The sequence below is a fragment of the Lysinibacillus contaminans genome, assembly GCF_001278945.1.
GTDB classification, from domain to species: Bacteria; Bacillota; Bacilli; order Bacillales_A; family Planococcaceae; genus Lysinibacillus; species Lysinibacillus contaminans.
Genome location: NZ_LGRV01000007.1, coordinates 52,842 through 110,214, shown reverse-complemented (window position 1 = coordinate 110,214; position 57,373 = coordinate 52,842). Strand labels below are relative to the sequence as shown.

Genomic DNA, 57,373 nt, shown 5'->3' with positions numbered 1-57,373 from the left:
GGTACACTATATACTTCCCCATCTATCTCAATCCAAGCTGTCATATCATTTTCTGTCAATAACACTCCTTCATCAAAACGTTTTAGCTCTTTTTGACTTCCATTAACTTCAGCATTTACACCATATCGAATATAGCGTTTCCCTTATTTTTTCACAGGTTCGAGTAATGTTACAGGGAAGTAGAATCCAGATCCCAGATTAAGGTATCCATTATTTTCAAATTCAAATCCTACCATGAGGTATCCATTAATTTCAAGTCCAATTGATGAAAAAGCAGTTCCTTTTGAATACATTCCCGCCTCCATCGCTCCATTCGTTGGACCGTATAACATCTGTGCATCAGCCGTTAACATATAGAATCCTTCGTCTCTTTTCGTTGTTTCGACAATGCGAATATCTGAGCCATCAATATAGTGGTCAATAGAATCACCAGTCTCATTATAATCAGAGTAGAATAGGTTTTCACCTATGGAAATATTATGATACACGACTCCAGTTGTGTAATGTGTTCCATAGCTATGTTCATCACCTTGACGACTGATGTTAATATAGCCAGGATTATCATAAAAAGAAGCGCGGATATTCAAAGGTACTTTCTTAAAAACAACTAAATCCGTTGCTTGTACACGATAACCTGAGCTCATCCAATAAAATGTTTTACCTTTATACTTTTCGATATCATAAACCCGAAAATAGTTGTTGCGCTTGACTGTCATTGAGCTATACGTACCATTTGTATTTTTCTTATATACTTTTACATCCTTTGTAAAAGTCATTTTGCCTGTTTGTCCCTTCACAACTTGTGCCCCGTCCCACTGCACTTCCGCTTTAGATGATGATGGGTTTGTTAAAAAGGCTAAAACGATGAACAAAGTGATAATATATTTCTTCATTTATCCCCCTCCATTTATTTCTAATTAAACTTCTACTTTTTACCATAGTATACCACGCTCATTGATTTACCAAACTTCACCATCAAAAACTAACAGTAAGTAAGCAAAACAAAAAAAAGCGACTTATCCACATGTGAATAAGTCGCTCTGAGATTTTCACGTTCCTAAAAAATGAGGGGGGTTTTAGGACCGCTTTCATGAACTAGCAAACTTCTGGAGAAAAGTAGCTAAAGTCCATCCTCTTTACACTCGTTTTGTAAAAGAGGAATAATCTTTATACGATAATGATAATCATTATCAGTTATAAAGTCAACACCCATTCTAACATTTAATAAAATATTTTAAAAATTGTTGCAATTATCTTTTAAGCGAGTGTCGATATTGCCATTGTTTCAATTGGAAGTGCAAAAAACAACCGATACAAAATCCTGCAATGGCGACAGATGAAGCAATCGCAACTAATATTGTAAATACATAGCCCGCCACTTGCCAATCTAATAGGAAACTTATGAATCCACCGGCTAAACAAACACTAGCTATACTGGAATTGAATTTTTGTTGCTGTGCATCTTCTGGTATATACGCAGATGGTGCTTTTCTCAAAAAGTTCTTTCCGAGACGAATTATTGGATTAAAATTGCATAAAACACCGAGCAAATTGGCTACTAGAGGAATCGCTAATAACCAAACAATCCCTGTCGCCCACGTCAGCACAACACTAATTAGAATAGTCCACTGATTGAGTCGAACAAGCGGTCTTGGAATTAAAAATGGCTGGGTCATCCTTAAACCTACCTTTCAGATATGTTTAATTTATCTTACGTTATTGCATTCCATTTGTGAAGAAAAAATTAATAATTTATAATAAGAAAAGGAAGAAACACCCTCATGCGGACATTTCTTTTATTTAGATACAAACGACTTACAAAGAAAAGGTGATGGAAATGCCAGCATTAACAATGGATCAAGTACGACAGCTCAATTCGTACAGCATTTACACAACAGAACCTAAACGGACATTATTTACGTTAGCAGATATACATAAAGATTTTTATCATGACGATTTTTTACAGCTAATGGTGGGGATTACCGATGCTGCGACAGAAACTGCAGCAATTTCTCATTTTTCACGACGCTACGGTATGTTTTTTGCAATGCAATTTTACATGCTTGCTGCCTATGACGAAGTATGGAACGGTAAGCCTCTTGAAATCCGTTTCGATGCCGCAAAAGAATTCGGTGCTTTCACCGTGAGCATGTTCGTTAATCCAAATGATTGGCGCTACGTAGACGAAGACGAACGCCAAGCAGTTATCGAAAAAATTCTGTATGATGGGCAAATTATTGTACAACAGCTCCGTAAGGTAACATCGATTTCTCCACTTACTATATGGGAGAATTTCTTTGGTTATTTACTATGGCATTATCACATGTTGCTATCTAATCCCGGTCTTGCAGATCAAGCAATGGAAGATATCGAAGTTTTAGAAGACCCAAAAACATGGGCACGTTTCTCCACTAAATCTTGGTGGGCTGAATATACAGGTAACCGTAGCCCGTCAGATTTAGTGAATATTCCTGTACGGAAAACATGCTGCTTCTCTAAAGACATTCCAGGCTTAATGGCATGTGGCTTCTGTCCACTAAAAAAATAATAAACATGTTACCTAACTCAAAGAAAAAGCCTTACCTCTCACATTCCTGTGAAAAGTAAGGCTTATTTTTCATTTGATTCGTGTACTAATCACTTCGACTGCCTGCATAAATTGCTCAACAAATGCCTCTCGTTTTACCGAATGAAGTACCTTTACATTTGGCGTTTTGCCGCTTGCGCCCATATAATCAACGACTGTAGTACCGGCTGTTACGCCATCTAATGAGACTTCCACATAACAATCTTGACCTTCAAATAATTCTGGAGACAGTACATAAGCTACTGCACATAAGTCATGGAAACGAATCGTTGAATCGTAGTTTTCCGCATGAAACGGTGTTCGCTTCATAACACCTAAGTAAAACGTTAGCATTTTTACAACCTTGTCCGAAAAATCGGTACCTATTGCTGCAATCCGCTGCGTTTCCTCAACTGTCACATACGCCTTATGCGTCACATCAAGACCACTCATGACAATTGGTAATCCCGAACGGAAAACAATTTCTACTGCATGTGGATCGACGTAAGCATTAAATTCAGCAGTTGGCGACATATTGCCACCCACAGCCGAGCCACCCATCCAAGAAATCACTTTTATTTTCGACTTTACCTCAGGATGTGCTAATAATAAGGCTGCAATATTCGTTAAAGGGCCTGTCGCCACAATTGTGACTGGCACAGGACTAGCTAATAATGTTTCGACCATTGCCTGTATAGCTGGTCGCTCACTGCATGGTAAAGTTGGGGCTGGCAAATCAACATTACCTAGACCACTCTCCCCATGAATATCTTCGGCTACTTCAAGTTCACGTAAAATAGGCTTATCCAACCCTTGCGCCACTTCGACATTCGCACCGATATAACTTAAAAAAGCACGTGCATTATAATTTGTTTTATCTTGGGATATATTGCCCGCCGCCGTTGTCACGAGTAAAATATCAAGCTCTTCACTTGCACAAGCATATGTCAACATCATCGCATCATCAATACCTGGATCTGTATCAATAATCACTGGGATTTTTCGCATGTTACCTACCACCTTCTTATACTCTATAAACCACTCACCGTCTTGCTGCATCATACTAACGCCAAGCCAGCCCTCTTTTAGTAAAGCTTGCTGTGCTACTGTATCTGCCATATGAATGCGTGTTGTTTCGCTGAATTGTTGTGCTACATCTTCACGTAAATCTTTCATAAAGACATAACGTAATTTACCACCATACTTTAGCTTTAGTGCCACGACCTGCATACCCTGCGCAAATTTATCCTTTAAGCTTGCGATATTAAACGGCATGACTGTCGCACAAATATAATCAAAGCGTGTGCGGTCTAATTCCCGCATCACAACTTGTGCTAACGTACGTTGAAGCCCATAGCCTCGGTATTTTGGATGTACAACAGAAATTTCCTGATAAGCGACTCTCGGTAATTCATGTTCTCCAAGCCCAGCATCTCGACCTAAATGCTCGGTATCTATTGGTGGTTCCAGTAATGCACGAAATGCCACTAACTTTTCATCAACAAAAGCACCTACCATGACACCGTGATCTCCAAGTAAAAACTGTAATTCTTCAAGCGATAATGGCTGTAATATTTTTTTATCCTCTAACGCCGCAATAACATCTTGCTGTACTGTTTCTACCGCTTCGATATCCTCCATGCTCAAGCGTCGTACTGAAAAAGGTGTATCTCCTAACATTCCCTCATAAATTGACATGCCTAGGTCCTCCTATTTCACCACTACCGATACTTGGCAAAGCTCTGCTAATATTACTTCATCAACTTCAATACCTAAGCCTGGGCGTTCATTTAATTGGATAAACGGAACATCATAGTGCAAGTTACCGATATCCTTCGAAAATTTTAATGGTCCTGTTAATTCCACACTTTTAAAGGCCTTACTAGCAAAAGCAACATGGAAACCTGCAGCAGATCCGACAGAAGACTCGACCATTGACCCGATTTGGCACTCGATTCCTGCCATCTCGGCCATATGTGCCAATTTAATTGCCGGGTAAATCCCACCGCATTTCATTAATTTAATATTCACTTTATCGGCAGCACGTTTTGCAATTATTTCACGCATTTCTTTTTCTCCGTGTAAGCCCTCATCGATCATAAGCGGAATTGTCGTTTTAGATTTGATTTCAACCATTGCGTCAATATCATCAGCAAGTACAGGCTGTTCTAACCAGTCTATATCTAGTGCTTCTAGCTCACGTAATACTGGCATTGTGTTAGCGCTTGTTTTCCAGCCTTGGTTGACGTCTACACGTATAGCAATCTCATTCCCTACTTCTGCACGTACTGCACGAATTCGTTCAACATCTTTTTGTACTTCAGTTCCAACCTTCATTTTGAATGAACGGTAGCCCTGCTTCACACGTTCAGCGGCTTCTTTGGCCATTTTTTCAGGTGTGCCAATGCTTAATACGTGAGTAATTGGGAATTTCTCATGGTAACGTCCACCTACTAATTGATACGCTGGCACATTTAACTTTTTCCCAGCAAGGTCGAAGCATGCGATATCCATCGCTGCTTTTGCAGCGGGTACACCACGTACAACTGAATCCATCAGTTCATGAATACGCTCAAACTCTAATGGATTTTGGCCAATTAATAAAGGTGCTAATTTTGTTTTCAATACCGCATATGTTGATTCCGGTGTTTCACCTGTTACATGGTCATCCGGTACAGATTCCCCCCAGCCAACAACTCCACATTCTGACGTCATTTTTACGATAATTGAAGGCATCGAAGGATATGTATCGTAACTCACAACAAAAGGTTCAATTAATGGCAAATCAATTGCAAAAATCTCTATTTCTTGTATTTTCATATTAAAAACCCTCTCTTTTTAAGCACATAAATGCAATTATACAGTAAAAAGGGCTCTCTTTTATATAAAGTAAGAGGCCCCTTTTTTTAATTTGAAGCGTTCATTAATGTTTTCGCAAGTACTTTTGCTCCAATTACCATTGCTTCTTTTTCAAACGTCATGTTCGGATGATGCAAACCTGGACTTAAATTTGCGCCTACACCAATCATCGTTGCTTGCAATGACGGTTTTCGTACAGTGTAGAAATGAAAATCATCACTTCCAGGTGTAAGTATAGGTGCAGCTAAACTATCAATTCCGATTGATTCAATAATTGATAGCTCCGCAATCTTCGCCGCGTGCGCTGATACTTCTGCCCCTGGTGTCATATCGAGCCATTCCCATTCAAGCTCGATTTCAAATTGGTTTTTTATATAATCCAAGCCCACTTCAATCTTCTTTTTCGCTTCTTCTAAGACTTGATTTTTTTGAGAACGTACATCAATAGAAAATGTTGCAGAACCAGGAATGATATTAACACTGCCTCCATCCGCGATCATTTTCGTTAATTTAGCAGAATAGATTTCAGCTGGATTTATATAAATGTTTTTCAACATTTGCTGGATTCCAAACAATACATCAATGGCATTTTTCCCTTGGTGTGGTCGTGCCCCGTGTGCATCAATCCCTGTAATTTTACCTTGTAAAAATACTGCTGCTCCGTGATGTATAGCCGGCGTTACTTTTCCAAATGGTAATTCTTCCTGCGGGCGTAAATGTATGCCAAATAAATGCGTCACATCCTCAAGCACATTCCGATCAATCATCGAAAGTGAGCCACCACCAGTTTCCTCTGCAGGCTGAAAGATGAAGCGAATACGTTTGTGAAAATTCTCATTTCTTATTAGAGACAAGGCTCCTAGCACCATTGAAATATTGGCATCATGTCCACAAGAATGATTTGCTCGCATTTCACCATTGACCTCTTGCCATAATGCATCAATGTCTGCACGTACAGCGATAACATCTTCACCTCGCCCAATCTCTGCGATAAGTCCTGTACAGTCTTCGAAAGTCTGGTATGGTACATTCATTTCTTTTAAAATAGAAGCAATTTTCTTTGTAGTCTCAAACTCTTTCCAACTGACTTCTGGATATTTATGAAAATGGTTAAACCATTGATAAATCATTTCGTCTAAGCTTACTGTTTTCCCCATTGATACACCTCGATATTGCTTATTATCCGTTTATTATACAATAATTTATTTTACAAATATAAATAAATTGCTTAAATTGTTTGAAAAGTGCAGAAAAAAAGCAGCATCGATTTCAAATGAAATCCGATGCTACCTACATTTTATAAACTTGTGAAAAAACCTTCTGGAAATTCTTCATAGTGCACTTCTTTAAATGTCTCCTCATTTTTACCCTCATATGCCTGTATTTCAATCTCTTGATCCACCAAATATGTCTCGAATTTTGAATCTTGTAATTTTGTCATATAATCCACTCCTTTTATAGATAGAATTTTCTGATAATTGAATTATACAACACTTTTTCTTAAGAAAACAACAATCTATACTCATTATGCATAATAAGTATTAATTCGATCTCTATATGAGATAAAAAATGCAGCCCCATTTAAGGAACCGCACTTCTCTACATATATTAAGCTGTTATACCTTTCGATTGATCATTTTGATTGTCACTTCCGTTACCACCAAGCTTATGTTGCGTGAAGTATTGAATGGCTATCATGACAATAAAAATTCCTAATCCCGCCCAGTCTGAGAATTTCTCTGGATAAATTAAAAGTAAGCCCGCTCCCATCGCAATAATACGCTCAATCCAAAGCATTTTACGATACCAGAATCCGATAACTCCAGCTCCAATTGCAATCATACCTGTAATAGCCGTAAATACTACCCAAATAATCTGTGGAATTGTCGTATCAATCATTAATAATGCCGGAGAGAAGATAATCATGTATGGGATAATAAATGCCGCTATCGCTAACTTCGCAGAAATGACCCCGGTTTTTATTGGGTCACCACCTGAGATTCCTGACGCTGCAAAGGCGGCGAGTGCTACTGGAGGCGTAATGTCGGCAATAATCCCAAAGTAAAATACAAAGAAATGCGCCGATAATAATACAACAACTGGCACTAGTTCTTGCGGCGTATTTGGTGATAATAATGCCACGATTGCCGGTGCAGCAATTGTAGATGTAATAACATAGTTTGCTGTTGTTGGTGCACCCATCCCTAAGATCAGCGATGCAATCATAACGAAAACTAACGTTAAAATAATACTACCACCAGCTAAAGCTACTAAACTATTAGCTAAGCTTAAACCTAAACCAGTTTTCACGACTACCCCAACGATAATACCTGCACAAGCAGTAGCAGCAACTACACCAAGTGCTGTACGTGCACCATCAACTAATGCATCCACAATATCGCGCGGTTTTAGACGTGTTTCTTTATTAAACATCGCAACACCAATTGAAATAAGTATTCCGTATAAAGCTGCATGCATAACAGGCGTACCTGTTAACATCAAAACAATAATCGCTACAATCGGTAATAACAAGTAAATTTTCTTAAACACTTCTTTACGGTCTGGCATTTGATCGTCACGTAAGCCACGTAAACCAACACGTTTCGCTTCAAAATGCGTCATAATCCAAATACCAGTGAAATATAGAAGTGCCGGAATTGCCGCTGCTTTTGCAATATCCCAATACGTAATACCACGACCGATAAATTCTACCATTAAGAAAGCTGCAGCTCCCATAATCGGTGGCATAAGCTGACCACCCGTAGATGCCGCAGCCTCAACAGCACCAGCAAATTCTTTTCGGTAACCAAGCTTTTTCATCATCGGAATTGTATATGAGCCTGATGTTACTACGTTAGCAACAGAGCTCCCTGAAATTGTCCCTTGTAGGGCACTTGAGAATACTGCAACTTTTGCTGGGCCACCAATCAGTTTACCTGCTAGTGATACGGCTAAGTCATTAAAGTATTGCCCAACACCTGTTTTCACAAGAAATGCACCAAATAATAAGAATACGAAGATGAACGTGGCAGATACACTAATTGGTGTACCTAAAACACCGTCTGTCGTATAATACATTAAATTTACAATGCTTTCTAAGTCTTGCCCACGATGCGCCATGAACGCTGGGAAATACGGTCCAAAATATGCGTAGATCAAGAAGCATATCGCAATAATTGTAATTGGCAAGCCTACCGCACGACGCGCCGCTTCAAGGACAAGTACCACTGCGATTAAACCGACGATAAAATCTACCTGTGTAATCGTACCATTTCGATTAACAAGCTCTGTATAATTCAATGACCAATAAGAGCCTGCCGCAACAGCTAATAAGGCTAAAATATAATCAAACCATGCAATTTTATGCTTTGCTGCTTTTTTCCGAGCAGGGAATAATAAAAATATAAGTGATAAACCAAACCCTAAATGAATTGTACGTTGGATTTGTGCCGGGAATTGACCAAAGATCGCTGTGTATAATTGGAATAACGAAAATGCTAATAATCCAAAGAAAATAATATGTTTCATAACCCCTGAAACTGTACGTACATTTGATTCGATATCATACTTCTCAAGAATTGCTTGTTGTTCTTCAGCTGATATTTGTTCGAATTCCTCTAAGTTTGGTTCGATGTTTTGCTCATGCTGTTTTGTCATTTCATCCTAACTCCCTTCCACTTTTCATAAAGTGACACTTGCTTCACTTGAAATAAATAAGATTTTCCTCTTTGTAAATCCTTTTTTAAATCATATTCAAAACCTTCATACTCAAATACCAGATCGATATCTAAATCTCCGATATAAATCGTGAAATTTTCCAGTATCTCTTCTTCAAATTGCAAATAATACTTACCATCATGCTGTGTTAACGTTTGACCTTCCTCTGCATAGCTAGGCATCCCTATCGCTAAATCCTCATACTCCATTCCCAACATTTGAATCTGATTTTTTTCTGTGTATTGATAATACTCCAGGACATCTGACTTATGAATGGAATGCGTATATCGTATACGAAATGAATTGTCGGCAGTTGCTGAGATATAATGCATTATCGGTTGGTCGGTGCGTGTTTCCGTAAATGCGAATACCTTTTGAAGAGGAAGAAAAAAAATTGCCATTCCTACTACACTTAATAGGCCTATCAGTAAACTCCTCGTTCGCATTACATCTGTTCCTCCACTTTAAAAGCCATTCGCTTTTCATATAAAAAGAGGCCCGAAGCTTTACGCAATCCGAGCCTCTCTGTACTGTTTAACTATTTCTTTTCGTCAAAATATTTCTGAGCACCTGGATGAACTTCAATACTGATACCAGCTAAACCAGTTTCAGCCTTGATCAGTCGACCTTTATCGTGAGAAATTTTGTCTGTGTTATCATAAATAGCTTTTGTCATTTCGTAAACAACTTCATCTGGTAAATCTTTCTTTACAGCTAACATTGCAAGAACTGAAACTGTTTCTGTATCATTAGCGATACCATAAGTACCAGTAGCTACTGTTTCTTTTGCATAGTATGGATATTTCGCAATTAACTCATCTGCTTTACCAGCATCCATACCAATAATATTTACTTTTGTTGTTGCATTTAATGCTTCTACTGCAGCTGTTGGCGTACCAGCTGTGATGAATGCAGCGTCAATTTGACCAGATTGAAGACCTTCAGTAGACTCACCGAAATCTAAGTTTTGTGCTTTAACGTCTGTCATTGCTAAGCCGTGGATTTCAAGTAATTGTTCAGCATTTGCGTAAGTACCTGAACCTGGAGCACCTACAGAAACTTTTTTACCTTTTAAATCTGCATATGTTTTAATGCCTGAAGCTTCAGTCGTCACTAATTGAACTGTTTCCGGGTAAAGTGCACCTAAAGCAGAAATTGTGTCAATTTTAGCGCCATCAAACATCATCTTACCTTCAGTTGCATAATAAGCGATATCTGTTTGTACGAATGCAATTTCACCTTTATCTTCTTGTAGTGCTGTCATGTTTGCAGCAGATGCTTGAGAAACCTCCGCTGTTGTTTTAATACCTGTTCCAGTTGTGATTAAATCTGCAAATGTTCCACCAAGTGCGTAGTAAGTACCTTGTGTTCCACCTGTTAATAAACTTAAAAATTTGATGTCTGATTCTGGCTTGTCAGTTGCTGCTGAATTTCCACCAGTATCTTCTTTTTCTGCATCTTTTGTTTCTTTTTCGCTATCAGAGCCACATGCAGCTAAAATTAATAGCGCAAAAGCACTTAATAACATTAACAATCGGAATTGCTTTTTCTTCATATTAACCTTCCCCCTTTTATGGTAATAATAAGAATCATTCTAAAACTATCAAACATAGTATAATATTGTCAACTAATTTATAGTAAATTCAGTCTATTATAATTATACATTCAAATGTAAAGTCTCGATTTTACGCATATTTAACAATATTCTACAAAAATCGCCTTTTATCTAATAAATACCTAGAATCAGTTTCATCAAAATAAAAACGGCTATATAAAAAGAAAAATTTCGCATAAAAAAAAGACATAAAATATTTTATGCCTTCATTTCTTACTATTTTATTACGCCACATGCAATTCTCTTACCTGAATTTCCTGCAGGATCTGTTTTATAATCGTCTGCTGATTCATGGATGACAAGCGCACTACCATCTTGATCGAAAAGCGAGTTCTTTACATTTTTTTGTAACGTTAGACCCTCAGCTATAAACGTTAAATCCACAGTCCCATCTTCTTCAACCACTATATTAGGCATATCACCTAAATGGTAACCTTTCGGATTTTCCTTACCATGCTCTTTCCCTGTTGGATTAAAGTGTGCACCAGCTGATTCAAATGTCGGCGCTTCACATTTTCCTGTTTCATGAATATGAATTCCATGTTCTCCAGGTGGCAATCCAGTTAGAGCCAATGTTACCTTTACACCTGCATCTTCCTCTTCAAAATAAGCATTTCCATAACTCTCATTTTGTGCACCTACGACTTTTGTAGTCGCTGTTAACGCGGATTTGGCTGTTACAGAAACTTGGTCTTTGTCCTTATCAAAAAAATTACAACCTCCAACAAAGACTAGTAAAGTAGCTGCTAACAAGCTTGTTTTTTTCATAAATAACACCTCCCTCTACTATTGATAGTGCCCATCTCTTGAAAAAATTATGCAAAAAAGGAGAAGTCACAATGACCTCCCCTTATCAATTAGTTTAGAATTTTAACTGATACAGTCCGGACGCCCCAATTTCTAGCTTGTCCATCTGTCGGAATAAATACATCAATTTTATTACCTTTTATCGCGCCACCAGTATCTGCTGCAATTGCCTCCCCATACCCCTCTACCCAAACTTTAGTGCCCAGTGGAATCACCCGTGGATCCACCGCGATTACCTTTTGATTGGGGTTAGAACGTAGGTCTGTTCCATTTGCAGTAATACCTGAGCAGCCTGTACAGTATGCTGTATATGCTGTCGCACGCATTGTATATGTTTGGCCATTATCACTTGCTGGCGTGCTACTTGGTTTGCTTTCAGGAGGAGAATATGCTGTAGTTGAAGGCCTAGCTTTAGCAGCAGAAGCCTCAATAGCCAGTTTTTCACCCACATAAATCAAGTCTGACGATAGATTATTCCACTCTTTTAAGTCAGCCACTGATATATCATAAGTAATAGCTATGCTGAATAACGTGTCACCATTTTTGATTAGATGGGTTCCTTCATCGGATTCATCCTGGACTTTATTTTCTTCTGATGAGGTCGATTCCGAGTAAATAGTTGATTTTAATTCGTTTAACTGCTGTAACTCAACTACTGACAAATCATAACTTTTCGATATCTGTAATGATGGATCGCCTGACTGAGCATTATCTGGATCTTGAGCAGAAGTTGAACTTGCAAACATACCTATGCTTAGTGTTAAAGCTGTAACTATAGCTAATACGTGTTTCTTCATAATAAGTAATACCTCCACATTTTTAGAATTTTCATAGTCTGTTGCTAAGAAGAGTAAATTGAACCCTTATTCGTACTGTAAAAATATTGCACTTGAATAGCTCAAAGCAACAGACTAGATATTACAAATTATTACTATATAAACAATTTTTTATACAACTCTAATTATATTTTTAGTAATTAACGTAATTTAATACTATATTTATTGCAAATCACCAAGTAAATATATTGCTATTCTAATTAGGAAACACAGTATATTTTGCTCTACATCAAAATCTGTACTCGACAGCATATTACACTCTAGGCGGACGCTTTCCACGGGCGTAGTTTTAACCTCCTCCGTGCTCCTGTCGCTTTGCTCTGTAGCGAAAGGCGAATGCCGTCAGCAACACTCTCCTCCCTCGGTTCCATGTGCTTATAAAAAAGTAGACTTTCTTTTAAAGTAAAGGACTCGTTTTGGTAATGACCCATTTTTCTTTGTACTTTTCAGCTTGTTTATATTTGATAATTTGGGTTTTTAGTCGATATTAGTGAAAAGGAGGGGTGTATACATGGATATTAACTCAATTATGTCGTCTCAGCTTATGGAACTACAGCAAACAGTACAAATGAGCGTGATGCAAAATGCCCTAAACTTGAATACCTCTGCCGCTGTCAAATTACTAGAAGAAATGCCACAGCCTCAAGCTGCCGCACACCCTTATAAAGGTACAGCCGTTGACATTTCAGTTTAGGACAAAAAAATGCTCTCCACAAAAATGTGGAGAGCATTTTTTTCTATAGAGTATTCAATCGTACGAAATGGCTAAATAATTGCTTACCAAAGTATTGGCTTCGCTACCATAAGCCATAACATAATGAGTAATAAAATAATGTACATCCATGTTTTGCGATGTAACTGTGCTGTAAAATTCTCCTGATTAAAATCAGGTGTATTAAATGTACGAATGGTTGGTTTAAAGGCACTCGCTAAAAATACGATAGAACCAAGCATAACAAGAACTGTAAGCACAACCCACGAAGTTGTCCATGGATAACCTCCTCGCCACATCACGAGTATCCCAGACGCAACAAGGACATGTCCAGCGTGTTTCACAAGCGTTATTGCTGTCTGAAATGTCCCAATATAAGTTGGCATTTCTTCAAGTTGTGCCGTACGCATTTTTTTTACTATAGGTAGTAATACAAAGAGTGGCCCAATCGAAAGGATAGCACTCAAAATATGGATATATAGAAGAAGCATATAAATTGATACCATTTGGTGTACCTCCATTTTAAATAATTCAGCTTAATTATAACATCAGCCAATCCCTATCCCTGAATCCATTTGTGAACCCTTTGTAAACGACTTACAAACAATTATTAAGTTGATTGAATTTTGTGCAAAAGGGTATGAATTATAGTACGATGCACATATAGAACAAAAAGGAGTGATCATTATGGGAATTCATCATTTTTTTACAAGTCTCAATGATTTAGAACGTATCATCCGCTGCCCGGGCCGCTTCAAATTTGAAGAACATAACGTTGCAGCACACTCTTGGAAAGTATCACAATACGCCATGTTTTTCGCAACACTTGAAGAAATGAACGGGGCTACTGTCAATTGGAAATCTCTTTACGAAAAAACCATCAACCACGACTTTGCAGAAGTTTTCATAGGCGATATTAAAACACCTGTGAAGCATGCAAGTCCTGAGCTCAAACAGATGCTTGCACACGTCGAAGAGAAAATGATGGAAAAATTCATTATCAATGAAATCCCCGAAAAGTTTCAAGCTATCTTTTTTGAACGGATGAAGGAAGGAAAAGACGCTACACTTGAAGGGCGCCTACTTGAATTCGCTGACAAGCTTGACCAATTTTACGAAGCATTTGCAGAGCTTAAACGAGGCAATATTGATCAAGAGTTTGTCTATATGTATCAATCCGCACTAAAAAAACTATTGGGGATACCTTTAGAAGCGACTGTTGACTATTTCCGCAACGAAATTTTAAAAGATGCAGTCCAAGAAGACACACATATTGACATTCAGGCTTTAACAAAGGAAATATTAAATGATACTAAATAACGCGCATGCATAAGTTTTCCGAATGAAATAATTCACGGAAGGCTTTTTTTATTTGGCGAAAAAAGTCGTATAATAGGGATAACTGATTGGAGGGAATCCCTTGTCACATGATTGTTCCATTGTAGAAGATTTACTACCTTTATATCATAAACATTCTTTACAAAATGATACTTTGCTCTTTATTGAACAACATATAGCTTCATGTGAAAGTTGTCAGCGTCTTGCCTCTACGCAGCCATCACCTAGTCAAAATAAACCGTTGAAGCGTACATTGACATTTTTTCATCTTGTATTTATTGTACTGTCTTTTATGTTTGCCCTTAACTCATCATTACTAGGTAATAACTTACTTTTTATCGTATCGTACGCCATCTTCGGTTGCCTTACTTATTTATTTTACAAAAATAGTTGGATTGTCTTTGCGATAAGTTTCACCCCTGTTTTCTTTTGGGCGATAATCGATAATTTAAATAATTCTCTTTACATCAGTCACTCCAACCTATCAGAAATTGGCGCACTGCTTATTGGTGCAAGCTTTATTGCCATTTTACATACGATCTTTGCTTTACTCGGTTCTGCTATTGCCATTATTTTACGAAAGCTTTTCAATTGATAAAACTTTATATTTATTTTATAAAATCAAAAAGAGTCGCAGGCAGCGACTCTTTTGCAATAATTGGTTATGCTTTTTTTACGAATTCTGATTTTAGTTTCATCGCACCAAAACCATCAATTTTACAATCAATGTTGTGATCACCCTCAACTAGTCGAATGCTCTTCACCTTTGTACCAATTTTCAATGTCGATGAACTACCTTTTACTTTTAAATCTTTAATTACTGTTACTGAATCGCCATCCGCTAAAAGATTTCCGTTTACATCTTTAACAACTAATGCATCAGACACTTCTTCAGTTGCATCTGCACTCCACTCATGAGCACATTCTGGGCACACAAAGTTCGCACCATCTTCATACGTATATTCAGAATTACATTTTGGGCAATTAGGATATGCTGCCATTTCCGCTTCCTCCCTTACTTTTTTATTGGGTAAAATCCATATATGCACCTATCTTTACATACTCTACTCATTTTCGCAAAGGTTGTTCGTATTTTTTGTTCGTGCTTGTGAAAAATGTATGAAACTAATCGCATTCTCATCGCAATTTCTCTTCAAGAATTTCGCAATTTCCAATGCTCGCCCATTGACTTTTTTTCTAAAACCTACTTACTTGCAACTTCAAAAGACATACCGTATCATATCATTAAAGGCTGCATTGTTCGTATAATATTAAGTTTTAACCTTTAAGCTGTAAAAGGGAGTTTTACTATTGGAGTTGGAATGACGGGCCTCACACCATGGTGCATGAGGATATGCAGGATAACTTCTGCGAACACCCACTTTGAGGAGTGGTGGTTTAAAACTTTCTATAAGACATACGGCATACGCGGCTTTTACTACATAGCCTTTAATAGCAATGTATATAGAGCACTCTTACCTGAATTGGTGAGAGTGTTTTTTGTGTAGTTTTTCAGGTTTGTCGCAATCACTTTCATTAATTTCTATTCCTGATGAGTTAAGCTTACCAAAAATAAAAATAAGTATCTCTGCACCCAAACAGAAAATATATATTTTCTTAAGATATAAATGCATTAACAGTATTTTTAAATATGGAGATGGTTGGAGCTTCTGATTTTGCTATCTTATTCAACTAAAGGCCCCATAGTTCAACAAGACGTATGAAAACTTTTTCTTAGGACAAGTGAGAATTACATAATGACACTCTTATTTAAAACGTTTAACAATCTCTTCTCGTGAGTATTCATCAAACCAATCGCCGTATTTTTCATATAAAGGATATATCGTTTCCTTATTAGTTGCGATGATCTCGCATCCTCTATCATCATAAATAAAAAAAATTACATTTTTAGTGATATTTATAAAAAACACATCTGGATAGTCTGAAGCTGTACTGAATTTTGGTTTCAAGGGGAAATCCTCATTGCACGCTGCTTTAATAAGTAATGGGTAATTAAAATCTTGTTTGCAACACTTTAAGGAAAATCGAGATGTATAAAAATCGTCCGCTCCTTCATGATCAAATACGTATGGTAAGGTTTCTTGCTTTAAATGGAGTTTTAAATCTTTATTTTTTATATTGCGATCATAAACCTTTATTCGCTTTTGCTTGATTTCATCAGACTTGTGCCGATAAACATTCGTAACAAGAAAAATTTCATCCAAATCAGAAAAAAGTTCGTTAAATATAGACAACGCTTGACTGTATACGCAGTCAAACTTTTCAAGATTCAGACTACCATCATCTCTAAATTGATACATCTCACCCCCTAATTCAAAGTGAATACCTATATCCCATTGATGATAAAGACTAGGTACCAAAGTAAGTCCTGGAAAAGCATTATTTAAATATTGACCTAAATCTATCATCGTTCACTCCATTTCTTTCTATTGTTCTTTAATAATACCATTATTGAACTAACCTGCCCCGTTGGTTTAATAAAGAAAAAAGAGCTGCCAAAGCAACTCAACGATCTTTAATTAACGCCCCCGTTAATTGAAGAAGAAGACAACTAATGGACTTTAACTGAAGAAGTTAGTCAATTGAATTAGCTATTCGGACTAATGTGTCAGGTGTTTCTGTATTTGCTACTTTATTATAAATACCAAACATATATTGCAAATTATTCTTTTCAAAGACAATAAAATTAAATAATCGGTCTTCAAAATAAATACCTTTGGTACCATCTTGAAGTGTATACTCCTTACCATTTAAGTTCAGTTTATTTTCGAAGTTCAATTTATTTTTTGAAGGACGAATGTCAATTTTAAAAATATTTTCTCTTATATCTTTATTAACAAACCTAATTTCTAAGGAATCATTCACATTAAAGTTCTTATCTTCAAAAAACCTTCCAAATTGATGTGTGAAAGAAATTGAAGGCAACATTTCGGGCAACTTTACATCACATTTAAAATGATTTTCAAATTCCTTTACTGCTGCTTTTACAGATTTATACCCAACTTCTGTGAACCCTTCCTCAAAAGAAGGTGGAGTGTCGTTCGGATTTGCATTTACTGTTCCGTAATACAACCCACAAATAAATATACTAAATAAAACCAATAGAAGAGGAAAACTTTTATTCAATTTCATCACCCTAAATTATATTTAGGTTTAGTGTGTCCTGTTCAGTTACATTAATTCCTTCTTCTACTATCCTTCACCGTTAGTTCAGTAAAGAAAAAAGAACTATATATGCAACTCAGTGATCTTCAAGTAAAGCCCTCGTTAGTACAATAAGGGGACTCGTCAGATTTATGCGAATTTATAACGATAAGACTTCAATTTTTATACACGATTTTATTCATCAAAGTCGATGGTGCAACATTACTTCGAATGCTTAAAAACCTTTGCTATGACTGACTTTTAACAAAAGTGCATAAAACAACGCATAATTAATGTTCATAAGAAAAGCCACGAAACGTTGATATCACAACATTCGTGTCCTTTAAGTCTGTTTCCAAACTTCGATTTGGGAACGTTATTAGGTTTAGTTATGTATACGTTATAAAACCTTGTTACACTAAAGTCCCCCGTTGAATAACATAACTTTGTTAAAGTCCTTCTAATTGATTCAATAGATAATCACATAGTTCCTTATATATTGATTGTCCTTTTAAACTCGAAATAACGTGTTTTGCATTTATTTCTTTATCAGCAAAGATACAGTTCAAGTAATGTTTGAACTCTGTGATAGTTGGTAACTCAGTTTTGTATATTTCGTAGATGTCGATATGATAGGTTTTTAATAACGTTTTTAATGCTTCATCATCTTTGTTTAATTCATGATAATCATGGTAATTATTCTTTAGACGGTAATCAAAAGCAGATATTATCTTCAATAAAGCTTTGACTTGAGTTTCCTCAAATTCAAAGTTTAAAGCATACATAAAAAAGGGGAATTCATCGTCATTAACCATATATTTAAGTAGTTTAATTTGGTATTTTAATTGTCTGATTTCTTCCTCAATATTCATTTCCTCACCTCACTTATTATTTTAGCATAAATTGGATATTCTTTTCTTGTTGAATTAACCAGCGTCGTTGAAGAAAAAATGCACCTATTTATATGTTATCGCCATTCAGAACAAGTGGATCGAACAGTCCGCTTTAAAATGATTTCTCGCAGCGTCTCAGAGTATTATTTTCTAATGAAAACAGCTACAAACACTGATTTAACAGTGTTTGTAGCTGTTTGAAATATTATCAAGCTTTCATTTGGGAACGTTATTTAATTTTATTTAGTATACTTTATAAATCCTTGTTTCACAAAAGTACCATTAGTTGAAGAAGAAAAGTGAAGCGTATGCAACAATCACGCTCTTTAATTTAATAATAACTTTTCCAAAAAAACATAAAAAACAAATATGGAAACAAAAATATTAAAAATACCCATTCGCTTCCGCATTTCCTTGATTTCGGCTATGCCCATAACCAAAAACATTGCCCCCATAAAAAACATCATATATGGAATTAACTCGTGATTCCCAGATATCAAACCATACCCCGCTAAAGTTAAAACAGTGATGGATAATACGACCCTTAGTATTTTTAGCAATACGTCCACCCCCTGTGGCTTAAAATTACATTTACGTGGCAATTTTAAATGACATTATTATTACGAAACAATCTTAAGTATAACCTTCCCAAAGCGCCGTTTGGTAACAATTTTTTCCTTAACTTTGTAAATCCGCATAAATCTGACGAGACCCAAAAAAAGACAGATTATTTTAAATATCCTTATTCCACAAAAGCCTCCGTTAGTTTAAGTATTAAACGGTTTTATATCAAACATTTTTAATATACAAATGTTTAATAGATTATTAAAATTAGAGATCTGCCATCATCATTGATTGCTTTACTGTGGATATACAAATGTCTGATACATTATTGCTATTAGCGATGCTATATCATCATTGATTGCTTCAATGCGGATACGCTTCGTTAAATTTATATTTGTATGATCTAAATTTATAATGAAAGCAATTTTTTCACCATTTAACTTTAAAGTTCCTGACCAAGAGTAATCTTTCTCAAATTGGTACACGTTCCCGTTGATCATAAAGGTTTGCATCTTTTCAATTAATTGTACTCGATTTTGCTTAATTGAAATTTTATTCATTGCATTGTAACTATGAAGAGTATAACGAACACCTGTAAATACGCAGTCGATTTCATATATTGGACTATTATCAATTGAAATAGCTTTATAGCAGTGTGGCATCCCTGATTGCAGAAGCATATGAAATAGTTGTGTTAGAATACGATGACGATTTTTCTTGATGATGCTTATAATTTTTTCATCCTCGTTATAAATAGGAATTCTTGTGTAAAAAGAATCTGATTCTGGGATGCTATATGAATAAATCTGCATTGATTCCTCTCCTTGATTATCTCTCATAAATAATACAATTAATATTAATTTTCTTTGACAAACTTATTCAACTAATCTGCCCCGTTAGCACAAGAAGCGACTGCTCTAATTGAACAATCGCTCCCCATTAGTTGAATAGCTTTGATTCTGCAACTTGTCTTATGTAATCCGTACCCCATATTCCAAGAGTAGAATATTTACCGCACTCCGCTTTTGTAATAGGTCTTACTTCTTCCAACCCCCTCATTAATTTACAATATTCGGGTTGATAGCCAATTTGCGAACGAAAATAATTAGGTTCAATAGAGTCTAATTCCAATGGACGGTACCCGCTTATCATTCCGTCTAACCCAGTTTCGTAAATACAATTAATATGTGCTACTCCTTGTATTATAGTCTTTGTTCCTGCAATTGATTCTAACGTAGGGGGCACACTGTCTGACCAATCCATTAATCCTGCGAGAAAAGTTTTTGTTGGGACTGCACTATATTTCCCTGTTACTTGTACAACTCTGCCACAAGCAAAATTTCCGTTAGGTAAAGGAATCGCCCAAAATTGCCTAGGGATCAATTCTTTATTTGACTTTGGTTTAAAAGGATAGTTAATCTTCAAATCATTGCTCCAATATCATTTTTTTCACATTATAGCACGCTTCTTGTTCAGCTAACCTGCTTAGTTAGTTGAATAGCAACAATCATTAAGAAGATAGCTTTAAATAAAAATTGAGTGGGGAAAAATATAGAGAATCCATAGAATTTAGGGGCTTTACAGACAAAAAATAGACGCAGAAAACTTATTTTGCTACATTTTCGCAAATTCATTTTTTGAGGAGTGGTGGTTTAAAACTTTCTATAAGACATACGGCATACGCAGCTTTTACCTTTGAACTTAGAGCCTTAAGGCTTTGAAGCATTTCTCTCATAGTGAAAACTATGAGAGATTTTTTTGTTGGGAGAATGCTTAACTTTTCAAATGACATCATAATTTTTAAAAACAAGTTGATCGATGTTTCTAATACTCTCTACTTTTCAGTTACCAAATGTACCTGATTTTTTTAACAAAGGCTATTGTCAAAAGGCGATCATTTTTGGCATTGTAATTTCTTTTTGAAAGAGATGAATAACCCTTGATTCTAACGTGGCATTTAAGCGTTTATAGGGTGCGACGGTCTGTGGCTTGAACTCGCCGTTTCGATCGCGTAGAATCTGGATGTTTAAATCACCTTACTCGGTGTGCACCGTGTACCAATACAAGCTATTCCACGAGTTATCTGAGTTGAAGCCAATTCGATCATATTTTTCGTTATCTAAAAATGCTGTTAGTGCTGTCACCAGCAACGTATTCACGGTTGTTTCTAATTGCGTACGAAAAAACTTCGGTAATACCTTGTTTGTAAACTGATTAATAAGGAAAACCTCTTTTATAGGATTGGTTGTAGTGTCTTAATTCTACCAAGAAAAGGTCTTCCTTTTTTTGTCATCTATTCCATTTACACAAAATATTTTGCCCTCTTCTTAATGCAAAAAGAGAAAGTCTTAAAATACAAATAAAAAGTGGGGAATTTTAATTTGACTGAGAAGTATTTTAAAATAATCGGATTATTTGTTTATGGTTTAATACTAAGTGGGATAATCGGTGTTATATCTTCTGTTTTTTTAATTTTAGTTAATGGAGTGACAGATATTATATGGACTGACATACCCAATCAATTAAATACACCTGCCATTTATCCATTAATTTTATGTATTTTCGGTGGTGTTTTAGTAGGTGTTAGTAGATATAAATGGGGAAATCTTCCGAAAATAGCTCATGATTCTATTGTTGAATTAAAAACAACGCAAAGAATGGACTATTCATATGTATTTGTAAATTTTTTTATTGCTTTTTTAGTTTTAATCTTTGGTGCGGGTGTAGGTCCTGAAGCAGCCATATTAAGTTCTGTTATTGCGCTATCCGTATGGCAAGCTGATAAAATGCGTTACATTTATTATTCCTACGACGAGTGGAAAAAGGAATCTTGGTTCATCAGAATAAAAAACTTAGCTTTACCTCATAACTACCGTGTTCCCTACAATCCTGATCAGGCCCCTAAAGATAAAAAACTGCTTTTTTTCAAGAAATTATTATATATGTTATTTATCGTTAACGGTATTGTTACCTTTACGTTTTTTATTAAAATATCAGAACAACCCCCTCTTGCGATAAAGTTAGGGGAAACTAGTTGGGGGTTGGATGAATTGTTTCTTTTTATTCCTTTAGTTTTGTTTGGTATTTTGTTTAGCAAACTTTATAAACTATTGGAAAGAGTAATGAATAAATTATTTTCTAAAATAAACAATAAAATTATTTTAAGTGCTGTTATCGGTGGTATTGGCATTGGTTTAATGTCTTTAATCGCTCCTAATTTGCTTTTTTCCGGCCAACATTCTATGCAACATTTACCTAATTTAGTACCGACTCTTTCAATTGCTACTTTATTTTTGGGTTCTATTTTAAAACTGATTTTTATGGAGTTTTGTTTAAAGTCAGGTTGGATAGGAGGTAATATTTTCCCAGTGATATTTGCTTCTATTTTACAGGGCTACGCTATCGCATCTTTTTTTCCACAACTAGATACGCTCTTTATTGTAGCAATTATAGCTAGCAGTGCTTCGATTGCTATTTTAAAGTCACCTTTATTAGTAGGACTGTTTCTCATACTGTTTTTCCCAAAAGAGTTAACTCCGGTTATATTAATTATTGTGGCTTTATTTATTTTGTTTAGTAAAATGAGTGACAAATCCCCACAAAAAATAACTGCTTAATTTTTGTAAGGATTATCAATAAAACCGGTAGTTCCTTTGTTCCTTTTTTCATATAAAGAAGTTAAATGTTTGTGAAGAACAGTACTTAAGCTAACAGGTGCATTAGTTTAATATCCAGTTTACGAAATATAAAAAAACAGAGTTAGTTTCTACCTATATGTAGATTAACTCTGTTTTTCTGTTGCTCAATCTATTTTCATCGCTCTGCTCTCTTATATAGCCCTTTATGGAGTACTCTTGGTCTTGATGTGACATTTCTATATCAAGTACCTTATCGAGTTTATAGTTGAATAATTAATTTTCAATTTCAAGAATAGCATCGATTTCTTCTTGGATTTCTTTATTCACCGAAAGAGCACGTTTTTTTCTCAATTCAAGATCTACTTCTTTATCAATGAAATTATTGGTATGTTTGTCAAAACAATTGAAACAAATAGAGTGAAAATCTTTTTTCTCTTTCTCTAAAAAATCAAATTCCCACGTTTCAAGTTCTAAATAACTTATTTTATTTTTCGTTTCTTTTTCACATAATTCACAAGTTGTTTTCATTATAAAAAAACCCTTTCATACATACACCTTTTATTTTTTTGCTAGTTGGCGATCTTTAATTCTTTTTAGACGCCCATGATATTTCATGATATTCGCTTGTGACTGTTTGGCCTCTTCGCTAGTAGGCTGTAAGTTTTCTATATCCCAATATTTAACAACTACATCTAGTACTTGGTCAAAGTATTGTAGTGGTCCATAATTCGTATCGATTGCAATGGTTTTCATTCTTTCGTTAAAGTCTGGCATAACTGCACCTGGCATAGAGAAATTAATAATTACATTCTCAAAAAAAACAATGAAATTCGGATCAAGTTCAAGATGCGCTTTCACTGTGTCGCGGTAGAATGCATAATGAAGTGCTTCGTCTTTCGCTAAACGTCGAAGTAATGTTGCTAAATCTTTGTCGTACTGACCCGCTATCTTCGCTACATTATTATAAAAAACGAGTGTACCTAACTCTTGCAATGAAGTATAGGCCATTGTCGCTAGAGGGTTAGTGAAGTCTGGAAACCAACCGTTTTCAACTATTCGTTTTCTTAATTCGTGCAATCTTTTGGGATTTACGTTTCGTGTCACCAATAAATACGTTTCAAGCAAATTAGAGTGTTGGTCTTCTTCAGCCGTCCAAGTATGGACAAAATCATTTATAACTTCCATTGAATTTTTAAATGTATAATCCAAATGCGAAGTATACCAAGGTAAATTTGCTTCTGTAAGTAATGCTGTTTCTATCGCAACAATTACGCCTTCTGGAAGAGTTACTTGACTCTCATCCCAAGGAACTCGTTTAAATGACATGGCCTTGTCCCATGGAATAAATTCGTGATAACTCCAGTCAATATTTGCAGAACGTTCCTTATGTAATTGATATAATTCTTTAATACGCGGTTCTAAACGTATATCTAAATCGGAATTTAACATTATTTTCTCTCCTTAAAATTATTTACTGTCCAACTTAAAATAATTAGAATTTTCTTAATAATTATAATTTATTTGCATGATAAAAGATAGGCTCTATAACAGGATCTGTACTTGCAGACAAATAACACTCCTTTTCCGCGGGCAAGTCGCAAGAGTATCGAGGGATCCGTCTGCTCCAAAAAACACTTATATTAGAGTCAGGTACAAGATTCAAAAGTCATATAGAAAAAAACACTGAAAGTTTATTGCAGTATTGACAGGGGCCCTGTTGCATAATAAAAAACTATTTAAGTATCGCAATACTTGCTGCTATTCAAAAATTGGAATTATTGCAATAGTCCCTTTTAAGTGCAATGTTTCACAAATAAGAAGAAATAGATTATACTGGACTAACTATCATATTTAAAAAGGAGGAATTTCCAATGACCGAGAATAATCAAACCGAAGCACCAAAAAAGAAAATCAGCCTGCAAGAGGCTGTGAAGAAGCAACTTGAAAATAAAAAGAATCAGTCATCTGCTAATAAAGGCAATAAGAATGCCGACCTTTCAACAAAAAAAATGAAAAGTCAGCAAGCGAAAAAAACAAGCAATACTCGTAGAAAAATGGGTGTCTAAGCACACATCCCTATGTAGTGAAGTCTGGCTAACAGATTGAATGCGTTCAGGAAATTCACTCTAAATAAAAATTAAAAAAGCATTCAAGGGCAATTCCCTGAATGCTTTTTTAAATTATTTTCTTCTTTTCAATTTATAACTTGTTTATCTAAAGGAGTTAGTTGAATAACAACCATCTATACAAATACAATTTAGTAAAATCGAACTTCTGTTTAGATGTCGTATAAGATTAAACCTATTCAGCGAGGATTTGAGCGCCTCCTGAAAAGGAATTAAATAAACATGCCTGCAATCGCCGCGCTTAATAAGGATGCTAACATTCCGGCAGCAACAGCTCTAAATCCTAGACGAGCAATATCATTTCGGCGACTTGGTGCCAATGATCCTAAGCCACCTAGTAAAATCGCCATCGAACTTAAATTTGCAAACCCACATAACGCGAAGCTGACTATAATAACAGTTTTACTAGATAAATCTGGAATAACTGGAGCGAATGCTGAATACGCAACAAACTCATTCAACACAAGCTTTTGTCCGATAAAGGAACCAGCTTGAATTGCTTCCGACCATGGTACACCAATAGCAAATGCCAATGGTGAAAATATTACACCTAAAATGCCTTGAATTGTTAATCCTTCAAATCCAAAGATATTTCCTAAACCACCCAGTAGCCCGTTAAGCAGCGCAATAATACCAATAAAAGCAAGTAACATCGCTCCAACGTTTACTGCAAGCTTCATGCCATCACTTGCTCCGCGTGCAGCTGCATCAACCACATTTGCAGAAGACTCATCTTTTTCTAACTCAAAGTTATCTTCGTCCACAGTTTCCGTTTCCGGTATCATCAATTTAGCTAAAACCAACCCTGCAGGGGCCGCCATGAAACTTGCTGCAAGTAAATATTCTAGGGGTACACCTAACAATGCATATCCCACTAAAACCGAACCAGAGACTGATGCGAGGCCTCCTGTCATAACAGCAAACAGCTCGGATTTGGTCATTTTAGCAATAAATGGGCGAATAACAAGAGGCGCTTCTGTCTGCCCAACAAAAATGTTAGCTGCCGCAGAAACTGATTCTGCCTTACTTGTCCCAAGAATCTTTGAAAGTCCTCCCCCAATGATACGAATAAAGAACTGCATAATACCTAAATAATATAACACTGAAATAAGGGCAGAAAAGAAAATGATAACGGTTAACACTGAAATCGCAAAAATCGTCCCAAAATTGTCCGAATCTGCTAAAGGACCAAATAAGAACGAAATCCCCTCATTCGCATATGAAATTAAATTTTGCACACCGTTGGACAGAGCGAGAAGCGCCTGACGACCGGTTTCCCATTTTAAAACGATAAAAGCAAACAAAATTTGAATAGTTAATCCAGCTAAAATGGTTTGCCACTTAATCGACTTTTTAGCACTTGATAAAAGAAAAGCAATACCTAAAACAATAAGTATACCGAATATTCCCCATAGTACGTTCATAATAGACACCTTCTTAATGTTTTATTGTGATGAAAACGTTTCCTTTTATAAAGACAACTTATAGATGTCTGACGACAGACTTTTCAAAAATGGATTTTAACAAAAAGCCATGAAGTTGTAAAATGAATAATGATTCCTATTTTTTAGTTACATAACTTGTCCATATTTATTGAAAAATCATTTTTCTTGTTACATACTGACTGCGCTTAGTTTTACCCCAAATTAGAAAAGTAATTACATAATCATGAAAAGAATACGATAATTTTTTATATCAATTACATTTTAAGTATTAGGTAATTCAATATGGTGCAAAACATCTACAGACATCTACAAAGAAACCGCTCATCGTTAGAACTTTTATGCAATAAAACCCGATTTATTATTATGGAGCTTCCAAATTAAAATCTATCCCCATTCCAATCTTGACATATAACCCTTAGGTGTTACATAATTATGACACCTAAGGGTTATACTTTTTAAAAAGGAGTTTTTACATGACTGAAAAATTACAAAATATCGTAAAAACAATTACGTTAAATGCACCAATTGAAAAGGTGTGGGAGAGAGTTACCGAAGCGGAGCAACTAGCATTGTGGTTAATGCCAAATGATTTTAAGCCTATGGTAGGACACGAATTTACAATACAATCACCATTTGGACCCTCACCTTGTAAAGTTGAACAAGTAGATGCACCAAACTTTGTACGATTTGCTTGGGATACAGATGGTTGGTTTGTGACATTTGAGCTAAAGGAAGTAGGGGAAAAAACCGAGTTTACGTTAACACATGGTGGTTGGAAAGACGCTTCGCACATTGTACCGAAAGCTAAAATGTCTGTTAAAGATGTCCATAAAAATATGGACGGTGGCTGGTCGATGATCATCGGACAAAAATTAAAAGAGGCTGTCGAAGCAGAGTGAATCAATCCGCTGAAAAGCAAGATGTTTTTCAAGCATTAGCCGATCCTACAAGACGTCGTGTATTGGAGCTTCTTGCTGCAAATGACAAACCAATCACCGCGATTTCTGAGCATTTCCCCATTAGTCGTACAGCTATCGTAAAGCATTTGAAAGTTTTAGAAGAAGTCAAACTTGTATCTGCGAAAAAAAGTGGTCGCGAGAAAATCTACACACTTCACGCTGAGCGCCTGAAGGAAATCGAAGACTGGTTACAATACTTTGACCTGTTTTGGGATAATAAATTGGTAAAGTTACAACAGATTTTCGATCAAGATACTCAATAAATGCGTATCCCTTCATTTATGGCTGTCCATAAACATTATGTCTTATTCTTTTGAACTCCTCGGTAGCTTGCATAGCAAAAATCGTGGAGCTTTTTTTTTTGGTCTATTATTGATGGGCTTATTTAATCTACAACAACCTCAATAAAAATCATTTCTAATTCAATACGTTTGAATTTTTCTCGTAAATGATTACATCTTCTACTTCTATCAGTAAATGAAATTCTATTCGGGCATTTTAATTTAATTATTGATAGTTTAGTGCTAAACTATCAAATGTGACGAAAATATGAATACGATGAAATTGAGTAAGATGTACATCTGTTAGTGCACACTCTTTTATCTGATATTATTGGAGGAATTTCTTATGAAACGTGTAGAAAATAAAGTAGCACTAGTTACTGGTGGCGCATCAGGAATTGGTTTATCAGCAGCAACATTATTAGCAAAAGAAGGCGCAAAAGTTGTTATTGCAGACTATAATATCGAAGGTGCAAAAGAAGTTGCAGAAACTTTAGTAAAAGAAGGTTATGAAGCATCAGCAGTATTCCTTGATGCTGGAGATGCAAAAACAATCGAAGCAGCAGTTGAATTTACTGTTGAGAAATATGGCACTATAACAGTTCTATATAATAATGTTGGTGGAACTAGTCTACGTAAAGATTTAGATGTAGTGAATATGGATCTAGATGAGTTCGATCGTTTAGTTAACATGAACTTAAAATCAGTATTACTTGGTAGCCGTTATGCTATTCCTCATATGCAAAAAGCGGGAGGCGGTTCTATTATTAACACAGCTTCAATGGCTGGGTTCGCAAGTGACCAAATACGTACGGCTTATGGTGCAACAAAAGCGGGCGTTGTTAATATGACAAAATATATTGCAACTCAATACGGTAAAGATAACATCCGTTGTAATGCAATCGCACCAGGTCTTATTTTAACACCAGCTGCTAAAGCTAATATTCCACAACCTATGCTAGATATCTTTATGAAATTTAATGCTCTACCATACCACGGTGAAGCAGATGATATCGGTCATGCCGTTGTATTCTTAGCTTCTGATGAATCTAAATTCATGACTGGTCAAACACTTCAAATTGAAGGTGGCCATTACCTAGCTAACCCAACAATCGCAGATACGAATAATTGGGTAGCAGAGCAACAAGCTAAAGCATAATTAACTATTTTTTGTAATAGTTAAAAATAGAAAAGCCCACAATTAGTGGGCTTTTTCTAATGCAAGCTTTATGCCAAATCCAATTAATATTGTACCTGTTAGTCCTTCAATAACTGTTTTCGTTTTCGGCTTTTTCATAAAGGCACTGATTTTATCCAATAAGTAGACATAAAAAATAAACCACATAGCTGTTAAAGCTGTGTACATTATGCCCATCATTAAAAATGGGAGGAAAGTATTAACTGTTCCATCTACGAATTGAGGTAAAAAGGTTAGGAAGAATACAGCAACTTTAGGATTTGTGATATTTGTTAAAAAACCTTGCTTAAAACAAGAATGACTATCGTATTTATTATCGGGTAAAGCCTCATCATTTTCTTCTACCCGCTCCGTGCTTAATGACTTTAGTGCCCATAAAGTTTTAATCCCTAAATAGCACAAGTATACCGCTCCCACGTATTTTAAAATGGCAAATACGTATGCAGACTTCACAATAATTGCCGAAAGTCCTATTACCGCAGCTAATGTATGAATAAGTAGACCGCAACAGGATCCTATAATTGTTTGTAAGCCACCCTTCCTACCAACAGTCAGTGTATTCTTGGTTGCAATGGCTGTATCAGGCCCGGGTAAAATAATGAGCAAAATACACATGATTAAAAATAACGAAATGTTCACCACTGTCAAAGGCCCCCCTCTTGAATATTCAGAAAATTATTTAAATTATTTTATCATACTTAGGGCAATGCAGAAAGGAGTTAACTCAAAATGACTTTTCTGAGCTAACTCCTTTTATTTTCATGTTAAATAAAATAATCCACCATTAATAATTTCAACTTTTATTTTAGGATCGTATTGTTCTTCCAATGCCTTCTTCTCAATTTCATAACACTCTGGCTTATGTTCTACACCTTCATAAAAGTACTCTAATACTCTTTGGCTTCTATGCCATCTCTTGTTAGCTTCTTCAGCCCATATATGGTCATCTTGTTGAATGATATCATCAACGATTGTATCTAAACGTTGAAGGGCTCGATTAGGTTTTATGATGTATTGCACCTGGAATGCGTCTTCTGATATAACTGAAACCAAATCCATATCATTCAATGATTCCTGAAATTCCTCAATGACCTCACCTGTCATTAAGTTAATGCCAAATGAATAAAGCATCTCTTTCGTCTGATCGCTACAATACGATACTTTATAATTCACACCTAGCCAAGGCGTTAAAAAGGACTTTGTTTCAAGCCTATCTACCTTTTCAAACATTTGTACAAATGCTCCCAGCTCTTTCGTTACTTGAAACAGTTGATTGAGGCGGGGCGAACCAAAATGTATCACTTCACCCATGATTTTCTCTTCAATCCTATTTTGATCCGTAATAAATGTTACTTGAGCTGGACTTGGTTCACCGTTCGTAGCTTCTACATATTGCCAATAAAAAGGGCGATTCATAATTCGTTTATCCATATCAATCGTTAATTGAACGGTGATGTAATGCTCATCATCACCCAAAATACAACAGTCATTTTCAGTGAAAAATTGCTGCAAATATTTATGAACTTGTTGTGGATACATCTATATCCTCCTCTTGTGTACCCTATTGCTTTGCTTTTAAGCGAAAATTATCCGCTTTGGCTACCTTCGTTTCAAATCGTTTTTTTATAATTTGTTAAAATGTCGTCTAAATCTCCCACTACTTTCTCAAAAACCCCAATTTTGGTATTAAGTAATTCCAGTATATTGTTTTCAATAGTATTTTCGATGGCTAGATTGTAAATATGAACATCATGTTCTTGTCCTAATCGATGTACACGTCCAATTCGTTGCTCTAATTTCATGGGATTCCAAGGTAAATCGTAATTTATAACATGATGACAAAATTGCAGGTTAATCCCTTCTCCACCGGCCTCTGTAGCTATTAATACTTGTGCTTGTTCCTTAAATAAACGCTTCATATAGTCACGTTTATTTTTATTAAATTTGCCATTAAAGAGGACACTTGTAATTCCTTTCACGTGGAGATACCACTGTAAATAGATTTGAGTTGCTCGATATTCAGTGAAAATAATAACCTTATCATTTGCTTGAGCTATAATTTCTAAAACCTTTTCTGCTTTCGAATTTATTTCTAATGCCATCAATTTTTCAATAATGCGATCCACATACTCCACTTCATCTGGTGCAACACAGTCTTCACGCATTTTTGTTAATGTTAAGCAAGTAGCTTCCTTGCTACTACACATTTCCTTTTGGAGCGTAATCAATGCAAAAGAACCTGAAAAAACAGAGGACACATTTTTTAGCTCTACAAGCAAATCGTAAACTTCTCTTTCTTCTTTTGTAAATTGGATAGGAATTGTTTGGACACGACGATTTGTCCATTCAATTCCTGTATCTTCTCTTCTATTTCTAACCATTACTTGATTCACCAAAGCTCTCAAGTAATCATCGTGCTCTAAATCATGTTTACTCGCTGAAAAGGCAGATTGGAACGTCTCGTAATTACCTAAATGACCTGGTTTTAGTAGAGATATAAGATAAAACAGCTCAAATACATCGTTTTGAATTGGTGTAGCTGTTAACAGCAAGCAAAACTTTTTCTTTAAACTCTGAACAAACTCGTATATTTGCGTTTTATGGTTTTTTAATTTATGGGCCTCATCAATAATAAATATGTCGAAGTTTTGAGCATATATAAGCTCTCTATGTGGACTTTTTTTAGCTGTATCCATACTCATTACAATAATATCGTAGCGGTCTATTGGGTAATTTTTTTTATAAGGAATGGCCGGTATGTGAAATTTCTGATTCAATTCTTCAACCCATTGATTAACAAGAGAAGCTGGAGCCAATATTAATGCTTTTTTCACAAGACCTCTTATAAGGTATTCTTTCAAAACCAAACCCGCTTCAATGGTTTTTCCAAGCCCAACTTCATCTGCAAGAATTGCTTTGCCATTCATCCTTTCGATGACCGTTTTAGCAGCTTCCAATTGATGCGTTAAAGGCGTTAGATTTGGCAGATATTTAGCAGATTGTAAACCTGAAAATTCGGTTATTAAATTTGTTTTTACTATTTCGTAACTCATCTTGTATAATGTCCAACTGTCCCACTTTTCGGGATTCTCCAGTCTATTTATGAAGCCTTCTTCCCACTCGGACGACCTTTCAATGATCATGATCATCACCTCATGCAGTTATTTCGTACGTTTATGTTGTCCCAAAAAGACAAACCTATGTTAATGAGTTACTATCAAATTTTTTCATCCTATTATTCCCTAACAAAAGTGTTAGCATTGTTTTCTGAATATGTATGAATTGAACATATTAATCTAAATAAGGGTCATTTCCAAAATATGTCCTAGACTTTAAAAGAAAGTCTACTATTACACAAGCACATGGAATGAAAAACGTCCGTCAGGAGTGTAATCAGCTGATAAGTACAGATTTCGTGTAGGACAAAATTAAGATATACTCTTTCAAATTAATTTTCAGGTACTTTATAGCATTCTACTAAAATATTTTCATTCATACGTATGCGCCAAATAATATGGCCATCCACACTATCAAAACAACTGAAAAACACTTAAAAAAGTACAAAAACAACTCAAACTAGATCCACTTTCTCTCCGCTGATCATGCCGTGAAATATAACAGATAGGACAATAGATATATGTCCTTTCAAATGAAACAGGCTATAAAAGAGATGTATTTACTCTAAAAAATGCATTACTGATCACCTTTTTCTTCCGAATGAATCATCTGTATATAAGTGAAAAAGATGCTGCAGAAAAAGTGTTATTTTTTATAAACACTTTGAAATGCCTATATAACTAGACTTTTATACGAAGCGTCGACCCAACTATCTCTTTAAAGAATTAGAGCAACTAAAAATTATAAAGCCAAATTTTTTGTGGATTTTTCTTCATGATATATTTTTAAATAAAAATGTATCGAGGTCATTTTCGTTTTATCATAGGCAATTTTAATAGTGACTTACATAATCTCGAATTTATTCAAACGGTCGATTTTGATATACGACATATTTTTAAATAAGTGCCATTTTAGGTCTTTAGCCTACTTTGACACATATTTATTTTTAAGTCGTATATCAATTTTGACAAATGGGCTTTTGAACGTTTGAAAAATATTCTAAAAAAATTTACTGTTCGGTATTCGCTTGTGAAAAACAAGTGCGACCTAGCGATTCTGGTATAGATCCCTAAATAATAAATGAAAAAATCCATGATTTAGTTTACACGCATCTATATTTTAATTATTCTAAATAATTTGACATTAAAAGGTATTTTATATATTATTTAGTACAAACGAAAGCGCAATCATCTTGTAATTATTTTTATTGAGGACTACAGTTTTTGCTTATCAACAAAAAACAATGAATGATGAGGAGTGTGTTCCATGTCAACTGAAAGTCTATATCAAAAAAAATATTTTAATCGTTTAGGTGAATTTGCAGATCTTGCACCCGAGGCATTTAAAGCTTTTGTCCAGTTTGATTCCCTTGCATTAAAGGAAGGTATTTTATCTGCTAAATTAAAGGAACTAATTGCGGTAGCTGTTGCCCATACAACTGGCTGTCCATATTGCGTAGAGTTGCACGTTACACAAGCTAAGAACAACAATGCATCCAAAGAAGAAACTAGCGAGGCTATTATGATTGCCACTGCCTTAAAGGCTGGTTCTGCACTTGCTCATGGTGTTAATGCCTTAAATGCCTATGATGACGCTGAGGGAGAAGAACTTTATAAAGAGCAGTATTTCTCTCGTTTAAAAGAATTTTCGAGCCTAAATCCTGATGCCTTTAGGGCCTTTATCGATTTTGACACGAAGGCTATGAAAGACGGGCTCCTGTCAGGCCGTGAGAAAGAGCTGATTGCCATTGCGGTTGCCCATACAACTGGCTGCCCGTACTGCATTTCCTTACATGTACAGGGTGCAAAAAAACTAGGCGTCACGAAAGAAGAAATTGCTGAATCCATTATGGTCGCAACTGCCTTAAAGGCTGGATCTGCACTTGCGCACGGTGTCAATGCTTTAAATGCCTACGACCAAGTAGCTCTTCATACTTAACCGTCTTTAGATAAATATCCAAAAATCCTCCCTCGCATAACTGCGTAGGAGGATTTTATTCTCGAAACAGCAACTGCAACTGCCAATATTGAATCTTCGCTAAGTAGCATTAATAATAATCTTGAAAACTTAAAGCAAAACATGGGTCAAATCAATAGTGCTATTAATGAACAGGCTCAACTTGTCCAGGATTTTAGTGAGATTATTGAAGAATTAAGTGCTCTCAGCGTTGAAATGAAAGCTTTTATGACCCAGTCTTTAAAATAAATCGTTAATCCCCTATCCTGCTAAAGTTTAGCAGGTTTTTTTGTCTCCTTCATTCCAAATTACTTATATCCCTTCTGCGTAATAATAGCTTGCAATAAAGAATCATCTTCGTGGCTTTAAAAGACTTGCGACATAATTTTCATTTCTTGAAACTCATTGGTAACACATATCGAAATAATATATTTATGTTATTTTTCACTTTTAAAGGAATTATATATCAATAAAATATTACCATAGAAATTTTAGATTGTAGGTGTTATCATCTAATTGCTAAAACGTTTTATCAATTCATTTAGCTTAAATGAAAGCGTTAACAATTGTTTACTTATTATCAGCACATCATCTTAACAAGGTGCACAACCTTCTATACTATCTTCGTTTTTCAAGGACGAAAAATAAAATCACTTCAATATAATAAGACTTACATCGTTTTCTTGAAAGGAATGAAAAATGTGAGAAAAATCATTGTCTTTGGTAGTTTGAATATGGATTTGTCCATTGAAGCTGAGCATTTACCCAAATCAGGTGAAACAATCGGTGGACATTCTTTTTTCACTGCTCCTGGTGGAAAAGGTGGAAATCAAGCTGTAGCAGCTGCAAAGAGCGGTGCTCCAACCTATATGATCGCTTCTGTAGGCCGTGATCTTTTTGGAAAGGAACTAATTACTTCTTTAACTGAAAATCAAGTGGATTGCAGTTATATTACTGAATGTGAAGAAGTACCTACTGGCGTTGCTGTTATCGTTCGAAGTCAAGGAGATAATCGCATTATTTTAAATGCAGGTGCGAATCATTATGTAGATAATAAGGAAATCTCTAATGCTATACAACAACTAGCAAGCAAAGGAGATATCTTCTTAACGCAATTTGAAAATAAACAAGACATTGTGCTTGAAGCATTGAAAGAAGCAAAAAGTAGAGGATTGTTTACTGTTTTAAATCCAGCTCCAGCAAAAGAGATTCCTTCAGAATCCTATAAATATATTGATTTGATCATTGTGAATCAATCCGAATGTGAGTTATTAACAAGTATCTACCCAACAACAGAAGAAGAATGCAAAAAGGCTATGGCCATTCTTTTTGAAGCTGGCGTCCATTCAGCCCTTATTACATTAGGTGTGAATGGTAGTGTTTATGGTCAAGCTGATGAATTTATCTCTGTTTCAGGTTACTCAGTGAAAGCTGTAGATACAACAGCCGCTGGAGATACGTATATCGGTTCATTTTTATATAGCTTTTCAAATGGGGAAACGATTGCTGAATGTATGAATTATGCTTCAAAAGCTTCTGCTTTAGCTGTCACTAAACAAGGTGCACAACCATCTATCCCAACAAGAGATGAAATTATTTCGTATTTCAAGGAGGAAAAATAAAATGACTAAAAGACCAATTATTATTGATACGGATCCTGGAATTGATGATGCAGTAGCACTTGCTATTGCTCTCTTCAGTGAAGAATTAGATGTACGATTAATCACAACTGTAGCCGGAAATGTTGGCTTAGATAAAGTTACGTACAATGCTGAAAGATTACTCGAATTATTCCAAAAAGATATACCTGTTGCTATGGGAGCATCAGAGCCATTAATTAAAAAACGTATTGAAGCAACGAATGTACACGGGGATTCAGGAATGGGTGGCTATGAGTTTGCTGAACCTACGAAAAGCTATCTCATAAATGAAAACGCTGTCAATGCTATGAGACGCGTCATTATGGAAAGTAAAGAGCCTATTACACTAGTTCCAATCGGTCCATTAACAAACATCGCCCTACTTCTGAAAATGTATCCTGAAGTAAAAGAAAACATTGCAGAAATCGTTTTAATGGGTGGCTCAACTGGCAGAGGAAACGCTGGCGTAATGGCCGAGTATAATATTTTTGCGGATCCAGAGGCGGCTAAAATCGTATTTTCAAGTAAGTTACCATTAGTAATGGTTGGTTTAGATGTTGGCTGGAAAGCACTTGTATACCCTGAAGATAGCCAAAAATTAAAGGACATGAATAAAACAGGCAGTATGATTTATCAACTGTTCCAACGTTATCGTGGCGGCAGCATGAAAACAGGTTTGAAAATGTATGATAGCTGCGCCATTGCCTATCTATTAAAACCAGAGATGTTTACAGTAGAAGAAACATTTGTAGACATTGAATTGAATGGATCAATGACAGCTGGATGCACAGTTGTTGACTTTAAAGGCTATTTAGGTCAAGAGAATAACGCAAAAGTATGTACCGACATTGACCCAGATATGTTCAAAACATGGTTTATGGAAAGCCTAGCTAAATGCAACTAATAAAAAAACTTCTATAGGAGCTGAACATCTTGGAAAATATCATCATGTATAGTGCTGCTATTATAGCTGTTGCAGTTGTCGTTTATATGCTAATCAAAAAAATGGATATTAAAATCTCACTTTTTTTAATGGGTATAGCTTTAGTTGTGGTTGCTGTTTTAATGGGTAAAGACATTGCTGTTAAAGATTTCGTTTCAACAGGATCGTTATGGTTAGATCCACTACAAGTAATCGTTACGCAGTTTAAAGACACACTTATGTCAGCTGGTTTTGTTATTTTAATTCTCGGTGGATATACAGCCTACATGTCATCCATCGGTGCAAACGATGTAACTGTAGACGTATTAACAAAACCTATTTCTAAAGTAAAGTCAGTGTACATTTTAGTACCAATTGTATTCTTATTAGGAAACTTACTATCATTAGTAGTTCCTAGTGCTTCAAACTTAGCGATTATTTTATTGGCTACATTATATCCTGTACTAAAAAAAGCAGGAATGTCTGCTTTAAGTATCGCAGCTGTTATTGCAACTTCTGCAACAATCGTACCAACACCATTAGGTAGCGATAACGTAGCAATCGCAGAAGAATTAGCGAAACATGCAGCGTTTGCTGACCTGACAGTTTCACAATATGTATTTAACTATCACGCTATCGTTTCAATACCAACACTTTTATTCATTGCCCTTGTTCACTACTTGTGGCAAAAATATATGGATAAACGTTCAGCTGGTAAACATCAAGAATCAGATGTTGAAGTGAAAGATGTTAAAGCTATTGAAGGTGGAAAGTTATTCAAAACGGTATACGCTATTCTACCGGTATTCCCAATCATTTTACTGCTAGTTGCTTACGCGGTACAAATAACAACAGGTACTACTGTTACGATTAGCGTAGAAGTAGCGGCATTAGTATCTTTCGTACTAGCGATTGTGTGTGAATTGATCCGCCATAAAGCAGACAAAAAAGTATTAGCAGACACAGAAGTATTCTTCAAAGGTATGGGCGGTGCGATTCCAATCGTAGCATTAATCGTTGCTGCATCTGTCTTTGTAACAGGTTTAAAATCAATTGGCTTAATTGATACGTTACAAGAAACGATGCAACATACACAAGGAAGCGGATATGGTTTCATTTTACCGTTAATCCTAGTGCTCTTCACAGCGCTTATTGTTTTACTAAGTGGTAGTGGTATTGCTCTATTCTTCGCAATGGTGCCATTAATGGTGCCTTTAGCAGAAGTTGCAGGTATCAGTCCATTAGCTCTTTCAGTACCAATGGGACTAGCTGGTAACCTATTCAGAGCAGTTTCACCGGTTGCCGCCGTTGTCTTAATCATTGCTGGAACAGTAAAAGTAGATCCAATTGAAATCGTTAAACGTACTTCTGTACCTATGATAGCTGGTGTTATCTTCATGTTCGTTCTTTCAATGATCGTCTTCTTATAGAAAAAATAAAAGAGGTAGAAATAGTGGCTGAAACTATTTCTACTTCTTTTTTTACGTTAAGTAAACGCTGTACTTAAATTATTATTGGCGATTTGGGGTGAGAAACAAACGTTGAAGGTTACAATCAAAGATATTGCTAAAATGGCTGAAATTTCACCTACTAGCGTTTCATTAGTTCTGAATGATCGAACTTTTCGAATATCTAAAGAAAAACAAGATGAAATTAATAGTATTGCAACTCAATATAACTATTCAGTTAATCAGATGGTACGAAGTCTTGTTACAAAACAAACAAAAACCTTAGGATTAATCATTCCTGATATCGAAAATATCTTCTTAATGTCTTTTCCTTATCTGTTACAATTCCTTATAATAAATACTGACTTTTAAAATATGCTTTGTAAAACTGCATCACGACATCTGCCCGCTCCTGTGATGTATAAGGGCTTGGGATTACTTCAATTAAGGGCGCGATGTGTGTTGGTGAGAAATTCCTGCTTCATCACTCCAAATAGCTTGTATCCCCACTGCGTAAATACAGATTGCTTTGATTTCTTCTAGAACAGCATCATCAGCCCCAAGCGCAATGGCATTTGCCTTGTGGATAGCAATGCCTTTTTCATACGCATCACAAATATTGATAGCATATAATAACAATTCCTTCAGTAAGCGTGATACGGCACCATCACGTAGAGAAGTCGTACGAAGATTACTGTATTTCAACAATGTATCTGGTGCATAGTCTACTAGATATTGAATCCACTTTGGTAGTACCTCGAATTCAGATTGGTAATAGCTAATGCACTCTTCTTGTGAGATGAATGAAGATACGCCTACCTCTTCTACTGTAACATCTGCATTTCCTACTAGCTCAATCGCATAAGTAATTGCTTCAATTCCAGATAACCAAGTCGGAATACCTCTTGAAATAATCGCCGATGAAATAAGTTCAGCAATCTCTACTATAGAATTCTCCGCTTCAACCGCCAGCTTAACGAAATACTGCATTTGCCTTTCTTCACGTCTTGCAGCAAATAAGCCAACAAGTAATAATGTTTTTTCTTTTTTTGTTATCTCGCCATCTGTTAAAAATGTTTGATTCATAACGGACATTGATTAATCCTCCTATTAGGAAAAGCCTTTGTCAAACAACAAAGGCTTTTTATCTATTAAAGTAAGTATGACCAAGCTAAAGTTGCGATGATGTAAATAATACCTACATAGAACATAATCATTACAAGGAAGCCCATAATGTCTTTTAACTTTAGACGTGAAAGCGCTAAAGCCGGTAAAATCCAGAATGGTTGTACTAAATCATTCCAAGCGTTTCCTAGCATAACAGACATAGATGTTTCTGCTAAAGATGTACCTAATTCCTTTGCTGCATCAATCATAAAGGGTCCTTGAACTGCCCAGTGTCCGCCCGCTGAAGGTGCGAAGAAGTTAATGAAGAATGAACTAATTAATCCCCAAAACGGTAGTGTTTGTTCGTTTGATAAGTCAACAAATACTTTGGCAATCGTATCAACTAAACCAGAAGCAGCCATAATCGCCATGATACCCGCATAGAACGGGAACTGAAGAATAATTCCTGAAATTGTTTTAATCCCATCAGCTAAATGCTCAGTATATCGAGCCGGCGTTCCTAGTAAAATAATCCCTACAAATAAAATGATAAAGTTTAAAATATTTAAGTTAAGTGAATTTCCATTTGTGAAATAAATAACAATGTAAAGCAGCCCTAACGCACCAATTGCATACGCTAAAATACGGCTATTGTTTAATTTATTCGCTAACGTATTATCTTCTGATATATTCAACTTCACTCTTGGTTTGTCTGCATATATTGCTGGATCAATCTCCACAACATTTTTAGGATCTTTTGGATGCAACATTGCATTAAATAATGGCAATGTAATTAAAAGAACAATAGTTGTAATAATCATTGGTAAACTAAAAATTGTTTCCGATAATGTTATTAAGCCCATTGCATCTTCTAAGAAGTGACCTGGTGTTGAAATTAAAATTGGAATAGAAGCCGATATACCTAATCCGTAAAAAGTAAATCCAGAATATGCAGCTGCTATAATCAGTGGATAATGGACGCCTTTAACTTTCAAGGCTAATTTTTTCGCAATAATTCCACCGATTACTAAACCAAATCCCCAGTTTAAATAACTACCGATACCACCAACAAGTGTTGCTACAATAATCGCCATTTTTGGTGTATGTACCATACTTGCAATTTTATTTAACAATCTATCAGTTACCGGCGCAGTCGCTAATACATATCCCATTGCTAAAATAACAGCCATTTGCGTGGTAAACGCTAGTAAATCCCAAAAGCCGTTCCCCCATGCAGATGTTAAATCTACAAAACTAATATCCTCAATTAAAATTGCTAAAACAAATGTTAGTAACGTTAACCCAATTGCAAATACAAATGGATCAGGTAAATATTTCTTCATTACTTCTGTGAAAAAATTCGTTAACTTTTCCATACTATTTCCCCCTAATATTTATCCCATTATTATTTGTAAGGTTCTCTAAAACATGTAAAATATGATAAAATAAAATCATATTTTTAATATATTGGAGGTAAATTCCTTGCAAAATTTAACTAGTATCTTAGTAACAGCTTACGCTAAAGCACCCCAGGGCACTTCCATGTACGAAATGTACAAGCATGCCGGCATTGTGTTAGAAATCGATAAAGAAACTCATAAAATTATTGATGCAGAATTTACATTCATCACTGGACTTGCTCAAAACTTTTTTAAACGAATGCTAGTTGGTTTTGATTTTACGTCCAATATTGATGAATTAATTGCACGCATAGATGAACACTATTATGCACCGTCGAGTGGCTCTGTTGCTGTTGCCCTACAATCTGCACAAAAGCGATACCTAGAAAAAATTCAAAAAAGCAAATAACAATCTCCACCGAGCCTTCTCTGCTCGGTGTCTTTTAGGATTGGCAATTTTTAACGATTGTTGTAATACCAAGTCCTCCTGCAATACATAATGTCACTAATCCATAACGTTTGCCTGTACGTTCAAGTTCATGAATAAGCTTCGTCATTAAAATAGCACCCGTTGCTCCAATGGGGTGTCCCATCGCAATAGCACCACCATTTGGATTAACACGGCTTGGGTCTAAGCCAAGTTCTTTAATGACTGCAATAGATTGTGCAGCAAAAGCTTCATTTAATTCAATTACATCTATATCTTGAATTGTTAAATTCGCTTGTTTTAAGGCTTTTAATGTAGATGGGACAGGCCCAATCCCCATAATAGATGGGTCTACTCCAGCGGATGCCTGTGCTAGTATTTTCACTTTCGGTTTATAGCCTAATTCAAGCGCTTTTTCTTCCGACATTATTAATAGTGCAGACGCTCCATCATTACGACCACTACTATTCCCCGCGGTTACTGACCCTCCTTTACGAAACACTGGCTTTAATGTACTTAATTTTTCTATACTCGATAAAAATGGATGCTCGTCTTTTTCAAAAATTTCTACCGATTTACGTTTCTTCACCTCATAAGATACAATTTGCTTTTCGAAATATCCTTCGCGAATTGCAGTAGCAGTACGTTCTTGGCTTCGATGCGCAAATTCATCTTGCTCTTCACGTGAAATATTATATTTTTCTGCTAAATTTTCTGCCGTCTCGCCCATAGTAGAAATACCGTAGACTTCAAATGGCTGTGAACCTGGTTGACTTTCTGTATTCGGATCCAAGATAGAGGCATTTCCAACACCGTAACCATAACGAGCATTCCGTAAGTAATAAGGTGCCGTGCTCATCGATTCAGTTCCTCCTGCAACAATTACGTCGCTATATCCAAGCGCAATTTGTTGCGCTGCGTTATTAATAGATTGAAGCCCAGAACCACATTGACGATGCACTGTATAACCTGGTACTGCAATTGGTAATTCAGCTCGTAATGAGGCTAGACGTGCAACATTGGACTGGTCAGCACTTTGTTTTGCTTGACCTAAAATAACTTCATCAATCAGCGTAGGATCTAGCTTCGTTCGGTTAAGAAGTTCGCTAATTACTTTTGCCGCAAGAATATCTGCAGTTTCATTGATCAATGAGCCACCGATTTTACCAATAGCTGTACGAACCCCTTCTACAATCACAACTTCTCTCATACTATTACCTCCTATTTAAGTACATTTACAAAACGCGCTTCTGTATTTTTTTCAACCTGCTCTAGCGTTACGCCTGGCATAAGTTCAACCAAATGGAGTTCACCGTTAATGTAGTTAAAAACAGCCAAATCAGTAATAATTGTATCGACACTACGTGTAGAAGTAATTGGGTATGTACAGTCTTTTAAAATCTTACTTTTTCCATCTTTTGATGTGTGAGTCATTGTGACAATCACTTTTCGAGCACCGACTAGTAAATCCATCGCACCGCCTACACCAATTATATTTTTCCCTGGTACTGCCCAGTTTGCGATACGTGATTGTTCGTCAACTTGAAGCACGCCCAAAATAGCAACATCCACATGACCACCACGAATCATGCCAAATGACTCCGCACTATTGAAGAATGAAGAACCAACCGCCTCACCCACAGGCATTTTCCCAGCATTAACTAAGTTCGGATCAATATCCTCTTCTTCAATACCTACAACACCAAGCATCCCATTTTCAGTATGGAAATGGACATTTTCATTTTCAACGTACTTGGCTACAAGTGTCGGAATACCAATACCTAAATTAATTATTTGTCCATCCTCAACTTCCTTTGCAGCTCTTTTCGCGATAAGTTCTTGTATTAAATTAGCCATGCTCCACGACGCCTTCCTGTGTTAAAATCTTTTTCGCAATAATGACGCGATCAATAAATAAATGTGGTGTAATGATCTCATCACTTTTTAGTTCACCAGCTTCAACAATTTCATCGACCTCTACAATTACTGTCTTTGCCGCTGTTGCCATTAATGGATTAAAGTTACGTGCTGTTTTGTAGTACACTAAATTACCTAGCATGTCTGCTTTATGAGCTCGTATAATTGCAACATCAGCTATCAACGCTTCCTCAAACACGTATTCTTCTCCTTTAATTATTTTTGTTTCTTTTCCTTTTGCTAAATCGGTCCCAACAGACGTTTTCGTATAATATCCCCCGATACCTGAACCACCAGCCCGAATAGATTCTGCTAATGTACCTTGTGGAAGTAAATCAATTTCAATTTCACCGCGTTGAAATGCCTCGCCAACATCACGATTACCTGTAAAGTATGAACCAATTGCCTTTTTAACTTTCTTTTGCTCTAATAATTTTCCGAGACCTTCGCCTTTTTCGCCTAAGTTGTTACTAACAATCGTTAAGTCCGTTATATCTAAATCAACAAGTCCATCGATTAATGTTAGTGGTCCACCAACTAAGCCAAATCCACCGACCATAATTGTTTGGCCGCTCTCTACGCAAGATAAAGCTTGATCTACAGAATCAAAAATTTTCATTATTTTCACTCCATTATTTTTGTATAAGTGCATCGCTAATTTCAAACCATGATGGGATGCCCGCTGTTAGTAGGCAAATATAACCTAGCTCTGCCAATTCCGCTTCCTCTACACCTATTTCACGTGATTCTTTTGCCCAATAATCTGTTTCCACGTTTTTTAAAACGGTTGTGTAAATGCCTGTCATCATCAGGTATTTCATTTGTGTTGATACGACATTACCTTCAAGCAAATATTCCTTTAAAGCGTTTTCATCTTCAGTGGTAAAAAGATCTAGTAAATTCGTAAAATAGGATTTACTTTTATCAGTCGAAGCAAAAGCACTGTAGTACCGTACGATTTCAAGTGATGATGCTTCATGTGAAATATTCTCAGCATCCGCATTTGTTAGCTCTAAGGCGTATTCAAAGGATTGTAAGCCAATTTGCAACGCTTTTTCCCCACCGTAGTTGAATGCCACGAGCAAATATTCGACTAATTCTTCCAGTGTTGCACCACCATCAATTGCCCCTTTTGTGTGGTACACCATACTGCGTGCGTAATGTCTTGCTGCATTCATACCAACTAACAAAATATCTTTTTCTTTTACAGAAAGCACTCCAGGTGCCATCGCTGCTCCTCGAAGCGCTGTATAATGGTCTAGTATCGCTGGATTATAATCGTGCATTTTTTGTACCCAACCCGGTACAACATCATAAACTTTCTTGAAATACTCTAATCCTGTTGCCATTTAGGGACCCCTCTTTTCGTAAAGTTAGAATAAAAAAAGGCCACACTTCCCCTCTAGCACGGTATTTGCCGTACTCGAAGAGAAATGTAGCCAACAGTCAAGCAGGGAAAGTAGAAAAAGTTCTTTTTTCTACAGCTGCTCGATAGGCAATTTATTTTGATTATTTTAATATTTGCATAAAGTTTAATAAACTGCAACTTTTTTTTATAAATTCTCTAAAAATCGATGTACTACTTGATTAACATCTTTTCTTTCTTCAAAGACTAACGTGTAATGATTACTATCCGAAGTGAATTTCCAAATGTTTTTTGCATGCTTTTGCGTTTCAATATAGGATTCATCTAAAAATAATGCAGGCATAGTACCAATCTCACCTGTCGAGTGAATTAGAAGTATTGGACATTCCACATTTTTAACAACTTCTCCTGGTTTGTAGTCATAGAAACTTTGGAAATCTTGACGGATTTTTTCTTCGTCAGATTTATTTTCCCAATGACTATCCTTTTCACCTATCTCATAATGACCAACATCTGCTAAATGATCAGTCCACTCGACACCAAGGCGACCATAAATGTTTCTTATTTCCTCAACATATGCTTCAGCTGTTTCGTACGGCTTGCTAATTCTTCCAAGTGAAGGCTCTACAATTTGTCGCTGATGGTCTGTACAAGTAGCAGCACCATCAAGCAAAATAAGTCCTTTTATATCACTACATTTACTCGCAACATTTGCCATAATAAATGCCCCCATTGAATAACCCATTAAAATCGGCTGTTCGATTTCCAATGCATCAATTAAAGCTAAAATATCTTGTGTATGTAACTCTATACCCGTATTCGCTGGCGCTGGCGCACTATTACCACGACCTTTTAAATCAACCGAAATAAAACGATACTCACCTTTTAAAAGTTCAGCGTAATAATGTAATTGTTTATTGTTACCTGTTAAGCCATGGGCAGCAATTATTGTCCCTTTTTCTCCTGGATAATCTGCAAAATGCAATGCACTTCCATTTACATCGATTGATTGATATTTCATTCCATCACCCTCCTCGTAAATATAAAGTTATTTTTACATTGTAATTTCGGAAAAGTCAAAATTTTTTTTTCGAAAGATAACTTGATTCTCTAGCAAACTATTTTTCTATTCACACTACAAAATTCAATATATTCCTTTACCTATAAATTTTTAAATGCAAACCTAAAAGTTATATAACTCACCAATTAATTATTTCAATATATAATTTGCGTAAGGAGCAATAATAACTCTTTATTGAATGGCGAAAATATTATCAAAAAAGAATTTATGACTTTTAATGAAGACTCTATTATTTTTTCGCAATAAGAAAAGCTATAGTTAAATGAAAAAACAATTTTTTAGTTAGCTAAATTCTGATTAAAGAATATAAGGATTTGGTGCTAAAATTTTTCAACATCAAATTAAAATAGTACAAATAAAAAATATATCAAAATAATTATTTCGATGTATTAAATATGCTTTCCAAATTGTTTCTGAAGAAATTTTACTCTTTGAGAAAATTAATTCTCTAGGGTTAAAATAAATTTCTTTTTCTATAAAAATAAGCATTGTTTGTAGGATTCGAAAATTGAAAACTAAATTACTTTAGTGAAATTACACTAAAAACAAATAATTAAAAACCAATTTATTGTAAATTAAATATAAGAAATATACATTTTTTCAAACTCTTATTAAATATACTTATTTTTGATACACTAAGTAAAAACTATAGTGATGGTGATTTGCTTGCAACGCAAAGTATTTATCTTACATGAAATTTATGGTGTGAATGATTTTATGCATGAACAAACAATTGAATTTATCGATGATCAAACGGTGGTTGAGCATTTGGCACTTTATCCTGATGGAAAAGTCTTTTCCTATGCTCAAGAAGAAGAAGCCTACGCATATTTCATAAAAGAAGTTGGCTTTGATAAACCCTTAACACAACTATCACAGCAGCTAAGAACCGCCATCGCAAAGTATAAAGAAGTTATTTTGATTGGCTTTAGTGTAGGTGCTACACTTGCATGGCGACTCTCTACATTGCCACTCCATCGAGTTATTTGTGTTTATGGCTCTCGTATTCGTCAATACCTTGGTGTGCAGCCAAGTTGTCCAACCCTCGTACTTTTACCTATTCATGAAAAAAGTTTTGATGTAAATAACATGAAAAATGCACTTCAACACATACATTTTGTACAAACCGTGCAATTTGCTGGTGAACATGGTTTTATGGATGAATGTAATCGCACTTTCCATCTTGAAAGTACTTTGCAAGCACAATCTCATATAAAAAAATTCATATAAAAATCTATTATTTTTTGGAGGATATTACTATGAATCAGCCTAATTTTTTAACCATAGACCCTTATATAGAATCAGGGAATGTCATTTACCCTAGCTTTCAACTTCCATTTCAAACAGGAGCCATTATTGGCATCTATACTGATGTGGCAAAAATTCATACGTTGCTGCAATGGTTTACGAAACAACCGGATACATATACACAAGTACGTGAAAATGCTTTATATGAAAGGCTCAAGGTAACCGAATATATTCATTTTTGCCAAGGGCTTTTTAGCGCTCTTTCACAAAGTAAGGAAGAGCTATTAACACTTTTTGCCCTGACAGAACAAAAAAACACCTTTAATAGCAAGCTTAAAAACAGTGAAAAACAACGCTTAAAATTACTACATACTTATCTAAGCACTGCATCTTTTCAAGTTATCGAAGAACCATTTCAGAATCTGGATGAATTTTCGAAACAAAACGTACTTCAACTATTAGCAGTTCTTCAACAACAAGAAAAAACGATTTTTTTACTGTCCAATAACTTCGAAGAATTACTTATTTCGAGTAGCAAAATATATAAATTAGATGCACAAGGCCTACATGCTCTTGATGTAAAAGAGGATGAAATAGAAACAAAACCCTCCCCTATTGAAAATGCACCGATACTACTCGATAAAATTCCTACAAAGAAAAATGACAAAATCATTCTGTTTAATCCACCTGAAATTGATTACATCGAAAGTGTAGAGGGCATTGTTTCTGTGTATGTTGCAGGTGAAGCATTTCCCTGTACGCTGTCACTTAATGATTTAGAACAAAAACTGACACCATTCGGATTTTTCAGAAGCCATCGTTCATATATCGTCAACTTGCAAAAAGTACGTGAAATCATTACTTGGACACGCAACAGCTACAGTTTGGCACTAAATAGTACTGAAAAAACAGTTGTCCCTTTATCAAAAAACAAACTAGCAGATTTAAAAGAAATACTCGGAATTTAGTATATTTCCCAAGAAATAAACGACTCCTGTCAGGGCGCTATACCTCCATTAAGCGCCATTTTTCATCCTTCCAGCCAAAATCTAATGCGACTTTTGCAAATGTCCTATAAAGTGAAGGCATCAACAACACTTAGGAGGTTTACACATGGAGACACTCATTAATGTACAGCATTTGAAAAAAGCGTTTAACAAAGAAGTTGCCTTACAGGACGTTTCATTTTCTATTAAAAAAGGGGAAATCTTCGGATTCCTAGGACCTAGTGGATCTGGTAAAACAACTACAATTAAAATCTTGACTGCACAAACAGAAAAAACTTCAGGTAATGTTTCATTATTTGGGCGTGCTGCTAGCGAAATGAAACATAGTCATAATCGTAAACGTTTTGGTATTTTAACAGATAATAGTGGCTTATATACACGCCTTTCAATTGAAGAGAATCTAAAACTATATTGTCAATTATACGAATTACCTAATTATTCCATAAGAGAAGCCTTAGATTTTGTTAATTTGTATGCCGAACGGAAGAAGAAAATTAGTCAGCTGTCTAAGGGAATGCTTCAGCGCGTTACACTTGCCCGAGCAATTATGCACAAGCCAGAGCTGTTATTTTTAGATGAACCTACTTCAGCGCTGGATCCTGTCAATACACAACATATTTACAACGGTTTACGTAGATTAAACGAGATGGGCACGACAATTTTTTTAACAACACATGATATGGGCGAAGCCGAACTACTATGTGACCGCGTTGCCTTCTTACATCAGGGGGAAATTCGAGCAATGGGTGCGCCGAAACAGTTAAAAAAAGAATTCGGCGATAATTCTATAACGGTAGAGCTACAAAATGGTACGTCCGAAACAATTCAAAGCGGTGCCGAGGATGCACAGAAATTATTTTATTGGATGCGATCTGATGAGGTTGCACGTATTTATACAAATGAGCCTACTTTAGGGGATATTTTTATGCAAATAACGGGGAGTGATTTAGTATGAACATTTCAATGACACGTATTCAAGCTATTTTCATGAAGGATTACAAGGAATTTTCACGAAACTATGCAGTATCCATCATGGTTTTGTTACCGCTTATTTTAGCGGTTGGTTACAATATAACTGGTGCAAGCGATATACAAACCTATATGATGCCTATTAACATGACCTTTGCTCTTGTGACAGCCTATGTGCAATGTTGCTTAATTGCAGAGGAAAAGGAAAAAAATACGCTTCGTAGTTTAATGCTATCCCCTGCTTCACTTGGAGATATTTTAGTAGGCAAGAGCTTATTCGTCTTTGTATTATCTAGTGCTGTAGTTGCTCTAACGATCTATCTTCTTGGTTACGAACCGGCTAATCTTTTATTACTTTCAATTGCGTTACTACTATCAACAATTTTCTACATTGCCATTGGGACGTTTTGTGGATTATTTACGAAAACAATAATGGAAGCATCCATCATCATTCTACCTGTCATGGTTATCTTTACAGTTGGTCCATTCGCCTTTGCAATGTCTGAGGTATATCCAATCTTTCAAATTGCCGAGTGGCTACCAAGTAGTCAACTTAACCTATTAGCTGAAGCTTTAGAAGGAAATTATTCTTCAACTGATGTAATCATCCCATTTGTTACAATTACCGCATGGACACTTTTCACATGGCTTGTTACAGCATTTGTCTATAAAAAAAGAATGGTCGACTAGCACCATTCTTTTTTCTATTAAAATAGTAATTGTCGCTCAAATTCTTCAATATCCTCTAGCGTATCAGCATACCAAATGCCAACAAATCTAGATACCACGTGCTCTTCAAAATAGTTACCGTCATAAAAAGATAACGGGAATAGAACGCCTTGTTTTACAAATTTTTCGATTGTTTGAAAGAATTCCTCGTTATCTTTTACGTTTTCCGCTGTATATGAGGAGAATTTATTGACCGGTTTACCTAATGTCTCATGGAACATTAGCATAGAAGTTGAGCCATTTTGTCGGAAATTCAAATCAATGGCTTGTACATCTCCAGCCTCTGTTACGATTAAGTCAAAGCCGGCAACACCAACAAATCCCTCTGCTACACCACGCTCCATTATGTGGTACCCTGCTTCAATCACTTTTTGGGGTACCTCGTCAATTATGATATTACCTTCATAATTTCCATTTTCATCGGTCATCTGTTGTGAGGCACCTAAATATTGAATACCTAACTCATCTGAATAGACAAACTGGCAGCTAAAATTATCTTTTGTCTGTAATAGCTCCTCAATAATTACACTGTCCGTACCGGTCATTCGAAATTGTCGCAAACCCTCTGTTAGTTCATCATTATTTTTACAAATAATAACCCCGTCTCCTCCTGAAGTTGGTGAATCATCTCCTGGTTTAAGTACAACAGGTGGCTTCCAATTTTTAAGTGCATCCGATAATTTATATAGCTCAATATTCAAGCGGCTCGGCACAAATTTACTATCAATTAAATGGTCAATATATGCCTTTGAATTTAGCTGATTGAACTTTTCCGCGTCCATCCAATAGCATTCTCGGTTCATCTGATCTGTCTCATGCAAATACTGACAGACAATGGTTTTTCCTTGCTCACACCATGATTGTATTTGTGATAAATATTCTTCTTGTGTTTCATAAGTATAGGGCTGTTCTACCCAAGGTACCCCTGCCAACTTATGAAGCCTTTGTGCCTTTTCAGTTTGTGTTGCACGATGAACTAATACTGGTATGTCTGCAATGGCCACTTCCCTTGAGGTCAAAGCATCCAACTTATGTGCATCATCTGACATCCAGGGGTTATCACTATATGGCGTACGTGGCGTATAAATGGCATCCTCACCATATATTTGGCGCAATGTTAATTTTGGTTTCATGTAAATTACCTCACTTTCAAGCTTATATTGGCTTTCTAGTGATTTACCCTTTACTAGCAAAATTCACACTATAATTTACAAAAAAATTTTTTCCGAATTTCTCTAACTATTAAATTAGCTGTTTTAAATAATTTTTCACTTCTGGCCATTCTTCATTTGTAATACTAAACATTACGGTATGACGTGTAGTGCCGTCCTTTCGAAGCATATGATTACGAAGAATCCCTTCCTTCGTAGCCCCTATACGTTCAATCGCTTTTTGTGAACGAATGTTTTCATGATCTGTTTTGATTTGAACCCGCTGTAGACTTAGCACCTCAAAACAATACTGTAACAATAAATATTTACAATTCGTATTCATAGCAGTACGCCAATACGCAGGTGTGAGCCAAGTAAAACCAATCTCTATACGTTTGTGCTTTTCATCAATATCCATAAAACGAGTCGAACCAATAATTTCTCCAGACTTTTTATCCACAATCACAAAAGGAAATTCCTTATTCTCGACTCTTGCAGATAATGCATTGTCCACAAAGTTATGCACATGGCTTTCATTTTTAATAATTATGGACATATACCTCCAAATCTCTGGATAACTGCCAGCAACTAATATCCCTGTCCTATCCGCATTTGATAATGGCCTTAATAATACATTTTCATTTTCCAATGCCGTAAAAATCATTCCTGTCACTCCTTTTTATCCATTTAACTTTAATTTAAATATAATGGTTATAACATATTTAGAAAACACCACTACAAGTATTTATTTATAGAAAGAGTTCGGTTCCAAATTCCAGCACTTTAGTTGCCCATTTATGCAATTACTGTTGATAACTCTGGTGTCACAATTCCGCAAGAAACTATACACATGTTATTCACAACACCAGCTTACTAGTTTCCATTGAGCATGATTATGATTCAGAGTTCCATTATAAAGGGCTGCCGTTCTCCTCACTCACAAAAATGGGTACTATTTATCGTAAAAACAGCAGATATTATTAACAAAATTTAGTATCTATTTCTCCAAGGGATTTTAAGTTTTCAATGAAAAATCAGGTCTTCATATCATTATGAAATTACCGAAAAGACTATCTGAAGATGAAGCAATTCGGCGCGGGCTGTCAGTTGGCGTTCAAGTTTATCCATGTTCCACTTCTTTTCAATCTTCCACTGACAATCACATGGTACTTATCGGATATGGTGGTTTAACATTAAAGGAAATCGAAAATGGAGTGGCACTACTCGCCATGGCTTGGCAATAAAAAATATGCAATGAAACCTTTTATGAAACTTCTCGTATCTAAGATAGACGTATTAAAAAGGGAGAAATGAATAATGGAGACTAGAGAACAATTAGAAATACATCTACAAGAAATTCAGTCATGGGAAAAAGACCAAAAAGGCTTATGGTTTTGGGAAAAGTTAGGTCGCATACCTTTTAAAATTTTAGACAAAATGACACCTGCTTTCGTCCAAAATAAAATAGGTTTATTGGTGGCTGAGTTAGGGAGCTACATTCAAACCGGAGGAAAATATTTAATCAGTGAAAAATCCATGATTCAAAAAATACGCGATAATTCTTCTTTTAATGATATCGACACAATCTCTGATATTGGGAAAATGCCTTTAGCAGATATGATTTCAATTAGTGAAAAGCTCCAAAAAGACCGCGTTAAATTCGCTACTGTACAAGGTGCTTCCACAGGCATTGGTGGTATCTTTACATTGGCTATTGATATTCCCGTTATATTAGGGACTGCATTGAAAACACTGCAAGAAATTGCGATTATTCATGGATACGACCCGAACGATAAAATGGAGCGTATTTTCATTGTGAAATGCCTACAATTCTCTTCTGCTGATATTGTCGGCAAAGAAGCAATTTTGAAAGAAATTTCCTCCATGCATGAAGACACTAATGCCTCTGAAAATATGATTTCACAGCTCCAAGGTTGGCAGGAAGTATTTTTCACGTATCGTGACCAATTTGGTTGGAAAAAGCTTTTTCAAATGGTTCCGATAGCTGGCATGATTTTTGGGGCATATGCGAATAAAGGAATGATCCAAGATGTTGCCGAGACAGGTATAATGCTCTATCGAAAGAGACGAATTTATGAAAAACTAAAAGAAACGGACGTTTAATGTAAAGTTTCTGCTCTAAAACAAAAAAGAGATACTTTGCATACAGCTCGTATCTCCCTTACTTATTTCCTGATGATAGGATGTTCACTTCATATTTCAATTAATATTTTCCCTTGATGCTGACGACTTTCCATGAACTCATGTGCCTCTTGCATTTCTTCTAATTTATAAATCTTTGCAATTGGCACTTGTAGGGCTTCCCCTTTCAACAGTGCAAAAATTTCTTCTGCTACAGTTTGAAGCATTTCGGGGTGTAGTTTTCTTGTCGTGCCTAGGCTAAAACCTTTTACATTACGGCAGCTACTATGCAAATCCGAAGTTTTAATGAGACCGGCTCTTCCACCACTGTTGCCAAATTGCACAAGTGTGCCATATGAAGATAGGCAGTTGAGACTTTCCTCTGTTACATCTCCAGCAATAGAATCAAAAACTATATTAACCCCATTACCTTCTGTATATTCATTAACATGTTGACTAAAATTATCGTTCGTCAATACCATATCAGCTCCGAGCTCATAGACAATTTCAGCTTTTTTCATATTGCCGACAACACCAATAATTTGTTTTGCACCAAGTTGTTTAGCCATTTGTACAAGCATTGTTCCAACTCCACCAGATGCTGCATGGACTAGAACCGCATCGGCTCTGCTTACTTTCATAACTTTATGCGTGAGGATATACGCTAAAAAAGAAACAGTTGGGACAGCAGCAGCTTTTTCCCAAGACAAATCATGCGGAATTTTAAATACTAATTGCTCATTGGCCACGACATATTCCGCATACGCACCATTTTTAGGGAATGCAATGACACGGTCGCCCTTCTCAAAGGCACTTGTCTCAGCTAATACTTCCTCTACCACGCCCGCAACATCTAAACCCAGTATCATTGGGAAATTTCCCTTCGCCTTATTTCCTGTCCGATTTTTCACATCTGCGAAGTTCACACTCGTATACTTTGTACGGATTAACACTTCTCCTACTGAAATATTCGGTTTTGGATATTCAACAAGTGTTAAAACTGATGGTGGTCCAAACTCATTTATTATGACAGCCTTCATAAACATCCCCCTCTTGGTACAGTTAAACAATACCATATATGGTAATCTGTTAATCTTTTAAAATGATAATTCATAGTGCATAGGATCAAATTATCGGAATACTTTCGAAATTCATCGGAATAATTCTCAAAATTATTGAGTCAAAATTTCCAGTGAGTCGTCTATTAATGAAAGGGGTGAACAAGATGGATCTGCGAACAGAGGAATTGTACGAACTACATAGTACGAGCATTTACAAATTTATATTACTAATGGTCAGTCATCCCGAAACAGCAGAAGATTTGACACAGGAAACATACATACGATGTCACAAACATATTCGAACCTTTCGAAAAGAGGCAAATGAGCTAACCTGGTTGCGCAAAATTGCACGCAATGTCGTCTATGACTATTACAAACGACAGCGAATACTATCATTTATTCCGTTCACAAGTAAGCATGAGCGCGAAGAAAAAGTATATGTGCCGCATGAGTGCCTACTAGCAGACGAAGAAACAAAGGCTTTGTATAAAGCTATACGAAAATTGAAGTTTGCATATCGAGAGGCGGTTATTTTACGAAAAATTGAGGGCTTTTCTATTAAAGAAACAGCGTCTATTCTTGGTTGCTCCGAAGCAAAAGTTAAAAACGATACAGCAAGAGGCATTGAGCAACTACAACGACTAATGGAGGGAGGGGTAGACTATGTTTGACAAGCAATTTGAACAAATGCTGAATATCGAACACTCTGAGAAAGCAAAAACTCAATCAAAGCAACTAATCGACCAGCGAATAAAGACAACACAAAAAAAAGAAATGCGCCAATACTATACTGTCCTTTGTATAGCCACTGCACTTACTATTATTTTGCTCATTAGTAGCCTGTCATCTATGACATTACCGCCACAGTCTGTCGAAATGGATAAATCTGTTCACATTATTGATTCCGTTGCTTTAAAAGATGCGGATGCTGATAAAACATATAATTTACAATCTTTCTTCCTCTTATCTACGCGTCATAATGACAACACTAAATGGCTTTTGCAGCTTGAAAAACTCCTTCAAAATCTTGTCCCGACAGGAAGCCCAAATCTGGATTTGTCAGAACACAGTGCAGACCATTTATTCGTCCAATATAATAATGGGCAAAATGTCTATTATAAAATACTATATGGTGGTTCGGGAACGTATTTCCTTGATGAAACAAATGGACAATATTTCAGTAGTGATCCTCTCCATTTCATCGTACGAGATCATTTTAAAGGATTAGGCCTACTCGGTATTTTAATTCTAGTTGCATTCTTTATTATTATGGTTAATATTGGTCGTCGTTTCTTTAATAGAATAGACACAGAACAACCTTCACGGAAAGATTCATCGCTTTCAACAGCTTTATTGTCACTTGTTAGTTTGGCTACTATTAATATTTATGGTACTGTACATTTTGGTCTACTGGGCATATTCTATTTCATATTCATACTTCTACATTCAATTTATGACTATAAACGTTACAAAATTAAAACCTCTTTAGCTCACTTTACTTTTAAGACCATTTCTATCGCTCTCTTTCTTATCATTATTTTCAAAATCTAATAACACAAAATCACTATTTACAGAGGGCACTAAAAAACTCTAAAGTTGAGATTTTTTATAGTAATTATTTGCAGGAGCATTACATTTTCATTAAGGATTTAGCGCGGCGGCGAATGTCTTTCGCGCGAAATCAAAGCGACAGCAGCGTGAGACTCCTGCGGGAAAGCGAGACAGACGAGACCCCGCACGAAGCGAAGCGTAGGAGGAGGCTCGTCGCTCGCTCGCGGAAAGCGAACGCCAGAGCACTAAATCCTAATGTTTGATTTTTATTAGAATTTTATTGAGAGAATCACTTTTTCAGTTCCTCCTTTTACATAATTTAGCTTTTTTATAACGGCACCCCTTGCTCAATCACATAATCAATTTTGTACCTAATAATGGATAAATTGTATTTTAATGAGTTTGTGTTAAACTATTGAAAATACATTGAAGAGAAGAGTAAATAAGGTTGTTCTTTCTAGAGAGCTCGGATTGCTGAAAACGAGTAAGAACGAGTTATTGAAACAAGTCTCGGAGTAGCGCATTGGATTCCTTAAAGGTTGATGGTGCGACGGGAACTCCCGTTACAGAGTTACAGTATACGCATTTATGCAGTACTAAATAAGGTTATTATGGAGACATAATAACGAACTAGGGTGGCACCACGTGAGCGTAAAATTCACAATCTCGTCCCTAAGACAATTCGTCTTGGGGGTGGGATTTTTTTATTTCATTTTAAATGTTGAAATGGAGGAATTTTATGACGCGGAAAAAGGTGCTTTTACTTAGTAGTATTGGAATGGCTAATATCGGGGAATGGGTGTACTTCATTGCGCTCAATGTATTGGTTTTAAACCTTACACAGTCTCCGTTAGCCGTGGTTATGCTTTATATTTTTGCTCCAATTGCAACGATCACAGCAAATGTGTGGGCAGGTAGCTTTGTTGATCGATTCAATCAACGAAAACTATTAATGGCATTGGATCTTTCAAGAGCAATTTTAGTCGTATGCCTATTCTTTAGCTCTTCACTAGTTGCAATTTATTGTCTTTCTTTTTTCATTCATATTGCAAATGCTATTTTTGCGACGTCGTCACTTGTCTTCATGACAAAGCTTGTTCCAACAGCTGAGCAACAAAGATTTAATGCACTTAAAAATTTTATTCAGACTGTTGGTTTTATAGTAGGTCCAAGTATAGCTGGCGCTTTATTTTTCATTGGAGCAACTACCACAGCAATTCTTTTTTACAGTGTCGCTTTAATATGTTCATTCATGCTCATTTCACGGCTCCCCAATTTATCGACAAATGAATTAGAGAAGAAAAATTTAAGTTGGTCGATTATAAAAGAGGACTGGCATCTTGTTTACCATTTTTCAAAAAAACATATACATCTCGTATTAATTTATTTACTTTTTTGTCATGTCATCATATTGACGACAGCTATCGATTCTTTAGAAGTTTCATTCTCTACGGTTGTATTGAATTTATCTACATCCATGTACGGCTTGCTTGTAAGCTTTGCTGGAGTTGGTGCTTTTTCAGGGGCAATGATCAATAGCCTATTTAGCCATAAATTAAAACTCAATTTTATGATTGGTTACGGCACATTATTTACAGGCATCGGATATCTCATTTTTTCCATCTCACATACTTTTACGTGGGCTGCCATTGGATTTTTTGTACTCACCTTTGCTTTTTCATTCGCCAATACCGGATTTTCAACATTTATTCAACAGAATATCCCCATTGACATACTAGGTAGGTTTACGAGTATTTACAGCATCGCTGAATCCCTTGGTATTATTGTACTTACTTTAGGTGTAGGTATATTCTCGCAAACGTTCGGAATCAGACTTGTTGTTTTTTCGGCAACAATTTTACTGATAGTCGTTGCTAGTCTTCTTATTTCACATACAAAGCAGGAAGTATAAATAATATTCAAAAACTCCCGATCTACTCCAAAGTAATTTTTTTGTTCAATTTTAGAGTTCGACACACTTCATTATCCATACTGAATGAATATAAAAGATGCCCCTCCTTTATTACTTATACAAGTAATAAAGGAGGGGCATTAGTTGTTTTATAACAACGAAACGTGTTATAGTACAAAGTGTCATTTAATTTTCACAGTTGAACTCAATCTAACAATCTATGTTATGTTAAAATAATTTCATAGAGAGATTATTTCCATAAACCTGCTTTTTCTAATTTCTTTTTACCTTTAAATGCCAACAGTACTAATAGTGCATTTAAAACTAACATAATAGCAAGACCATACAGAACAAATGTATAGCTACCAGTAATTTCGTAAACGAAGCCATAACCAGGCAATGCAACGATACCAGCGACTGCTAAACCGATTGCGGCAGTAGAATAGATTTGACTGTAATCTTTGCTACCAAATAGCGCTGTTGTTAAAAGTGGACCCAATGTT

General features: G+C 35.8%; 61 protein-coding genes, 1 other RNA gene, 3 pseudogenes and 1 other annotated feature (1 of these 66 running past the window's edge). Of the genes and pseudogenes, 25 read left to right on the top strand and 40 right to left on the bottom strand.

Annotated features, from left to right (window positions below):
• The 3 genes from AEA09_RS16820 to AEA09_RS16810 all read right to left on the bottom strand — a co-directional run.
• Positions 1–59, bottom strand: the beginning of a protein-coding gene (locus tag AEA09_RS16820; protein ID WP_053585110.1) for a hypothetical protein. Its footprint begins 439 nt before the window's first position; only the first 59 of its 498 coding nucleotides appear in the window; the start codon lies at positions 57–59; its stop codon lies beyond the left edge, outside the window.
• An 84-nt stretch (positions 60–143) separates the two neighbouring features.
• Positions 144–893, bottom strand: coding sequence for a hypothetical protein (locus AEA09_RS16815; RefSeq protein ID WP_053585109.1), 750 nt, complete (start codon positions 891–893; stop codon positions 144–146).
• A 357-nt stretch (positions 894–1,250) separates the two neighbouring features.
• Positions 1,251–1,676: a DUF4395 domain-containing protein gene (locus tag AEA09_RS16810; RefSeq protein WP_053585108.1), complete on the bottom strand. Its 426-nt coding sequence runs from the start codon at positions 1,674–1,676 to the stop codon at positions 1,251–1,253.
• A 161-nt stretch (positions 1,677–1,837) separates the two neighbouring features.
• Here AEA09_RS16810 and AEA09_RS16805 point away from each other — a divergent pair, with 161 nt between their 5' ends.
• A complete protein-coding gene (locus AEA09_RS16805) occupies positions 1,838–2,548 on the top strand; it encodes a Fe-S oxidoreductase (RefSeq protein WP_053585107.1) in 711 nt (236 codons plus the stop codon).
• 69 nt (positions 2,549–2,617) lie between these two features.
• Here AEA09_RS16805 and AEA09_RS16800 read toward each other — a convergent pair whose 3' ends face one another.
• The 10 genes and pseudogenes from AEA09_RS16800 to AEA09_RS16760 all read right to left on the bottom strand — a co-directional run bounded on the left by AEA09_RS16800 (position 2,618) and on the right by AEA09_RS16760 (position 12,361).
• Positions 2,618–3,574 (bottom strand): nucleoside hydrolase, encoded by a 957-nt coding sequence (locus tag AEA09_RS16800; RefSeq protein WP_156312243.1) that lies wholly within the window; start codon positions 3,572–3,574, stop codon positions 2,618–2,620.
• An 18-nt stretch (positions 3,575–3,592) separates the two neighbouring features.
• Positions 3,593–4,264 (bottom strand): annotated as a pseudogene (locus tag AEA09_RS20010) (N-acetyltransferase); the annotation flags it as partial.
• Positions 4,265–4,276: 12 nt separating this feature from the next.
• Positions 4,277–5,386, bottom strand: a complete 1,110-nt coding sequence (locus AEA09_RS16790) for a mandelate racemase/muconate lactonizing enzyme family protein (RefSeq protein ID WP_053585106.1) — start codon at positions 5,384–5,386, stop codon at positions 4,277–4,279.
• A gap of 86 nt (positions 5,387–5,472) precedes the next feature.
• Positions 5,473–6,582, bottom strand: a complete 1,110-nt coding sequence (locus AEA09_RS16785; RefSeq protein WP_053585105.1) for an amidohydrolase — start codon at positions 6,580–6,582, stop codon at positions 5,473–5,475.
• Between the two features lie 140 nt (positions 6,583–6,722).
• Positions 6,723–6,866: a hypothetical protein gene (locus tag AEA09_RS20135; RefSeq protein WP_169778089.1), complete on the bottom strand. Its 144-nt coding sequence runs from the start codon at positions 6,864–6,866 to the stop codon at positions 6,723–6,725.
• 167 nt (positions 6,867–7,033) lie between these two features.
• Positions 7,034–9,082 carry a TRAP transporter permease gene (locus tag AEA09_RS16780; protein WP_053585104.1) on the bottom strand — a complete coding sequence of 683 codons (2,049 nt, stop codon included), beginning with the start codon at positions 9,080–9,082 and terminating at the stop codon, positions 7,034–7,036.
• Positions 9,079–9,588, bottom strand: a complete 510-nt coding sequence (locus AEA09_RS16775; RefSeq protein WP_053585103.1) for a DUF1850 domain-containing protein — start codon at positions 9,586–9,588, stop codon at positions 9,079–9,081. Before AEA09_RS16775 ends, AEA09_RS16780 begins: the two co-directional genes overlap by 4 nt.
• Before the next feature lie 92 nt (positions 9,589–9,680).
• Positions 9,681–10,697, bottom strand: coding sequence for a TAXI family TRAP transporter solute-binding subunit (locus tag AEA09_RS16770; protein WP_053585102.1), 1,017 nt, complete (start codon positions 10,695–10,697; stop codon positions 9,681–9,683).
• Positions 10,698–10,973: 276 nt separating this feature from the next.
• Positions 10,974–11,525 carry a superoxide dismutase family protein gene (locus tag AEA09_RS16765; protein ID WP_053585101.1) on the bottom strand — a complete coding sequence of 184 codons (552 nt, stop codon included), beginning with the start codon at positions 11,523–11,525 and terminating at the stop codon, positions 10,974–10,976.
• Positions 11,526–11,614: 89 nt separating this feature from the next.
• Positions 11,615–12,361 (bottom strand): LysM peptidoglycan-binding and 3D domain-containing protein, encoded by a 747-nt coding sequence (locus tag AEA09_RS16760; RefSeq protein ID WP_082332714.1) that lies wholly within the window; start codon positions 12,359–12,361, stop codon positions 11,615–11,617.
• Between the two features lie 550 nt (positions 12,362–12,911).
• Between AEA09_RS16760 and AEA09_RS16755 the strand changes: the two genes are divergently transcribed.
• A complete protein-coding gene (locus AEA09_RS16755) occupies positions 12,912–13,094 on the top strand; it encodes a putative motility protein (protein WP_053585100.1) in 183 nt (60 codons plus the stop codon).
• An 83-nt stretch (positions 13,095–13,177) separates the two neighbouring features.
• Here AEA09_RS16755 and AEA09_RS16750 read toward each other — a convergent pair whose 3' ends face one another.
• Positions 13,178–13,618, bottom strand: coding sequence for a hypothetical protein (locus AEA09_RS16750; protein ID WP_053585099.1), 441 nt, complete (start codon positions 13,616–13,618; stop codon positions 13,178–13,180).
• 181 nt (positions 13,619–13,799) lie between these two features.
• Here AEA09_RS16750 and AEA09_RS16745 point away from each other — a divergent pair, with 181 nt between their 5' ends.
• The gene (locus tag AEA09_RS16745) at positions 13,800–14,432 is read left to right on the top strand and encodes a YfbR-like 5'-deoxynucleotidase (RefSeq protein WP_053585098.1); all 633 of its coding nucleotides are present in this window, start codon (positions 13,800–13,802) and stop codon (positions 14,430–14,432) included.
• 100 nt (positions 14,433–14,532) lie between these two features.
• Positions 14,533–15,045: a zf-HC2 domain-containing protein gene (locus AEA09_RS16740; protein ID WP_053585097.1), complete on the top strand. Its 513-nt coding sequence runs from the start codon at positions 14,533–14,535 to the stop codon at positions 15,043–15,045.
• Positions 15,046–15,112: 67 nt separating this feature from the next.
• Here AEA09_RS16740 and AEA09_RS16735 read toward each other — a convergent pair whose 3' ends face one another.
• Positions 15,113–15,451: a zinc ribbon domain-containing protein YjdM gene (locus AEA09_RS16735; protein WP_053585096.1), complete on the bottom strand. Its 339-nt coding sequence runs from the start codon at positions 15,449–15,451 to the stop codon at positions 15,113–15,115.
• 245 nt (positions 15,452–15,696) lie between these two features.
• Here AEA09_RS16735 and ssrS point away from each other — a divergent pair.
• A non-coding RNA gene (gene ssrS / locus AEA09_RS19700) (6S RNA) lies at positions 15,697–15,889 on the top strand.
• A 327-nt stretch (positions 15,890–16,216) separates the two neighbouring features.
• On the opposite strand, the gene AEA09_RS16730 is transcribed toward ssrS, so the two are convergent.
• The 7 genes and pseudogenes from AEA09_RS16730 to AEA09_RS20375 all read right to left on the bottom strand — a co-directional run.
• Positions 16,217–16,876 carry a DUF3885 domain-containing protein gene (locus AEA09_RS16730; RefSeq protein WP_053585451.1) on the bottom strand — a complete coding sequence of 220 codons (660 nt, stop codon included), beginning with the start codon at positions 16,874–16,876 and terminating at the stop codon, positions 16,217–16,219.
• 169 nt (positions 16,877–17,045) lie between these two features.
• A complete protein-coding gene (locus AEA09_RS16725; protein ID WP_053585095.1) occupies positions 17,046–17,603 on the bottom strand; it encodes a hypothetical protein in 558 nt (185 codons plus the stop codon).
• 461 nt (positions 17,604–18,064) lie between these two features.
• Positions 18,065–18,487, bottom strand: coding sequence for a hypothetical protein (locus AEA09_RS16720; protein ID WP_053585094.1), 423 nt, complete (start codon positions 18,485–18,487; stop codon positions 18,065–18,067).
• A 347-nt stretch (positions 18,488–18,834) separates the two neighbouring features.
• Positions 18,835–19,068: a YczI family protein gene (locus AEA09_RS16715; protein ID WP_053585093.1), complete on the bottom strand. Its 234-nt coding sequence runs from the start codon at positions 19,066–19,068 to the stop codon at positions 18,835–18,837.
• A 300-nt stretch (positions 19,069–19,368) separates the two neighbouring features.
• Positions 19,369–19,884 (bottom strand): tubby C-terminal domain-like protein, encoded by a 516-nt coding sequence (locus AEA09_RS16710; protein ID WP_053585092.1) that lies wholly within the window; start codon positions 19,882–19,884, stop codon positions 19,369–19,371.
• Between the two features lie 127 nt (positions 19,885–20,011).
• Positions 20,012–20,497 (bottom strand): Imm26 family immunity protein, encoded by a 486-nt coding sequence (locus tag AEA09_RS16705; protein ID WP_053585091.1) that lies wholly within the window; start codon positions 20,495–20,497, stop codon positions 20,012–20,014.
• A gap of 470 nt (positions 20,498–20,967) precedes the next feature.
• Positions 20,968–21,291: pseudogene (locus tag AEA09_RS20375) on the bottom strand (transposase); the annotation flags it as partial.
• A gap of 162 nt (positions 21,292–21,453) precedes the next feature.
• On the opposite strand from AEA09_RS20375, the gene AEA09_RS16700 reads away from it, so the two are divergent.
• Complete coding sequence (locus tag AEA09_RS16700) at positions 21,454–22,689, top strand: chloride channel protein (protein ID WP_053585090.1); 1,236 nt, start codon at positions 21,454–21,456, stop codon at positions 22,687–22,689.
• Positions 22,690–22,983: 294 nt separating this feature from the next.
• On the opposite strand, the gene AEA09_RS16695 is transcribed toward AEA09_RS16700, so the two are convergent.
• Positions 22,984–23,238 carry a hypothetical protein gene (locus tag AEA09_RS16695; RefSeq protein ID WP_053585089.1) on the bottom strand — a complete coding sequence of 85 codons (255 nt, stop codon included), beginning with the start codon at positions 23,236–23,238 and terminating at the stop codon, positions 22,984–22,986.
• Between the two features lie 30 nt (positions 23,239–23,268).
• On the bottom strand, positions 23,269–24,159 hold the full coding sequence (locus tag AEA09_RS16690; protein WP_053585088.1) for an acyl-ACP desaturase: 891 nt from the start codon (positions 24,157–24,159) through the stop codon (positions 23,269–23,271).
• A gap of 422 nt (positions 24,160–24,581) precedes the next feature.
• On the opposite strand from AEA09_RS16690, the gene AEA09_RS16685 reads away from it, so the two are divergent.
• Positions 24,582–24,776, top strand: a complete 195-nt coding sequence (locus AEA09_RS16685) for a hypothetical protein (protein WP_053585087.1) — start codon at positions 24,582–24,584, stop codon at positions 24,774–24,776.
• 272 nt (positions 24,777–25,048) lie between these two features.
• Here the strand turns inward: AEA09_RS16685 and AEA09_RS16680 are convergent, their stop codons facing one another.
• The gene (locus AEA09_RS16680) at positions 25,049–26,260 is read right to left on the bottom strand and encodes a NupC/NupG family nucleoside CNT transporter (RefSeq protein WP_053585086.1); all 1,212 of its coding nucleotides are present in this window, start codon (positions 26,258–26,260) and stop codon (positions 25,049–25,051) included.
• A gap of 494 nt (positions 26,261–26,754) precedes the next feature.
• Here AEA09_RS16680 and AEA09_RS16675 point away from each other — a divergent pair, with 494 nt between their 5' ends.
• From AEA09_RS16675 to AEA09_RS16665, 3 genes are all read left to right on the top strand, one after another.
• Complete coding sequence (locus AEA09_RS16675) at positions 26,755–27,180, top strand: SRPBCC family protein (protein WP_053585085.1); 426 nt, start codon at positions 26,755–26,757, stop codon at positions 27,178–27,180.
• A complete protein-coding gene (locus AEA09_RS16670) occupies positions 27,177–27,503 on the top strand; it encodes an ArsR/SmtB family transcription factor (RefSeq protein ID WP_053585084.1) in 327 nt (108 codons plus the stop codon). The genes AEA09_RS16675 and AEA09_RS16670 overlap by 4 nt, the downstream gene beginning before the upstream one ends.
• A gap of 364 nt (positions 27,504–27,867) precedes the next feature.
• Positions 27,868–28,680, top strand: coding sequence for an SDR family NAD(P)-dependent oxidoreductase (locus AEA09_RS16665; RefSeq protein WP_053585083.1), 813 nt, complete (start codon positions 27,868–27,870; stop codon positions 28,678–28,680).
• A gap of 42 nt (positions 28,681–28,722) precedes the next feature.
• On the opposite strand, the gene AEA09_RS16660 is transcribed toward AEA09_RS16665, so the two are convergent.
• The 3 genes from AEA09_RS16660 to AEA09_RS16650 all read right to left on the bottom strand — a co-directional run bounded on the left by AEA09_RS16660 (position 28,723) and on the right by AEA09_RS16650 (position 31,868).
• Positions 28,723–29,361, bottom strand: coding sequence for a LysE family translocator (locus tag AEA09_RS16660; protein ID WP_053585082.1), 639 nt, complete (start codon positions 29,359–29,361; stop codon positions 28,723–28,725).
• Between the two features lie 117 nt (positions 29,362–29,478).
• The gene (locus AEA09_RS16655; RefSeq protein ID WP_053585081.1) at positions 29,479–30,258 is read right to left on the bottom strand and encodes a YqhG family protein; all 780 of its coding nucleotides are present in this window, start codon (positions 30,256–30,258) and stop codon (positions 29,479–29,481) included.
• A gap of 71 nt (positions 30,259–30,329) precedes the next feature.
• The gene (locus tag AEA09_RS16650; RefSeq protein ID WP_053585080.1) at positions 30,330–31,868 is read right to left on the bottom strand and encodes a DEAD/DEAH box helicase; all 1,539 of its coding nucleotides are present in this window, start codon (positions 31,866–31,868) and stop codon (positions 30,330–30,332) included.
• A gap of 1,234 nt (positions 31,869–33,102) precedes the next feature.
• Between AEA09_RS16650 and AEA09_RS16645 the strand changes: the two genes are divergently transcribed.
• From AEA09_RS16645 to AEA09_RS16625, 5 genes are all read left to right on the top strand, one after another.
• Positions 33,103–33,774 (top strand): carboxymuconolactone decarboxylase family protein, encoded by a 672-nt coding sequence (locus tag AEA09_RS16645; RefSeq protein ID WP_053585079.1) that lies wholly within the window; start codon positions 33,103–33,105, stop codon positions 33,772–33,774.
• Positions 33,775–34,493: 719 nt separating this feature from the next.
• Positions 34,494–35,414 carry a ribokinase gene (rbsK, locus tag AEA09_RS16640; RefSeq protein WP_053585078.1) on the top strand — a complete coding sequence of 307 codons (921 nt, stop codon included), beginning with the start codon at positions 34,494–34,496 and terminating at the stop codon, positions 35,412–35,414.
• A 1-nt stretch (position 35,415) separates the two neighbouring features.
• Positions 35,416–36,336, top strand: coding sequence for a ribonucleoside hydrolase RihC (gene rihC, locus AEA09_RS16635; protein WP_053585077.1), 921 nt, complete (start codon positions 35,416–35,418; stop codon positions 36,334–36,336).
• A 29-nt stretch (positions 36,337–36,365) separates the two neighbouring features.
• The gene (gene dcuC / locus AEA09_RS16630; RefSeq protein WP_053585076.1) at positions 36,366–37,784 is read left to right on the top strand and encodes a C4-dicarboxylate transporter DcuC; all 1,419 of its coding nucleotides are present in this window, start codon (positions 36,366–36,368) and stop codon (positions 37,782–37,784) included.
• 111 nt (positions 37,785–37,895) lie between these two features.
• Positions 37,896–38,174 carry a LacI family DNA-binding transcriptional regulator gene (locus AEA09_RS16625; RefSeq protein ID WP_053585075.1) on the top strand — a complete coding sequence of 93 codons (279 nt, stop codon included), beginning with the start codon at positions 37,896–37,898 and terminating at the stop codon, positions 38,172–38,174.
• Here AEA09_RS16625 and AEA09_RS20680 read toward each other — a convergent pair.
• From AEA09_RS20680 to AEA09_RS16615, 3 genes are read right to left on the bottom strand one after another with little or no spacing between them, the layout of a single operon-like run.
• The gene (locus AEA09_RS20680) at positions 38,152–38,238 is read right to left on the bottom strand and encodes a hypothetical protein (RefSeq protein ID WP_425412032.1); all 87 of its coding nucleotides are present in this window, start codon (positions 38,236–38,238) and stop codon (positions 38,152–38,154) included. The genes AEA09_RS16625 and AEA09_RS20680 overlap by 23 nt on opposite strands.
• An 8-nt stretch (positions 38,239–38,246) precedes the next feature.
• The gene (locus AEA09_RS16620; RefSeq protein ID WP_053585074.1) at positions 38,247–38,897 is read right to left on the bottom strand and encodes a carboxymuconolactone decarboxylase family protein; all 651 of its coding nucleotides are present in this window, start codon (positions 38,895–38,897) and stop codon (positions 38,247–38,249) included.
• A gap of 56 nt (positions 38,898–38,953) precedes the next feature.
• Positions 38,954–40,285, bottom strand: coding sequence for a short-chain fatty acid transporter (locus tag AEA09_RS16615; protein WP_053585073.1), 1,332 nt, complete (start codon positions 40,283–40,285; stop codon positions 38,954–38,956).
• 106 nt (positions 40,286–40,391) lie between these two features.
• Between AEA09_RS16615 and AEA09_RS16610 the strand changes: the two genes are divergently transcribed.
• Positions 40,392–40,718 (top strand): DUF3870 domain-containing protein, encoded by a 327-nt coding sequence (locus AEA09_RS16610; protein ID WP_053585072.1) that lies wholly within the window; start codon positions 40,392–40,394, stop codon positions 40,716–40,718.
• Between the two features lie 34 nt (positions 40,719–40,752).
• Here AEA09_RS16610 and AEA09_RS16605 read toward each other — a convergent pair whose 3' ends face one another.
• The 5 genes from AEA09_RS16605 to AEA09_RS16585 form a co-directional block, all read right to left on the bottom strand.
• Complete coding sequence (locus AEA09_RS16605; RefSeq protein WP_053585071.1) at positions 40,753–41,946, bottom strand: thiolase family protein; 1,194 nt, start codon at positions 41,944–41,946, stop codon at positions 40,753–40,755.
• An 11-nt stretch (positions 41,947–41,957) separates the two neighbouring features.
• Positions 41,958–42,593: a 3-oxoacid CoA-transferase subunit B gene (locus tag AEA09_RS16600; RefSeq protein WP_053585070.1), complete on the bottom strand. Its 636-nt coding sequence runs from the start codon at positions 42,591–42,593 to the stop codon at positions 41,958–41,960.
• Entirely contained in the window at positions 42,586–43,272 is a 687-nt protein-coding gene (locus AEA09_RS16595; RefSeq protein ID WP_053585069.1) for a CoA transferase subunit A, read from the bottom strand. Before AEA09_RS16595 ends, AEA09_RS16600 begins: the two co-directional genes overlap by 8 nt.
• A 13-nt stretch (positions 43,273–43,285) precedes the next feature.
• Entirely contained in the window at positions 43,286–44,002 is a 717-nt protein-coding gene (locus tag AEA09_RS16590; protein ID WP_053585068.1) for a carboxymuconolactone decarboxylase family protein, read from the bottom strand.
• Between the two features lie 204 nt (positions 44,003–44,206).
• Positions 44,207–45,040 (bottom strand): alpha/beta fold hydrolase, encoded by an 834-nt coding sequence (locus AEA09_RS16585; RefSeq protein ID WP_053585067.1) that lies wholly within the window; start codon positions 45,038–45,040, stop codon positions 44,207–44,209.
• 714 nt (positions 45,041–45,754) lie between these two features.
• Here AEA09_RS16585 and AEA09_RS16580 point away from each other — a divergent pair.
• The 4 genes from AEA09_RS16580 to AEA09_RS16565 all read left to right on the top strand — a co-directional run bounded on the left by AEA09_RS16580 (position 45,755) and on the right by AEA09_RS16565 (position 49,014).
• The gene (locus AEA09_RS16580; protein ID WP_281176752.1) at positions 45,755–46,330 is read left to right on the top strand and encodes a dienelactone hydrolase family protein; all 576 of its coding nucleotides are present in this window, start codon (positions 45,755–45,757) and stop codon (positions 46,328–46,330) included.
• Positions 46,331–46,359: 29 nt separating this feature from the next.
• Complete coding sequence (locus tag AEA09_RS16575; protein WP_053585065.1) at positions 46,360–47,316, top strand: LytTR family transcriptional regulator DNA-binding domain-containing protein; 957 nt, start codon at positions 46,360–46,362, stop codon at positions 47,314–47,316.
• A 145-nt stretch (positions 47,317–47,461) separates the two neighbouring features.
• Positions 47,462–48,310 carry an ABC transporter ATP-binding protein gene (locus AEA09_RS16570; RefSeq protein ID WP_053585064.1) on the top strand — a complete coding sequence of 283 codons (849 nt, stop codon included), beginning with the start codon at positions 47,462–47,464 and terminating at the stop codon, positions 48,308–48,310.
• Complete coding sequence (locus AEA09_RS16565) at positions 48,307–49,014, top strand: ABC transporter permease (RefSeq protein ID WP_053585063.1); 708 nt, start codon at positions 48,307–48,309, stop codon at positions 49,012–49,014. Before AEA09_RS16570 ends, AEA09_RS16565 begins: the two co-directional genes overlap by 4 nt.
• Positions 49,015–49,031: 17 nt before the next feature.
• On the opposite strand, the gene ldmS is transcribed toward AEA09_RS16565, so the two are convergent.
• Positions 49,032–50,186 (bottom strand): L-aspartate--L-methionine ligase LdmS, encoded by a 1,155-nt coding sequence (gene ldmS / locus AEA09_RS16560; RefSeq protein WP_053585062.1) that lies wholly within the window; start codon positions 50,184–50,186, stop codon positions 49,032–49,034.
• A gap of 109 nt (positions 50,187–50,295) precedes the next feature.
• Positions 50,296–50,868: a GNAT family N-acetyltransferase gene (locus AEA09_RS16555; protein ID WP_053585061.1), complete on the bottom strand. Its 573-nt coding sequence runs from the start codon at positions 50,866–50,868 to the stop codon at positions 50,296–50,298.
• Positions 50,869–51,256: 388 nt separating this feature from the next.
• On the opposite strand from AEA09_RS16555, the gene AEA09_RS19995 reads away from it, so the two are divergent.
• Together AEA09_RS19995 and AEA09_RS16550 are read left to right on the top strand one after the other, a co-directional pair.
• Positions 51,257–51,448 (top strand): hypothetical protein, encoded by a 192-nt coding sequence (locus AEA09_RS19995; RefSeq protein ID WP_156312225.1) that lies wholly within the window; start codon positions 51,257–51,259, stop codon positions 51,446–51,448.
• A 73-nt stretch (positions 51,449–51,521) separates the two neighbouring features.
• On the top strand, positions 51,522–52,328 hold the full coding sequence (locus AEA09_RS16550; protein WP_053585060.1) for an EcsC family protein: 807 nt from the start codon (positions 51,522–51,524) through the stop codon (positions 52,326–52,328).
• An 89-nt stretch (positions 52,329–52,417) separates the two neighbouring features.
• Here the strand turns inward: AEA09_RS16550 and AEA09_RS16545 are convergent, their stop codons facing one another.
• The gene (locus AEA09_RS16545; protein WP_053585059.1) at positions 52,418–53,386 is read right to left on the bottom strand and encodes a quinone oxidoreductase family protein; all 969 of its coding nucleotides are present in this window, start codon (positions 53,384–53,386) and stop codon (positions 52,418–52,420) included.
• Between the two features lie 185 nt (positions 53,387–53,571).
• Between AEA09_RS16545 and AEA09_RS16540 the strand changes: the two genes are divergently transcribed.
• From AEA09_RS16540 to AEA09_RS16530, 3 genes are all read left to right on the top strand, one after another.
• Positions 53,572–54,078, top strand: coding sequence for an RNA polymerase sigma factor (locus AEA09_RS16540; protein ID WP_053585058.1), 507 nt, complete (start codon positions 53,572–53,574; stop codon positions 54,076–54,078).
• Positions 54,071–54,958 carry a hypothetical protein gene (locus AEA09_RS16535; protein ID WP_053585057.1) on the top strand — a complete coding sequence of 296 codons (888 nt, stop codon included), beginning with the start codon at positions 54,071–54,073 and terminating at the stop codon, positions 54,956–54,958. The genes AEA09_RS16540 and AEA09_RS16535 overlap by 8 nt, the downstream gene beginning before the upstream one ends.
• A gap of 417 nt (positions 54,959–55,375) precedes the next feature.
• Positions 55,376–55,635, top strand: a binding site (T-box leader).
• Positions 55,636–55,697: 62 nt separating this feature from the next.
• Positions 55,698–56,870 (top strand): MFS transporter, encoded by a 1,173-nt coding sequence (locus AEA09_RS16530; RefSeq protein WP_245622894.1) that lies wholly within the window; start codon positions 55,698–55,700, stop codon positions 56,868–56,870.
• A gap of 250 nt (positions 56,871–57,120) precedes the next feature.
• On the opposite strand, the pseudogene AEA09_RS16525 reads toward AEA09_RS16530, so the two are convergent.
• Positions 57,121–57,373 (bottom strand): annotated as a pseudogene (locus AEA09_RS16525) (MFS transporter); the annotation flags it as partial.

What these genes read in the sequence shown, in the direction of transcription:
- AEA09_RS16815 (WP_053585109.1), bottom strand. Translation starts at nt 893, where the DNA reads ATGAAGAAATATATTATCACTTTGTTCATCGTTTTAGCCTTTTTAACA.
- AEA09_RS16810 (WP_053585108.1), bottom strand. Translation starts at nt 1,676, where the DNA reads ATGACCCAGCCATTTTTAATTCCAAGACCGCTTGTTCGACTCAATCAG.
- AEA09_RS16805 (WP_053585107.1), top strand. Translation starts at nt 1,838, where the DNA reads ATGCCAGCATTAACAATGGATCAAGTACGACAGCTCAATTCGTACAGC.
- AEA09_RS16800 (WP_156312243.1), bottom strand. Translation starts at nt 3,574, where the DNA reads ATGCGAAAAATCCCAGTGATTATTGATACAGATCCAGGTATTGATGAT.
- AEA09_RS16790 (WP_053585106.1), bottom strand. Translation starts at nt 5,386, where the DNA reads ATGAAAATACAAGAAATAGAGATTTTTGCAATTGATTTGCCATTAATT.
- AEA09_RS16785 (WP_053585105.1), bottom strand. Translation starts at nt 6,582, where the DNA reads ATGGGGAAAACAGTAAGCTTAGACGAAATGATTTATCAATGGTTTAAC.
- AEA09_RS20135 (WP_169778089.1), bottom strand. Translation starts at nt 6,866, where the DNA reads ATGACAAAATTACAAGATTCAAAATTCGAGACATATTTGGTGGATCAA.
- AEA09_RS16780 (WP_053585104.1), bottom strand. Translation starts at nt 9,082, where the DNA reads ATGACAAAACAGCATGAGCAAAACATCGAACCAAACTTAGAGGAATTC.
- AEA09_RS16775 (WP_053585103.1), bottom strand. Translation starts at nt 9,588, where the DNA reads ATGCGAACGAGGAGTTTACTGATAGGCCTATTAAGTGTAGTAGGAATG.
- AEA09_RS16770 (WP_053585102.1), bottom strand. Translation starts at nt 10,697, where the DNA reads ATGAAGAAAAAGCAATTCCGATTGTTAATGTTATTAAGTGCTTTTGCG.
- AEA09_RS16765 (WP_053585101.1), bottom strand. Translation starts at nt 11,525, where the DNA reads ATGAAAAAAACAAGCTTGTTAGCAGCTACTTTACTAGTCTTTGTTGGA.
- AEA09_RS16760 (WP_082332714.1), bottom strand. Translation starts at nt 12,361, where the DNA reads ATGAAGAAACACGTATTAGCTATAGTTACAGCTTTAACACTAAGCATA.
- AEA09_RS16755 (WP_053585100.1), top strand. Translation starts at nt 12,912, where the DNA reads ATGGATATTAACTCAATTATGTCGTCTCAGCTTATGGAACTACAGCAA.
- AEA09_RS16750 (WP_053585099.1), bottom strand. Translation starts at nt 13,618, where the DNA reads ATGGTATCAATTTATATGCTTCTTCTATATATCCATATTTTGAGTGCT.
- AEA09_RS16745 (WP_053585098.1), top strand. Translation starts at nt 13,800, where the DNA reads ATGGGAATTCATCATTTTTTTACAAGTCTCAATGATTTAGAACGTATC.
- AEA09_RS16735 (WP_053585096.1), bottom strand. Translation starts at nt 15,451, where the DNA reads ATGGCAGCATATCCTAATTGCCCAAAATGTAATTCTGAATATACGTAT.
- AEA09_RS16725 (WP_053585095.1), bottom strand. Translation starts at nt 17,603, where the DNA reads ATGAAATTGAATAAAAGTTTTCCTCTTCTATTGGTTTTATTTAGTATA.
- AEA09_RS16720 (WP_053585094.1), bottom strand. Translation starts at nt 18,487, where the DNA reads ATGAATATTGAGGAAGAAATCAGACAATTAAAATACCAAATTAAACTA.
- AEA09_RS16710 (WP_053585092.1), bottom strand. Translation starts at nt 19,884, where the DNA reads ATGCAGATTTATTCATATAGCATCCCAGAATCAGATTCTTTTTACACA.
- AEA09_RS16695 (WP_053585089.1), bottom strand. Translation starts at nt 23,238, where the DNA reads ATGAAAACAACTTGTGAATTATGTGAAAAAGAAACGAAAAATAAAATA.
- AEA09_RS16690 (WP_053585088.1), bottom strand. Translation starts at nt 24,159, where the DNA reads ATGTTAAATTCCGATTTAGATATACGTTTAGAACCGCGTATTAAAGAA.
- AEA09_RS16685 (WP_053585087.1), top strand. Translation starts at nt 24,582, where the DNA reads ATGACCGAGAATAATCAAACCGAAGCACCAAAAAAGAAAATCAGCCTG.
- AEA09_RS16680 (WP_053585086.1), bottom strand. Translation starts at nt 26,260, where the DNA reads ATGAACGTACTATGGGGAATATTCGGTATACTTATTGTTTTAGGTATT.
- AEA09_RS16675 (WP_053585085.1), top strand. Translation starts at nt 26,755, where the DNA reads ATGACTGAAAAATTACAAAATATCGTAAAAACAATTACGTTAAATGCA.
- AEA09_RS16665 (WP_053585083.1), top strand. Translation starts at nt 27,868, where the DNA reads ATGAAACGTGTAGAAAATAAAGTAGCACTAGTTACTGGTGGCGCATCA.
- AEA09_RS16655 (WP_053585081.1), bottom strand. Translation starts at nt 30,258, where the DNA reads ATGTATCCACAACAAGTTCATAAATATTTGCAGCAATTTTTCACTGAA.
- AEA09_RS16650 (WP_053585080.1), bottom strand. Translation starts at nt 31,868, where the DNA reads ATGATCATGATCATTGAAAGGTCGTCCGAGTGGGAAGAAGGCTTCATA.
- AEA09_RS16645 (WP_053585079.1), top strand. Translation starts at nt 33,103, where the DNA reads ATGTCAACTGAAAGTCTATATCAAAAAAAATATTTTAATCGTTTAGGT.
- rihC (WP_053585077.1), top strand. Translation starts at nt 35,416, where the DNA reads ATGACTAAAAGACCAATTATTATTGATACGGATCCTGGAATTGATGAT.
- AEA09_RS16620 (WP_053585074.1), bottom strand. Translation starts at nt 38,897, where the DNA reads ATGTCCGTTATGAATCAAACATTTTTAACAGATGGCGAGATAACAAAA.
- AEA09_RS16615 (WP_053585073.1), bottom strand. Translation starts at nt 40,285, where the DNA reads ATGGAAAAGTTAACGAATTTTTTCACAGAAGTAATGAAGAAATATTTA.
- AEA09_RS16605 (WP_053585071.1), bottom strand. Translation starts at nt 41,946, where the DNA reads ATGAGAGAAGTTGTGATTGTAGAAGGGGTTCGTACAGCTATTGGTAAA.
- AEA09_RS16600 (WP_053585070.1), bottom strand. Translation starts at nt 42,593, where the DNA reads ATGGCTAATTTAATACAAGAACTTATCGCGAAAAGAGCTGCAAAGGAA.
- AEA09_RS16595 (WP_053585069.1), bottom strand. Translation starts at nt 43,272, where the DNA reads ATGAAAATTTTTGATTCTGTAGATCAAGCTTTATCTTGCGTAGAGAGC.
- AEA09_RS16590 (WP_053585068.1), bottom strand. Translation starts at nt 44,002, where the DNA reads ATGGCAACAGGATTAGAGTATTTCAAGAAAGTTTATGATGTTGTACCG.
- AEA09_RS16585 (WP_053585067.1), bottom strand. Translation starts at nt 45,040, where the DNA reads ATGAAATATCAATCAATCGATGTAAATGGAAGTGCATTGCATTTTGCA.
- AEA09_RS16580 (WP_281176752.1), top strand. Translation starts at nt 45,755, where the DNA reads ATGGTGATTTGCTTGCAACGCAAAGTATTTATCTTACATGAAATTTAT.
- AEA09_RS16575 (WP_053585065.1), top strand. Translation starts at nt 46,360, where the DNA reads ATGAATCAGCCTAATTTTTTAACCATAGACCCTTATATAGAATCAGGG.
- AEA09_RS16570 (WP_053585064.1), top strand. Translation starts at nt 47,462, where the DNA reads ATGGAGACACTCATTAATGTACAGCATTTGAAAAAAGCGTTTAACAAA.
- AEA09_RS16565 (WP_053585063.1), top strand. Translation starts at nt 48,307, where the DNA reads ATGAACATTTCAATGACACGTATTCAAGCTATTTTCATGAAGGATTAC.
- ldmS (WP_053585062.1), bottom strand. Translation starts at nt 50,186, where the DNA reads ATGAAACCAAAATTAACATTGCGCCAAATATATGGTGAGGATGCCATT.
- AEA09_RS16555 (WP_053585061.1), bottom strand. Translation starts at nt 50,868, where the DNA reads ATGATTTTTACGGCATTGGAAAATGAAAATGTATTATTAAGGCCATTA.
- AEA09_RS19995 (WP_156312225.1), top strand. Translation starts at nt 51,257, where the DNA reads ATGAAATTACCGAAAAGACTATCTGAAGATGAAGCAATTCGGCGCGGG.
- AEA09_RS16550 (WP_053585060.1), top strand. Translation starts at nt 51,522, where the DNA reads ATGGAGACTAGAGAACAATTAGAAATACATCTACAAGAAATTCAGTCA.
- AEA09_RS16545 (WP_053585059.1), bottom strand. Translation starts at nt 53,386, where the DNA reads ATGAAGGCTGTCATAATAAATGAGTTTGGACCACCATCAGTTTTAACA.
- AEA09_RS16540 (WP_053585058.1), top strand. Translation starts at nt 53,572, where the DNA reads ATGGATCTGCGAACAGAGGAATTGTACGAACTACATAGTACGAGCATT.
- AEA09_RS16535 (WP_053585057.1), top strand. Translation starts at nt 54,071, where the DNA reads ATGTTTGACAAGCAATTTGAACAAATGCTGAATATCGAACACTCTGAG.
- AEA09_RS16530 (WP_245622894.1), top strand. Translation starts at nt 55,698, where the DNA reads ATGACGCGGAAAAAGGTGCTTTTACTTAGTAGTATTGGAATGGCTAAT.